The sequence below is a fragment of the Arthrobacter sp. yr096 genome (genome assembly GCF_900108925.1).
GTDB lineage: Bacteria > Actinomycetota > Actinomycetes > Actinomycetales > Micrococcaceae > Arthrobacter.
In genome coordinates, this window is the sequence record NZ_FNYI01000008.1 from 114,453 (window position 1) to 170,217 (window position 55,765).

Annotated in this window: 55 protein-coding genes and 2 pseudogenes (2 of these 57 only partly in view); 19 read left to right on the plus strand and 38 right to left on the minus strand. The window is 63.2% G+C overall.

Annotated elements, in window-relative coordinates:
* The 7 genes in view from BMY91_RS18835 to BMY91_RS18865 are tightly spaced (at most 52 nt apart) and all read left to right on the plus strand, a layout consistent with a single transcriptional unit that may run on beyond the window.
* Window positions 1-1,008, plus strand: the 3' portion of a protein-coding gene (locus tag BMY91_RS18835) for an FAD-dependent oxidoreductase (RefSeq protein WP_090824709.1). The gene continues 363 nt to the left of window position 1, outside the view; the window shows 1,008 of its 1,371 coding nt (coding positions 364-1,371); its start codon lies off the left edge, out of view; its stop codon occupies window positions 1,006-1,008.
* Entirely contained in the window at window positions 1,005-2,006 is a 1,002-nt protein-coding gene (locus BMY91_RS18840; RefSeq protein ID WP_090824711.1) for a zinc-dependent alcohol dehydrogenase, read from the plus strand. The genes BMY91_RS18835 and BMY91_RS18840 overlap by 4 nt, the downstream gene beginning before the upstream one ends.
* Window positions 2,007-2,058: 52 nt before the next feature.
* On the plus strand, window positions 2,059-3,426 hold the full coding sequence (locus BMY91_RS18845) for an MFS transporter (RefSeq protein ID WP_256212829.1): 1,368 nt from the start codon (window positions 2,059-2,061) through the stop codon (window positions 3,424-3,426).
* Window positions 3,423-4,541: a Gfo/Idh/MocA family protein gene (locus tag BMY91_RS18850; RefSeq protein WP_090824715.1), complete on the plus strand. Its 1,119-nt coding sequence runs from the start codon at window positions 3,423-3,425 to the stop codon at window positions 4,539-4,541. The genes BMY91_RS18845 and BMY91_RS18850 overlap by 4 nt, the downstream gene beginning before the upstream one ends.
* Before the next feature lie 5 nt (window positions 4,542-4,546).
* The gene (locus BMY91_RS18855) at window positions 4,547-5,410 is read left to right on the plus strand and encodes a sugar phosphate isomerase/epimerase family protein (RefSeq protein ID WP_177179957.1); all 864 of its coding nucleotides are present in this window, start codon (window positions 4,547-4,549) and stop codon (window positions 5,408-5,410) included.
* Window positions 5,407-6,564 carry a dihydrodipicolinate synthase family protein gene (locus BMY91_RS18860; protein ID WP_090824719.1) on the plus strand — a complete coding sequence of 386 codons (1,158 nt, stop codon included), beginning with the start codon at window positions 5,407-5,409 and terminating at the stop codon, window positions 6,562-6,564. The genes BMY91_RS18855 and BMY91_RS18860 overlap by 4 nt, the downstream gene beginning before the upstream one ends.
* Window positions 6,565-6,567: 3 nt before the next feature.
* The gene (locus BMY91_RS18865; RefSeq protein WP_256212830.1) at window positions 6,568-7,305 is read left to right on the plus strand and encodes an SDR family NAD(P)-dependent oxidoreductase; all 738 of its coding nucleotides are present in this window, start codon (window positions 6,568-6,570) and stop codon (window positions 7,303-7,305) included.
* A gap of 22 nt (window positions 7,306-7,327) precedes the next feature.
* Here the strand turns inward: BMY91_RS18865 and BMY91_RS18870 are convergent, their stop codons facing one another.
* Window positions 7,328-7,858 (minus strand): GNAT family N-acetyltransferase, encoded by a 531-nt coding sequence (locus BMY91_RS18870; protein WP_090824721.1) that lies wholly within the window; start codon window positions 7,856-7,858, stop codon window positions 7,328-7,330.
* Between the two features lie 181 nt (window positions 7,859-8,039).
* On the opposite strand from BMY91_RS18870, the gene BMY91_RS18875 reads away from it, so the two are divergent.
* The gene (locus BMY91_RS18875; protein WP_218143862.1) at window positions 8,040-8,714 is read left to right on the plus strand and encodes a flavodoxin; all 675 of its coding nucleotides are present in this window, start codon (window positions 8,040-8,042) and stop codon (window positions 8,712-8,714) included.
* Window positions 8,715-8,780: 66 nt separating this feature from the next.
* Here the strand turns inward: BMY91_RS18875 and BMY91_RS18880 are convergent, their stop codons facing one another.
* The 4 genes from BMY91_RS18880 to BMY91_RS18895 are packed head-to-tail and all read right to left on the minus strand — an operon-like array spanning window position 8,781 to window position 12,251.
* The gene (locus tag BMY91_RS18880) at window positions 8,781-9,173 is read right to left on the minus strand and encodes a universal stress protein (protein ID WP_090824723.1); all 393 of its coding nucleotides are present in this window, start codon (window positions 9,171-9,173) and stop codon (window positions 8,781-8,783) included.
* Window positions 9,174-9,205: 32 nt separating this feature from the next.
* Entirely contained in the window at window positions 9,206-10,744 is a 1,539-nt protein-coding gene (locus tag BMY91_RS18885; RefSeq protein WP_090824725.1) for a tripartite tricarboxylate transporter permease, read from the minus strand.
* Window positions 10,744-11,247 (minus strand): tripartite tricarboxylate transporter TctB family protein, encoded by a 504-nt coding sequence (locus tag BMY91_RS18890; protein WP_090824726.1) that lies wholly within the window; start codon window positions 11,245-11,247, stop codon window positions 10,744-10,746. Before BMY91_RS18890 ends, BMY91_RS18885 begins: the two co-directional genes overlap by 1 nt.
* On the minus strand, window positions 11,244-12,251 hold the full coding sequence (locus BMY91_RS18895; protein WP_090824728.1) for a Bug family tripartite tricarboxylate transporter substrate binding protein: 1,008 nt from the start codon (window positions 12,249-12,251) through the stop codon (window positions 11,244-11,246). The genes BMY91_RS18890 and BMY91_RS18895 overlap by 4 nt, the downstream gene beginning before the upstream one ends.
* 264 nt (window positions 12,252-12,515) lie before the next feature.
* Here BMY91_RS18895 and BMY91_RS18900 point away from each other — a divergent pair, with 264 nt between their 5' ends.
* Both BMY91_RS18900 and BMY91_RS18905 read left to right on the plus strand, forming a co-directional pair.
* Complete coding sequence (locus BMY91_RS18900) at window positions 12,516-14,114, plus strand: sensor histidine kinase (RefSeq protein ID WP_090824730.1); 1,599 nt, start codon at window positions 12,516-12,518, stop codon at window positions 14,112-14,114.
* Window positions 14,111-14,779, plus strand: a complete 669-nt coding sequence (locus tag BMY91_RS18905; protein WP_090824732.1) for a response regulator — start codon at window positions 14,111-14,113, stop codon at window positions 14,777-14,779. The genes BMY91_RS18900 and BMY91_RS18905 overlap by 4 nt, the downstream gene beginning before the upstream one ends.
* 13 nt (window positions 14,780-14,792) lie before the next feature.
* Here BMY91_RS18905 and BMY91_RS18910 read toward each other — a convergent pair whose 3' ends face one another.
* The 3 genes and pseudogenes from BMY91_RS18910 to BMY91_RS18920 form a co-directional block, all read right to left on the minus strand.
* On the minus strand, window positions 14,793-15,035 hold the full coding sequence (locus tag BMY91_RS18910; RefSeq protein WP_090824734.1) for a type II toxin-antitoxin system RelE family toxin: 243 nt from the start codon (window positions 15,033-15,035) through the stop codon (window positions 14,793-14,795).
* Window positions 15,036-15,060: 25 nt separating this feature from the next.
* A pseudogene (locus tag BMY91_RS23530) lies at window positions 15,061-15,216 on the minus strand (hypothetical protein); the annotation flags it as partial.
* Window positions 15,217-15,231: 15 nt separating this feature from the next.
* On the minus strand, window positions 15,232-16,263 hold the full coding sequence (locus BMY91_RS18920; RefSeq protein WP_090824735.1) for an LLM class flavin-dependent oxidoreductase: 1,032 nt from the start codon (window positions 16,261-16,263) through the stop codon (window positions 15,232-15,234).
* A 163-nt stretch (window positions 16,264-16,426) separates the two neighbouring features.
* Here BMY91_RS18920 and BMY91_RS18925 point away from each other — a divergent pair, with 163 nt between their 5' ends.
* Both BMY91_RS18925 and BMY91_RS18930 read left to right on the plus strand, forming a co-directional pair.
* Complete coding sequence (locus BMY91_RS18925) at window positions 16,427-16,711, plus strand: helix-turn-helix domain-containing protein (protein WP_177179958.1); 285 nt, start codon at window positions 16,427-16,429, stop codon at window positions 16,709-16,711.
* Complete coding sequence (locus tag BMY91_RS18930; RefSeq protein ID WP_090824740.1) at window positions 16,711-18,018, plus strand: type II toxin-antitoxin system HipA family toxin; 1,308 nt, start codon at window positions 16,711-16,713, stop codon at window positions 18,016-18,018. The genes BMY91_RS18925 and BMY91_RS18930 overlap by 1 nt, the downstream gene beginning before the upstream one ends.
* Before the next feature lie 7 nt (window positions 18,019-18,025).
* On the opposite strand, the gene BMY91_RS18935 is transcribed toward BMY91_RS18930, so the two are convergent.
* The 12 genes from BMY91_RS18935 to BMY91_RS18990 form a co-directional block, all read right to left on the minus strand.
* The gene (locus tag BMY91_RS18935) at window positions 18,026-18,502 is read right to left on the minus strand and encodes a heme-degrading domain-containing protein (RefSeq protein ID WP_090824741.1); all 477 of its coding nucleotides are present in this window, start codon (window positions 18,500-18,502) and stop codon (window positions 18,026-18,028) included.
* A gap of 3 nt (window positions 18,503-18,505) precedes the next feature.
* On the minus strand, window positions 18,506-19,528 hold the full coding sequence (locus tag BMY91_RS18940; RefSeq protein ID WP_090824743.1) for a Gfo/Idh/MocA family protein: 1,023 nt from the start codon (window positions 19,526-19,528) through the stop codon (window positions 18,506-18,508).
* Between the two features lie 4 nt (window positions 19,529-19,532).
* Window positions 19,533-20,426: a TolB family protein gene (locus BMY91_RS23220; protein WP_256212831.1), complete on the minus strand. Its 894-nt coding sequence runs from the start codon at window positions 20,424-20,426 to the stop codon at window positions 19,533-19,535.
* A 3-nt stretch (window positions 20,427-20,429) separates the two neighbouring features.
* Entirely contained in the window at window positions 20,430-21,431 is a 1,002-nt protein-coding gene (locus BMY91_RS18950; RefSeq protein WP_090824745.1) for a sugar phosphate isomerase/epimerase family protein, read from the minus strand.
* Window position 21,432: 1 nt separating this feature from the next.
* Window positions 21,433-22,629: a Gfo/Idh/MocA family protein gene (locus BMY91_RS18955; protein WP_090824746.1), complete on the minus strand. Its 1,197-nt coding sequence runs from the start codon at window positions 22,627-22,629 to the stop codon at window positions 21,433-21,435.
* 21 nt (window positions 22,630-22,650) lie between these two features.
* On the minus strand, window positions 22,651-23,772 hold the full coding sequence (locus BMY91_RS18960; protein WP_090824749.1) for a Gfo/Idh/MocA family protein: 1,122 nt from the start codon (window positions 23,770-23,772) through the stop codon (window positions 22,651-22,653).
* Window positions 23,769-24,515 (minus strand): sugar phosphate isomerase/epimerase family protein, encoded by a 747-nt coding sequence (locus tag BMY91_RS18965; protein WP_090824751.1) that lies wholly within the window; start codon window positions 24,513-24,515, stop codon window positions 23,769-23,771. Before BMY91_RS18965 ends, BMY91_RS18960 begins: the two co-directional genes overlap by 4 nt.
* 58 nt (window positions 24,516-24,573) lie before the next feature.
* A complete protein-coding gene (locus BMY91_RS18970; protein WP_090824753.1) occupies window positions 24,574-25,467 on the minus strand; it encodes a carbohydrate ABC transporter permease in 894 nt (297 codons plus the stop codon).
* Entirely contained in the window at window positions 25,467-26,426 is a 960-nt protein-coding gene (locus tag BMY91_RS18975; RefSeq protein WP_090824755.1) for a carbohydrate ABC transporter permease, read from the minus strand. Before BMY91_RS18975 ends, BMY91_RS18970 begins: the two co-directional genes overlap by 1 nt.
* 13 nt (window positions 26,427-26,439) lie before the next feature.
* Complete coding sequence (locus BMY91_RS18980) at window positions 26,440-27,768, minus strand: ABC transporter substrate-binding protein (protein ID WP_090824756.1); 1,329 nt, start codon at window positions 27,766-27,768, stop codon at window positions 26,440-26,442.
* A 118-nt stretch (window positions 27,769-27,886) separates the two neighbouring features.
* The gene (locus BMY91_RS18985; protein WP_090824758.1) at window positions 27,887-28,702 is read right to left on the minus strand and encodes a hypothetical protein; all 816 of its coding nucleotides are present in this window, start codon (window positions 28,700-28,702) and stop codon (window positions 27,887-27,889) included.
* Complete coding sequence (locus BMY91_RS18990; RefSeq protein WP_256212832.1) at window positions 28,699-29,793, minus strand: Gfo/Idh/MocA family protein; 1,095 nt, start codon at window positions 29,791-29,793, stop codon at window positions 28,699-28,701. The genes BMY91_RS18985 and BMY91_RS18990 overlap by 4 nt, the downstream gene beginning before the upstream one ends.
* A gap of 144 nt (window positions 29,794-29,937) precedes the next feature.
* Here BMY91_RS18990 and BMY91_RS18995 point away from each other — a divergent pair, with 144 nt between their 5' ends.
* Window positions 29,938-31,155 (plus strand): ROK family transcriptional regulator, encoded by a 1,218-nt coding sequence (locus BMY91_RS18995; protein ID WP_090824760.1) that lies wholly within the window; start codon window positions 29,938-29,940, stop codon window positions 31,153-31,155.
* 50 nt (window positions 31,156-31,205) lie between these two features.
* Window positions 31,206-32,399: an MFS transporter gene (locus BMY91_RS19000; protein ID WP_090824762.1), complete on the plus strand. Its 1,194-nt coding sequence runs from the start codon at window positions 31,206-31,208 to the stop codon at window positions 32,397-32,399.
* A gap of 205 nt (window positions 32,400-32,604) precedes the next feature.
* Here the strand turns inward: BMY91_RS19000 and aceB are convergent, their stop codons facing one another.
* Window positions 32,605-34,257: a malate synthase A gene (gene aceB, locus BMY91_RS19005; RefSeq protein WP_090824764.1), complete on the minus strand. Its 1,653-nt coding sequence runs from the start codon at window positions 34,255-34,257 to the stop codon at window positions 32,605-32,607.
* A 275-nt stretch (window positions 34,258-34,532) separates the two neighbouring features.
* Window positions 34,533-35,864 (minus strand): isocitrate lyase, encoded by a 1,332-nt coding sequence (gene aceA / locus BMY91_RS19010; protein WP_089593676.1) that lies wholly within the window; start codon window positions 35,862-35,864, stop codon window positions 34,533-34,535.
* 144 nt (window positions 35,865-36,008) lie between these two features.
* On the opposite strand from aceA, the gene BMY91_RS19015 reads away from it, so the two are divergent.
* Together BMY91_RS19015 and BMY91_RS19020 are read left to right on the plus strand one after the other, a co-directional pair.
* On the plus strand, window positions 36,009-37,523 hold the full coding sequence (locus BMY91_RS19015; RefSeq protein WP_090824765.1) for an XRE family transcriptional regulator: 1,515 nt from the start codon (window positions 36,009-36,011) through the stop codon (window positions 37,521-37,523).
* A gap of 174 nt (window positions 37,524-37,697) precedes the next feature.
* A complete protein-coding gene (locus tag BMY91_RS19020) occupies window positions 37,698-39,002 on the plus strand; it encodes a serpin family protein (RefSeq protein ID WP_090824767.1) in 1,305 nt (434 codons plus the stop codon).
* Between the two features lie 87 nt (window positions 39,003-39,089).
* Here the strand turns inward: BMY91_RS19020 and BMY91_RS19025 are convergent, their stop codons facing one another.
* Window positions 39,090-39,704, minus strand: coding sequence for a TetR/AcrR family transcriptional regulator (locus BMY91_RS19025; RefSeq protein ID WP_090824769.1), 615 nt, complete (start codon window positions 39,702-39,704; stop codon window positions 39,090-39,092).
* Window positions 39,705-40,007: 303 nt separating this feature from the next.
* Here BMY91_RS19025 and BMY91_RS19030 point away from each other — a divergent pair, with 303 nt between their 5' ends.
* A complete protein-coding gene (locus tag BMY91_RS19030; protein WP_090824771.1) occupies window positions 40,008-40,940 on the plus strand; it encodes a cytochrome b/b6 domain-containing protein in 933 nt (310 codons plus the stop codon).
* 102 nt (window positions 40,941-41,042) lie between these two features.
* On the opposite strand, the gene BMY91_RS19035 is transcribed toward BMY91_RS19030, so the two are convergent.
* The 5 genes from BMY91_RS19035 to BMY91_RS19055 all read right to left on the minus strand — a co-directional run bounded on the left by BMY91_RS19035 (window position 41,043) and on the right by BMY91_RS19055 (window position 46,508).
* Window positions 41,043-41,879, minus strand: a complete 837-nt coding sequence (locus BMY91_RS19035; RefSeq protein WP_090824773.1) for a hydroxymethylpyrimidine/phosphomethylpyrimidine kinase — start codon at window positions 41,877-41,879, stop codon at window positions 41,043-41,045.
* 43 nt (window positions 41,880-41,922) lie between these two features.
* Complete coding sequence (locus BMY91_RS19040) at window positions 41,923-42,909, minus strand: TAXI family TRAP transporter solute-binding subunit (protein WP_090824774.1); 987 nt, start codon at window positions 42,907-42,909, stop codon at window positions 41,923-41,925.
* Entirely contained in the window at window positions 42,902-44,314 is a 1,413-nt protein-coding gene (locus BMY91_RS19045; protein ID WP_090824776.1) for a sensor histidine kinase, read from the minus strand. Before BMY91_RS19045 ends, BMY91_RS19040 begins: the two co-directional genes overlap by 8 nt.
* Window positions 44,311-44,973, minus strand: coding sequence for a response regulator transcription factor (locus BMY91_RS19050; RefSeq protein WP_090824778.1), 663 nt, complete (start codon window positions 44,971-44,973; stop codon window positions 44,311-44,313). Before BMY91_RS19050 ends, BMY91_RS19045 begins: the two co-directional genes overlap by 4 nt.
* Before the next feature lie 131 nt (window positions 44,974-45,104).
* Entirely contained in the window at window positions 45,105-46,508 is a 1,404-nt protein-coding gene (locus BMY91_RS19055) for an MFS transporter (RefSeq protein ID WP_090824888.1), read from the minus strand.
* Between the two features lie 332 nt (window positions 46,509-46,840).
* Between BMY91_RS19055 and BMY91_RS19060 the strand changes: the two are divergent.
* Window positions 46,841-47,272, plus strand: a pseudogene (locus BMY91_RS19060) (isoprenylcysteine carboxylmethyltransferase family protein); the annotation flags it as partial.
* A 23-nt stretch (window positions 47,273-47,295) separates the two neighbouring features.
* Here BMY91_RS19060 and BMY91_RS23535 read toward each other — a convergent pair.
* Genes BMY91_RS23535 through BMY91_RS19070 form a run of 3 tightly spaced genes read right to left on the minus strand, consistent with a single transcriptional unit; the run spans window position 47,296 to window position 49,514 of the window.
* Window positions 47,296-47,802 carry a hypothetical protein gene (locus BMY91_RS23535; RefSeq protein WP_256212838.1) on the minus strand — a complete coding sequence of 169 codons (507 nt, stop codon included), beginning with the start codon at window positions 47,800-47,802 and terminating at the stop codon, window positions 47,296-47,298.
* A 45-nt stretch (window positions 47,803-47,847) separates the two neighbouring features.
* A complete protein-coding gene (locus BMY91_RS19065) occupies window positions 47,848-48,852 on the minus strand; it encodes a TIGR01777 family oxidoreductase (protein WP_371261063.1) in 1,005 nt (334 codons plus the stop codon).
* Complete coding sequence (locus BMY91_RS19070) at window positions 48,852-49,514, minus strand: TetR/AcrR family transcriptional regulator (protein WP_090824783.1); 663 nt, start codon at window positions 49,512-49,514, stop codon at window positions 48,852-48,854. Before BMY91_RS19070 ends, BMY91_RS19065 begins: the two co-directional genes overlap by 1 nt.
* 255 nt (window positions 49,515-49,769) lie before the next feature.
* Here BMY91_RS19070 and BMY91_RS19075 point away from each other — a divergent pair, with 255 nt between their 5' ends.
* Window positions 49,770-50,480, plus strand: a complete 711-nt coding sequence (locus BMY91_RS19075) for a queuosine precursor transporter (protein WP_090824784.1) — start codon at window positions 49,770-49,772, stop codon at window positions 50,478-50,480.
* A 97-nt stretch (window positions 50,481-50,577) separates the two neighbouring features.
* On the opposite strand, the gene tgt is transcribed toward BMY91_RS19075, so the two are convergent.
* The 7 genes from tgt to BMY91_RS19110 form a co-directional block, all read right to left on the minus strand.
* Entirely contained in the window at window positions 50,578-51,888 is a 1,311-nt protein-coding gene (tgt, locus tag BMY91_RS19080) for a tRNA guanosine(34) transglycosylase Tgt (RefSeq protein WP_090824786.1), read from the minus strand.
* A gap of 47 nt (window positions 51,889-51,935) precedes the next feature.
* Window positions 51,936-52,646, minus strand: a complete 711-nt coding sequence (locus tag BMY91_RS19085; RefSeq protein WP_090824788.1) for an SRPBCC family protein — start codon at window positions 52,644-52,646, stop codon at window positions 51,936-51,938.
* A 50-nt stretch (window positions 52,647-52,696) separates the two neighbouring features.
* Window positions 52,697-53,704: a DUF6707 family protein gene (locus BMY91_RS19090; RefSeq protein WP_090824790.1), complete on the minus strand. Its 1,008-nt coding sequence runs from the start codon at window positions 53,702-53,704 to the stop codon at window positions 52,697-52,699.
* 74 nt (window positions 53,705-53,778) lie between these two features.
* A complete protein-coding gene (locus tag BMY91_RS19095; RefSeq protein ID WP_024819523.1) occupies window positions 53,779-54,318 on the minus strand; it encodes an NUDIX hydrolase family protein in 540 nt (179 codons plus the stop codon).
* A 77-nt stretch (window positions 54,319-54,395) separates the two neighbouring features.
* Complete coding sequence (locus BMY91_RS19100; RefSeq protein ID WP_090824792.1) at window positions 54,396-55,004, minus strand: RraA family protein; 609 nt, start codon at window positions 55,002-55,004, stop codon at window positions 54,396-54,398.
* Window positions 55,001-55,438 carry a RidA family protein gene (locus BMY91_RS19105; protein ID WP_090824794.1) on the minus strand — a complete coding sequence of 146 codons (438 nt, stop codon included), beginning with the start codon at window positions 55,436-55,438 and terminating at the stop codon, window positions 55,001-55,003. The genes BMY91_RS19100 and BMY91_RS19105 overlap by 4 nt, the downstream gene beginning before the upstream one ends.
* Window positions 55,435-55,765 carry the 3' end of an MFS transporter gene (locus BMY91_RS19110; RefSeq protein WP_218143863.1) on the minus strand. It continues 1,052 nt past the right edge of the window, so only the last 331 of its 1,383 coding nucleotides appear in the window; the start codon falls outside the window, past its right edge; the stop codon is at window positions 55,435-55,437. Before BMY91_RS19110 ends, BMY91_RS19105 begins: the two co-directional genes overlap by 4 nt.

Sequence of the window (55,765 nt, forward strand, 5' to 3'; positions counted from 1 at the left end):
GCAAAAGTTGAAGCCACCGGTGGTGGGCTTCTGACGGGTGTGAAGGATGTTGAACTCACCGTTGAGGATGGTGCTGTGGCCGGTGCCTCGTTTGAGGTTGATGGGGAACGTATCGCCGTCCTCAGTAGCGCCGTTCTCTTGGCCACAGGCGGATTCCAGGGTGATCCGGAGCTAAAGCAGAAGTTCATTGGCAATGGTGCCGATGATATTGCTGTCCGCAGCAATCCCAACTCCGTGGGCGATGGGTTCCGTTTGGGGGCCGCAGCCGGGGGCGCCGCCAGCCGTCACCTGTCAGGTTTCTATGGGCACACGCTGCCCAGCCCGTTGCCTGTATCTCCGGAAGTGTTCCTGCGGCTGACCTTGTATTTCTCCGCGTACGGAATCATGGTCAACCGGCTTGGCAGGAGATTCACGGATGAATCGTTGGGTGATGAAGTCTCCAACCAGGCAGTGGTCCGTGAACCAGGACGCCGAGGGGTTCTCATCTGGGACGACGAAGTCCAGCAGACCCGGGCTTTGGCCGTTCCGTACCCCAGCGGCATGGCCCTGGATCGTCACGCTGAGGCCCGCAAGCTCGGCGCCAGGACGGCAGAAACGGCCACGTTGGAGGAACTCATCGACGTCGTGGCTACGTGGGGTGTTGACCGTGCGGGCCTCGTGGAAACCCTGGAGAATTACCAGCGTGCATCCGACGGAGACTCCGTCAGCCTGGACGCACCGCTTCCCCAGCGTCCAAGCCCGCTCTTAAAGGGCCCGTTCCGCGCCGTGGAATTCCAGCCCTGCATCACCATCCCCTTCGGCGGGCTGAGGGTGAACGGTGACAGCCAGGTTCTGGACCGCGACAATCGTCCGGTCACCGGACTGTTCGCAGCTGGAGCAGACGCGGGTGGGGCCCAGGACCTCCGTTATGTGGGGGGCATCGTGTTTGGTTTCGTCTTTGGCCGGCGCGCAGCAGACGCGGCCATGCGCACCAGCCGTCCCTCGGACAAACTGGTGGCAGTCTCATGATTACCTCGACAGTGGGCCGCAGGGTCGCGTGGGCAGGCCCCGGGCAACTCGACGTCGAAGACAGCGGGTGGCCTGCACCGGGTCCGGATCAGGTGGTGATTCGTGTAGAAAGCGTTGGAGTCTGCGGAACTGACCTCAGCATCTGGCGGGGCGACCATGACGGCCTCCGGAAAGGTGCTGTTCTTGGGCACGAATTTGGCGGCACGATCGTGGACGTCGGGGCCGACGTGGAGTTCAGGTCCGTTGGACAGAAGGCAGCTGTAGACCCCAACCTGACGTGCGGAAGCTGCCAGGACTGCCTTACGGGCTCCCGTGGCCTTTGCGGCCAGCGCAAGCTGATGGGACGGGACGTCGACGGCGGGCTGCAGAGTTTTGTTGCGGTGGAGGCCGCTCAAACAATCCTTGTTCCCGGCGAACCGGATCCCCGTGCGCTGGCGCTTGTGGAGCCGATCGCTGTAGGAGTCCATGCCTGCGAACGGGCCGCAGTGAGGTTTGGCAGTCACCTGGGCATCATCGGCGGAGGCGCGATCGGCATGGCCTGCACCCTTCAGGCCCGTAGCTTGGGTGCCGCGAGCGTCACAGTCGTGGAACCAGACCCCCAGCGCAGGGCTGCCATCGAAGCCTTCGGCGTGAGCGCCTTGGCTCCCGGAGACATTCCCGAGCAGCGCTGGAACGTTGCGATCGACACCGTCGGCAGTGCCGGCACCATCAGTGCCGTCATGGACCTGATGGTGCCGGGCTCCACGATTTGCGTGGCAGGCCTTGCTACTGGCGGAACGCTGCCTGCCGCCAGTGATCTGGTGCGCCGTGAGCTCACCATCACCGGAACGTTCTGCTACACCACGGCCAATCTCCACACGGCTGCAGCACTCGTGGCACTTCACGGGCTCAACGCCCTTCCGCATGACCTCATTCAAGGTTTCCACAGTGCCCCCGAGGCAATCGAAGACTTTGCCCAAGGCCGTCTTGGCCGCGGCAAAACCCTCATCATCCCCTAGCCCAACAGGGCAACCACCCCAGACGACTGAATCTGCAATGAAGGAGAAATCAGTGAAAACCTCCCTGCAAGACACTGCGGTGCTCCCACCGCATGCCAAGAACAGCCCAAAGCGGGCAGCTGTCGCCAGTATGGCGGGCGGAACGCTGGAGTACTACGACAATTACATTTACGCTCTGGCTGCAGCCCTGGTTTTCGGGAAGATTTTCTTCCCGGAGGCAGGGGGCGTGGCGACATTGGCTGCGCTGGCCACCTTCGCGGTCTCTTACGTTGCCCGCCCGTTGGGCGCAGTCCTCCTGGGACACTTTGGCGACCGGATCGGCCGGAAGAAAGTGTTGGTCTTTATCCTGATCCTCATGGGAACGTCCACGTTCCTGGTCGGCTGCCTGCCCGGCTACGCGCAGATTGGCGTGTGGGCGCCCACCCTGCTGATCACGCTGCGGATACTCCAGGGAATTTCCGTGGGCGGTGAGACCGCCGCCGCCACAGTATTGACCATTGAAGTTTCGCCTGAAGGCCGCCGCGGCTTCTTCACGAGTTGGGCCCCCAACGGCATCGTGGCCGGTTTCGTTCTGGCAACACTTGTCTTCGTACCCATTTCGGCGCTGCCTGAGGCCCAACTCCTCAGCTGGGGTTGGAGAGTCCCGTTCTTCCTGAGTGCTTTCGTCACCATTGCCGGATTCGTGATCCGGGCAAAACTCACCGAACCAGAGGCGTTCGTAGAAGCCCAGGCTGAGCATGCGCTGGTCAAAGTGCCGGTTGTGGAGGTGTTCCGGTCCCACTGGGGTGCCATTATCCGCGTGACGTTCTGCTCACTCGCCTTCGCCATCGACACCGTGATCAAGGTCTTCGCCCTCTCCTTCGCCACCAGCGTTTATGACATCCCGCGGAGCACCATGTTGTGGGTCCTGATCGTCAGCCACATTTGTGCCCTGGTGACGCAGCCCTTGCTCGCTTCCCTTTCTGATCGCGTAGGCCGCAAGCCGGTATTCATCGCCGGAAATCTGGGTTGCGCTGTAATGATCTTTGCCTACTTTGCCGCCATTCAGTCGGGCAACGTCCCCCTGCTCTTCCTGACGGGGTTCCTCTCGGTCTCCTTCGCTTATGCGGCCATCAACGCCACGTATCCGTCGTTCTTTGCGGAGATGTTCAACCTCAAGGTCCGCCAGACGGGAATGGCGCTGGGCCTGCAGATCGGCTTGATCGCTGCCGGCTTCGCCCCCACGATCTATACCGCACTGACGGCAGGAAACCCCACGGATTGGTTGCCGGTGGCGATCATCTCAGCCGTCATCTCACTTCTCGCCGTAGCCGGTGCCCTCACGGCAAAAGAAACGTCCAGGATCCCGTTGGACCAACTGGGATCTCCCATCTCCAACCCAGCGCAGTCCACCCCCGTCCGTTCAGGAGAACAGTCATGAACCAACCTTTCCGTGTGGGAATAGCAGGTTGCGGCAATATCGCCGACAACCACTTCCAGTCCTACTCCGAGCTTTCCGACGTCCAGGTGGTGGGTGTGTGCGACGTCGACCTTGGCCGTGCCCGGGACTTCGCTGCCAGCCGTGGCATTGTCCACGCCGTCCAGTCCGTTCGGGAACTCATCGAATTGGGAATCGATGCGCTCAGCGTCTGCACTCCACATCCCACTCATGAGGCCGTGGTAACCGAGGCCGCTGCCGCTGGAGCGCATATTCTGTGTGAGAAGCCGGTGGCCACAGATGTCGCCTCGGCAGAACGTATGGTGCTGGCAGCCGAGCGCCACAGCGTTACCTTCGGTGTGGTCTTCCAGCGCCGGTTCTGGCCCGGGGCCCAGGCCCTCCGTGCCGCCATCGACGACGGTCGGCTGGGCCAGCCCATGCTGGGTCATTGCCAAGTGCTTCTGCATCGAGGCACCGACTACTACGGCACTGCTGCTTGGCGTGGAACATGGAACGCCGATGGTGGGGGAGTGCTGATGACCCAGGCCATTCACTACATCGACCTTTTGCAATGGTTCATGGGCGACCCTGTGGAGGTCAGCGCCAAGGCCGGCACGTTTGTCCTTGGAGATTCCATCGAAGTGGAAGACACTGCGGCAGCCCTCATCACCTTTGCCTCGGGTGCTGTCGCCACCCTCAGCGCCACGGTGGCGGCCTCGCCAAACCTGGGTAGCCGGATCGTTGTCACCGGCACCACCGGCGCCACGGTCAACGTCACAGAGTTTCCGGAAGGCTCCGATGCTATTAACGACCTGTGGGCCGTCCCGGGCGAGGAACATGCAGCTGATGTCTTCTGTGACGGGCTGACAGGAGATATTCCTGTGGCTGAGGTAAACGCCAAGCTCTTGCCTCTGCATAAACGCCAAGTGGCTGACTTCGTAGACGCCGTGCGGAACGGCGGCGAACCCAGTGTCAGCGGTCGCGAGGCTATGAAGTCCCTTCAGATCGTCACGGCTGTCTATGAATCTGCCCGCACAGGACTCCCGGTGCGGATAGGTGACGCGTCCATGGAACCGTTCAGTTTGCCGCACCTGGCCGCGGCGGTGGCCTCACGATGACACCTGTGGAGGAAAACACTGTGGAACTGAGCCTCAACCAGGCAACCACCCGCCCCTATCCGCTGATCGCCACGGCGGAAGCGGCCATGCAGGCTGGCATCCGGCATATCGGACTGTGGATCGAGCCAGTGCAGGAAATCGGTATTGCCCGCACCCGCAGGCTGCTTGCCGACACAGGGCTGTCCGTCAGTTCCGTGTGCCGGGCAGGGTTCCTCGCCGGCAAGGAAGGGGCTGAACTGAAGGAAGCGATGGATAGTGTGAGACGGGCCCTTGACCTGTCACATGAGGTGGGGAGCCCCATGTTGACGTTGATCGCCGGAGGGTTCCCGGAGCATGACCGAAGCATCCGCAATGCCGAAGACAGGCTGCGGGCCAGGATTGAGGAACTCGAGCCACATGCCCGGGAGACTGGCGTGCGCTTGGCACTGGAGCCATTGCATCCCTTGTTCGTGCAGAGCCGCAGCGTTGTTACGCGAATCGCGCAGGCGCATCGGGTGATTAAGGATTTTCCGGCCGAAACCGTCGGAATTCTTGTTGATGCCTATGCCACAGCCTGGGATCCGACCTTCGACGACGACGTCCTCGCCGCCGGTCCCCGGATCGCCGGCTACCAAGTCAGCGATTTCGCCCTGCCTTTGCCCATTCCGGACAACATGAACGGCCGGCTGTTCCCGGGCGATGGAAGCCTCGACCTTGGTTCCTTGACAGCCTCCGTCCGGCGGGCCGGCTTCATCGGACCTGTTGAGGTGGAAATCTTCAACGAGGACATCTGGGAGTTGCCGCTGCAAACCATCGTGGACCGAACCGTGGACAGCTTCGCTCGCCATCTCACCCAGCCCCTTAATGCTCTGGAGCGCCAACCCGTATGAAAACACTGAATGCTATCGCTCTGCCTGCCCTTGGCGGGAAGTACCGCACCATCGAACCCGCCGCTCCGGCAGCCCTTGAAATCAGCACCACTCCTTCAATATCGCGGGCGGTGTATGCCGCCGGACACGTGGTGGCGGATCCATTCCAGGCCAGCGCCGGATCTTCCTCGATCGACTGGGACGCAACGCTCAGCGTCAGGCACGAACTCTGGGGTCTCGGCCTCGGCGTTGCCGAAAGCATGGACACCGCGCAACGGGGGATGGGCCTTGACGCGAAGCAGGCTCTGATCCTGGCGCGACGAACGCTGGCCGAAGCCCGCAGCGTCGGCGGGGCTGTCGTCGTCGGAATCGGCACAGACCAACTGGGACCGGGACCGTACCCGTTGGCCGAAATCGCCGATGCCTATGCTGAGCAGTTGGCGGGGGTGGAAGAGGCCGGCGGCCGCGCCGTCATGATGGCCAGCAGGCAGTTGGCCCTTTCCGCAAAGGGGCCCGACGACTACCTGGCGGTATACAGCCAAGTGCTCGGCGCCTCGCAAGAACCGGTCATCCTGCACTGGCTGGGTTCCATGTTCGATCCATCCCTTAGCGGGTACTGGGGCCATCAGTCCACGTCGGCGGCGTCTCAAACAGTGCTGGACCTCATCGGATCCAACCGGGAAAAGGTTGCCGGCATCAAGATCTCACTACTCGATAAGGAACACGAGATTGATTTCCGACGACGGCTGCCGGCGGGGGTGCGACTCTTCACCGGCGATGATTTCAACTATGCCGAGCTCATCGCCGGGGATGAACATGGCCATAGCGACGCCCTGCTGGGCGCCTTTGCCGCCGTACCGCGGTTTGCATCAGCGGCGTTGTCGCGCCTCGATCGGGGAGACGCGGACGGCTTCCGCCGGATCCTGGAACCGACGGTGCCGCTGAGCCGTCTGATCTTCGAAGCGCCCACACAGTATTACAAGGTGGGGGTTGTGTGGCTCAGCTACCTCAACGGATGGCAGAGCCACTTCCGGATGCTCGGAGGACTGGAAACAGGCCGTTCGCTGGTTCACTTGGCTGACGTGTTTGAGTCCGCCAACAGCCTGGGGCTGTTTCCTGATCCCGAATTGTCCGCGGCACGGGCACATGCCTACTTCCGTGGCCAGGGGGTGTGAAGGGTGACCATCACTCAATCCTTGATGGGTACCGGACTTCGATGCCTCGTAGTGGGAGCGGCTTCCGGCATAGGGGAGGCAAGTCTGCAGAGGCTTGGCAGCAACGGCCACCGCGTCATCGGAGCAGACCTTCCATCGTTGCGGTGGCCTGATTCGCGTAGTTCCACCACTCAACTGGGCATCGATATCACGGACGAGCAGTCAGTGCAGGCCGCGGTTGCGGAAGCGGTGTCCCTCTTGGGTGGCCTGGATGTGGTTGTTAACACGGCAGGCATCCTTGGAAAGATTCAGCCATCCTCCGAAGAGTCCGTTGAAGAGTTCGATCTGCTTTTGCGCGTCAACCTCACTGGGGCTTTCGCGCTCTCTAAAGCCGTGCTTCCAGTCATGGCGGAGAGTGGCTTCGGGCGGCTCATCCACTTCTCCTCCACAGCAGGCAAGGAAGGCGTTCCGGGAATGACGGGTTATTCAGCGAGCAAGGCCGGCATCACTGGCTTGGTGAAAGCCCTGGCCAAGGAGTACGCCGCCGCGGGCATAACGATCAACGCCATCGCACCTGGCAAGATCGATACGCCGTTGCTCAACGGAAAGGCGCCGACATCCGGGGATCTGCAGAAAATACCCATGGGTCGCCTGGGGACAGCAGAAGAGGCTGCAGCCTTGGTGGAGTTCATCGCTTCACGCGAGGCCTCCTACACCACGGGCTTTGTGTTCGATCTCTCCGGCGGCCGGGCCGTTTACTAAGGCCCGATTTCCAGGATTCGGCCTAGAGCTCGCACTCCATCACGAAGTCGTGTTCAACCGTGTTTCCGAGCTTGAAGGACTTGGTGCCTACGCGCTGGAACCCGCTCTTCTCATAGAACCGGATGGCCTTCGCATTCTCGCTGTTCACGCCGAGCCATACCCCGGCCGCGCCCTTGTCCGCTGCATGGGCCAGTGAAGCCTGCATGAGCCGCGATGCTGCCCCTTGTCCGTGGTGCTCGGGGTGGACGTAGCATTTGCTGAGCTCCGTTGAGGGGAGTGCCGAGAGGACGGAGGCGACGTCGGGATCGCTTGCCGGCTTGGCAACCAGGAGCGTGTACCCGTTCAGCTGCCCGTCGTCGTCGAGCACCAGGATGGTGATGTTCGCGTCGGCGAGGTAGTCCACAAAGTTGGCCTCGCTCAGCGTTTTCCCGATGTGGGCCTGGATATCAGCAGGAGAGGCGCCCGGCGGGCAGGCCAGCGGGAAGGTGACGGCGGCAAGCTCAGCCAGCTTCCCGGCGTCGTGCGTTGTTGCGGTGCGGATGGTCTCAGTCACGTGGTCCCCTTGCGAGTTTTTGTACAGGTAATGCCCCTAAGAACGAATCTTAAGGGCATTAGCTGGACGAAAACTGGTTCACGGCGAAGCAGGAACTGGCAGTACACCTCACAGCAGGCACTCCCGCGGCGATGACGTGGCTGGTTCCCTTGAACCAGGACCCATCTGCGAAAGGACAAGAGTGCACCGAGTCATTAGCCCAATTCCAGCCCTGGACCGTCGCACTCTCCTGCGCACCGCCTTTGCGGGAGCGGCAAGCGGCGTGCTTGCCACCGGAGCCGCCGGATGTCAGCCGTCGCAGCAGGGAACGTCGCCGCAGGGAACCACAGGCAAACGGGTCCTGCTCGCCTTCTTCTCGCGGGCCGGCGAGAACTATTACTACGGCGACCGAATCAACCTCGACGTCGGCAACACCGAAGTCCTGGCCGGGATGATCAGGTCCCGCATCTCCTGTGACGTCTACCGGATCGAAGCCACTGACCCTTATCCGTTTGACTACGGGGAAACCGTCGCGCGGAATTCGCAGGAACAGGACTCCGACGCACGCCCCGCCATCGCCAATGCCCTTCCCTCCATTGATCAATACGACACCGTACTTCTGGCAAGCGGCATCTGGGGCAGCCGTGCCCCGATGATCATGGCCACGTTCACGGAGGGGCTGGATTTCACAGGCAAGACGGTCCACCCTATGGTGACGTACGCCGTGAGTGGCCTGGGCTCCACGGAGCGGGACTATGCCGAATCGTGCCGGGGAGCCACGGTGGGGCAGGGGCTCGCCGTACGTGGTGAGGAAGTCAACCAAGGAGGGGCCGCCGTCGAAAGTTGGCTCCGTGACAACCAGCTGCCCGCCACCTGACCCGGACAAAACGTACGACGGCGGCTGGTCACCCGGGTGACCAGCCGCCGTCGCGCTTTCTGGAAGTTAGTCCGCTTTGACCGCGAGCACCGGGCAGTCAGCTTCGAGCAGGATCCGCTGGGAGACACTGCCCATGATGAGCTTGCCTACCGGGCTGCGGCGGCGAAGGCCGATGACAATCAAGTTGGCTTCATTCTCGTCGGCGGCGTCCAGGACCTCAGCTGCTGCATCGTGCCCGCGGACCGGTTGCTTGATGATGTGCTGGATGCCGTGCTCGGCGAGGCGCTCCTCGATGCTTTGGATATCCGGTTCCTGGGCGTACCGGTTATCCACCAGGGCGTCGCCCTTGGACGAGTTGATGACCAGCAGTGTGTCGTTGCTTTTCTTGGCCTCGGCGATGGCCTGCGTCAGTGCCGCTTCGCCTTCAGGTGTGGGGACGTATCCCACCACGATGGTCATGGTTTCTCCTGTTTGTGCTGGAAGTGGATGGTTCAGTCGCTGTAGTCTGCAGCGCCCGAGTTGGCGGGGAGCAGGGGTTTCTTCGCAGGACCGTTGCGGCGGATGAGCTTGAAGATGAACGGCCACGCCAGGATGATCGCCACGATGATGTAGACCACTATCGCGATGGGCTCGCTGAAGAGACCGGCGGGATCGCCCGCGCTCAACTGCAGCGTCTTGCGGAGCTGGCCTTCAATGCGCGGCCCCAGGATCACGCCGAGGATCAGAGGCAGGACCGGAAGTCCGAACCGCCGCATCATGAACCCGAGGGCGCCGAGAACCAGCAGGATCACCAGGTCGAACGCCTGCAGGTTGACCGAGTAGGCACCCAAAGTGGCGAAGAACAGGATGCCGGCGTAGAGGTAAGGGCGGGGGAGCTGCAACAGTTTGGCCCAGACAGGCGCCAGGGGCAGGTTGATGAGCAGGAGCAGGAAGTTCCCGATGAACAGGCTCGCGATGAGCGCCCAGACCAACGGCCCTTGGCTGGAAAACAGCTGCGGACCCGGCTGGATGCCGTAGGACGTAAAGGCAGCGAGCATCACGGCGGCCGTTGCGTTGGTGGGCAGGCCCAGGGCAAGCATGGGGGTCAGTGTTCCGGCAGCGGCGGCGTTGTTGGCCGCTTCCGGTCCGGCGACACCTTCAATAGCGCCCTTGCCGAATTCCTCCGGGTGTTTGCTGAGCCGCTTCTCGGTGACGTAAGAGAGGAACGTAGGAATTTCCGCGCCACCAGCTGGAAGTGCGCCAAACGGGAAGCCGAAGGCAGTGCCGCGAAGCCACGGCTTCCAGGAACGCTGCCAGTCCTTCTTGCCCATCCACGGACGGCCAACGGGAATGACGTGCAGCGGTGTGCGGCGCAGGTGGGCGGCAACCCAGAGGGCTTCACCCACGGCGAAGATCGCGACCGCCACCACCACGATGTCCAGGCCGTCCACCAGCAGCGGTTGGCCGAAGGTCAGGCGGCGTTGGCCGGTCACCGAGTCGATGCCCACCAAGCCGATAGCCAAACCAAGCGCAAGTGAAGCGAAGCCGCGGAGCCTGGACGAACCAAGGACCGCAGTGACGGCCAGCAGGGCAAGGACCATGATGGCGAAGTAGCTCGGAGCACCAAGACTCACGGCGAACTGGACCACGATGGGTGCGAACACAGCCAGAAGCGCGGTGCCGATGGTGCCGGCGATGAAGGAGCCGATGGCCGCGGTGGCAAGTGCCTGCGCGGCCCTGCCCGCCTTGGCCATCTTGTTGCCTTCGATCGCCGTCACCACCGACGACGATTCACCCGGAGTATTTAGCAGGATGGACGTGGTGGAACCGCCGAACATGCCGCCGTAGTAGATACCGGCGAACATGATGAACGCGCTGGTGGGCTCCAAAGCGGCGGTCATCGGAAGCAGGAGCGCTACGGTCATGGCCGGGCCCAGGCCCGGAAGGACGCCGACGGCGGTACCCAGGAGTACGCCGATCACGGCGAACAGGAGGTTCATGGGGGTCAGGGCGGTGGCGAAACCGTCCATGAGGGAGGACCAGACGTCCATTAGAGGATTCCTTCCAGGAGCCCGGCAGGCAAGGCGATGCCCAAACCGAGGTAGAAGCCGTAGAAGGTCAGCAGGGCCAGAGCCACTGAAATGAGGCCGTCCCGGATGTAGCGGCGGCTGCCGAGTGCCAGGACGCTGCCCCAGAACAGGACGGTCCCGGAGATCACCCAGCCGGCCCAGTCAATGAGCAGGATGTTCAGGATGAAGGCACCGGCCAAGGGGAGGACGGTCTTCCAATCGGCGGGGTGTGCCAGGTCAACGTCTTCTCCGCCCTCGGCTTCGCCTTTGCCTCCGCGGAGGACGTTGATGGCAAGGAGGATGGCGCAAATGATCAGCAGCCCGGAAACAATGAACGGAACAGTCTTCGGACCCACCGGATCCGACTGGGAGTACGGGGTCACCAGGCCGTTCGCATCCAGGAAGACCAGGACGCCCACCGCGCCGAGCAGGAGGGCTACCCCCAGCTCGGCGCGGCCTTTGAGGCCTGTGGCTATGGAGCTCACGCCAACCCGAGCTTGGTGAGGACATCCGCCACGCGCTTGTCCTGGTCCGTCAGGAAGGTCTGGAACTCGTCACCGGTAACAAAAGCATCGGACCAGCTGTGGGTCTTGAGTGCTTCCTTCCAACCGGCCGAGGCGTGCATCTTCTCAAGCGCGGCGATCAGGGATTTCTTGTCGTCCTCGCTGATGCCCGGAGGGGCCACCACGCCGCGCCAGTTGGTGAAGACCAGGTCAATGTTGGATTCCTTCAGCGTGGGAGCATCCACGCCGTCCAAGCGGTTCTCGCCACTGGTGGCCAGGACCCTGATCTCACCGGACTTGATCTGCTGCAGGTACTCGCCGGCGCCGGAAGCGGCGAAGCCCAGCTTGTTACCGAGGATGGCGGGCAGAAGGTCTCCGCCGCCGTCGTAAGAAACAAAGTTGACCTTGGTGGCGTCGATGCCAACAGCGCCGGCCAACTGCATCGGCAGGAGGTGGTCCGGGCCGCCGGGCGAAGAACCGCCGCCTACTGCAATGGAGCCAGGGTTGGCTTTCCATGCCTTCACCAGATCATCAATGGTTTTGTATGGGGAATCCTTGCTGACCATGACGGCGCCCGGTTCCTCGATCAGCTTCGCCAGCGGAGTGGTCTCCGTCAGCTTCGACTCGGACTTGTTGGTGTAGCTTGCCCCAACAACGCCCAGGCCCATGAGCATTGTGAGGTCACCATTGCCCTTTTCGTTGACGATGCGGGCCAGGCCCACGGTGCCTCCGGCGCCGGCAAGGTTGAACACCTCGGTGTTGGTGGAAATCTTCTCGTCGTCCAGAACCTTGGCGGCTGCCCGGGCGGTGGTGTCGTAGCCGCCGCCGGGGGTGTTGGGAACCATGATCTGGAGACCGGTGATGGGCCCTGCGGCTGCGCCGGAGCTTTCAGAACCGGTGGACTTTCCTGTGGCACCGCAGCCGGTGGCCATCAGGGCGATGCCGGCTGCGACGGCGGCGACTCGCAATGCGCGGAACTGGCGCATGGTGTTCCTCTTCTCATCATTGAAAATTCGGGTGCAGGGCTATGCCCGTTGATGTGATGCTAGGTGTGTACGTGACGGCGATCACTCTTGTGTTCGCAGTGATCTTTAAGTTCATTGCGTTCACGGTCCCGAAAGGTCCTTCGCACGTCTGGGGTATAGTTCCGATACGCCACGCAGCGGGCCCCTGTTGCCCGATTGTTTCCGGCACCACCCAAAGGAACCCACGCAGTGACTCGACTGACTCGGCTGTCTCAAAGAAGAGGCATGTCCCTTGCCGGACAGTACCTCGTGCTGCAGTTGCTCATTGTCCTGGCAGTCCTGGTGGCTGTGGTGGCCATTTCACTGGCCCAGTCGGCGGACGCATTTGAACGGACCGAGGGACGCCGCGCGTTATCTGCCGCCGAAGCCTTGGGCAACAACCCCACAGTCCGTGCCCTGTTGCCCACCGCTGAACCTCGCGCTGGTTCTTCCCTTCCTGCCGTGGCTGAATCCGTGCGGACCGTCTCGGGTTCGTCACAGGTGGCCCTTGCCAAGCTGGACGGCACCGTAGTGACCGCCTCCGACCCCGGCCTGGTGGGCCGGCCCCTGCCGTTGGGCGAGAGCAGGGTCATGGAGGGGCGGGCGTGGACCGGAGTCCTGAAGGGAAACAACGGTGCCGTGCTCTCCGCGCACGTCCCCGTGATTAACGACGCCGGAAAAATGATCGGCATTGCCGCCATCAGCCGCAACTATCCCTCAACCCTGGAACGGCTGGGCGACGCCGTCCCCAACCTCCTCATCTATCTCGGTGTAGCCAGCATCCTTGGAGTGGCCGGTTCCCTGCTGCTGTCCCGCCGCGTCAAAAGGCAGACCCTGGGCATGGAACCCCGGGAAATCACCGGCCTGGTGGAAAACCGGGAAGCCATGCTGCAGGGCTTGAAGGAAGGCGTCGTGGCGTTGGACCCCCACGAACGGATCACTGTTGCCAACCAGAGTGCCCGGCAACTACTCGGTTTGCCCGTGGACTGTGTGGGAAAGAAGCTGCGGTCTTTGTCCGTGGATCCCGCTTTGAAAGTGGTGCTGACCCGTGAACAGTCCGACGCCGACCAGCTGGTCCTGGTGGGGGAGCGGTTGGTGGTCATGAACCGGGTGGCCCTCCGCTCGAACGGCCGCGACATCGGTTCAGTGACCACTTTGAGGGACCGGACCGAGTTGTCGTCCTTGGAGAGCGAACTCGGCGCCACCCGGACCGCCACAGACACCCTGCGGGCCCAGGCCCACGAGTTCGCCAACCAGCTCCACGTCATCTCCGGCCTCATCCAAATCGGCGAATACGACTCCGTGGTGCAGTTCGTTAACGGCGCCACGGTGGACCGGACCAGGCTCAACGATGACGTGACCAGCCGCATCGAAGACCCGGCGCTCGCAGCCCTTCTCATCGCCAAAGCCAGCCTTGCCGCCGAGCGGGGCGTAGAGCTGAAACTTGACCCGCAGTCCGCGCTTCCGCGCGTCAGGGACGAACTCTCGCGGGACATCACCACGGTGGTGGGCAACCTGGTGGACAACGCGTTCGACGCCGTCACTGGACTCGCCGGGGCCTCGGTCCGAGTGCTGGTGGTTGACTCGACGGACGGCGTCACTGTCACCGTCCAGGACAATGGTCCAGGCGTGCCTTCCGGCTCCGCGGAAGACATCTTCCGCCAAGGCTTCTCCACCAAAGACCCGGGACCGGGCGATGCCCGGGGATTTGGGTTGGCGTTGTCGCGGGTGATCTGCCGCCGGTCCGGAGGTGACCTGGTGGTGTCCAATGACAAGGGGGCTGTGTTCACCGCACGGTTCAGCAAACACGTCTCACATTCCAGCGAAGGGGCTGCGCAGCCGTGATCAAGGTACTGATCGTCGACGACGACTTCATGGTGGCCAAGGTCCACGCCGGATTCATCCAAAGGACGCCCGGCTTTGAGGTGGTGGGCGCGGCACACACAGGGGCTCAGGCCCTGATGGAAACCGAGAGGCTACAGCCTGACCTGGTGCTGTTGGACATCCACCTTCCGGACGCCAACGGCTTGGATCTCATGCACCAACTCCGGGATGTGGCCCCTGACCTGGACGTACTGGTGATCAGCGCTGCCCGGGAAGTGGAGACAGTCCGAAAAGCGTTGCGCGGGGGGATCGTGCACTACCTGATCAAGCCGTTCTCCCAAGCAGATCTGCAGGAGAGATTGGAGCACTACCTCAGCGCGTACCACGGGCTGGATGCATCCAAGGTGGAGGCCGAGCAGTCCGATGTGAACAAGGTCTTTGGGTTGTCTGCTTCCGAGCGGACCCTGCCAAAGGGCTGCAGTGTGGAGACTCTTGAGTTGGTGGAGTCGGCGCTGAAATCAGCGCCCGGTGACCTTTCCGCCGCCGAGGTGGCTGAGCAGCTGGGGACCTCCCGCGTGAGTGCCCGTCGTTACCTTGAGTACCTCCACGACGAGGGGGCGCTGGAGGTCAGACTCAAGTACGGCGTCGGGCGTCCTGAAAGGCGATATGTGCTGAAGGGGCGGTGAGCCGGACGCTCACCTAGTGCTGGTAAATGTCCTGCCTGTGGCCCATGGCTACCACCAAAACAATGAGCTGTGCGTCGCGGATCTCATAGATGATCCGATAGTCACCAGTCCGGACGCGCCAGTCTCCGCTGCTTCCGGAGAGCTTCTTTGCCCCGGGAGGATGAGGTGTTTCGGCGAGGATTTCGATGGCGGCCTGAATGCGCCGGCGTGCTTCCGGTGGCTGCGCGGAGGTCGTTGAGCTCCTCAGCTGCCTCAATCAGCTTGGCGAGATCTTCCGCGTCGATTAGTGCTGCCACTCGGCGGCCACGGCGCAACAAATACACCGGTTCATGGCTTACTCGTGCCGTGTCAACCGCTTCGGAAAGTCGGCTCCTGGCCACGGTGACTGTCATCTCGGTCATAGTGCGATTTTTAGCGTCGAGCGCTGAAATGTACATAAAGGCGCTTTTGGCTCAAATGCTCGCTTTCCACCCCAAGGCTGGCCCCAATTTTCCTGCGATGTCAGTGAGGATCTGCACGTAGTCCTCGTGGTCAAAGCTGAAGGGCAGCGCGAACGCCACCTCGTCCACTTCCTGGAATCCTGCGTGTGAATATAGTTGCCCGGCGATTTCGTCGCTGGTGCCTATGAGATCCCGGGCAAACATCATGCCCTTCGGTCCCTGCGGGGACTGTGTGCGGGGAGTGCGTTCATCGACGTACCGCTGGTACTTCTCCCGTTGGTGGCTGGAAGCAGAATCTGTGGGGATGACTACCAAGCCTTGCGATGCCCGGGCGGTGTTGCCGGCTGCGGCGGCTGCGTCGCGGTACGCGCGGATCTGCGATTGCTGGACCTTGGCGAAGTCCGGTTCCTGGTCCTTGTCCGGGAAGATCACGCTGCTGGAGAGCAGGTTGAAGCCGTTTTCTCCGGCCCAGACGGCCGATTTCATGCTGCCCGCCCCGTACCAGAGGCGGCTGCGCAGTCCGGGGGAGTGCGGCTCCACCCGATTGGAGAATTCCTCCACCACACCCTGTTTGCCGGAGAAGTCCCGGACCTTTTCGCCAGCTACCAGGCGGGCGAAGCGTTCCACGCGGGCGTATGAGAAGTCCTCGGTTGCCAAGGAATCCGGGTACAGCTCATGCTTCACAGTGTCGTAGTGCATCGGTTCGCCCACGCTCAGCCCCGGGTTGATCCGTCCGCCTGTGAGCAGGTCCACGGTGGCCAGGTCTTCTGCCAGCCGCAATGGGTTTTCCCAACCCAGCGGGGTTACCGCGGTTCCGAGCTCAATCCTTGACGTGCGCTGGCTGGCGGCGGCCATGACGGCTACCGGGGAGGAGATTCCGAACTGCAAATGACGGTGCCGGAGCCAGGCACTGTCGAACCCCAGCTGCTCACCTAGCTCGATGATCTCCAGCGTGGACCGGTGGCCGGCAGCCGGATCAGCAGCGTCGAACAGGCCGATGGTGAGAAAGCCAAGCTTGCGGAGGGGCTGTTCGGGGCGTGGCATGGACGTCCTTCGGGTTGGGTCGGCAGTTAGTGCCCAGAATAGGTGCCCATACCGGAGATGACGGCGGGAGGTTACCTTTTGTGATGGGAGCGGGCAAGCTATCACCCCTTCATAAGGTAGCTATTTCATTGCTTTAAACCACTTAATGCCACAAAATAGATACATGAACAGCAGAGATGCCATGCGTCGTCTAGGGGAGAATCTGCGAAGCCGACGAATAATCCTCGGCTTGTCGCAGGAACTTGTCGCCGAACGTGCTGACCTTTCACGGCCGACGCTCATGCGCATGGAAACCGGCGAGGGCGGAAAAATCGAACACTTGATGACCGTTGCGTCTGTGCTGGGTGTTGCTGAAGATCTTATTGGTGCTTTGGACCCCCTGAATACAGATCTTGGTAGGGCGCGGGCGCACCTGCTGAGCAGGCAGCGCGCCCCCAGGAGGAACTAATGGCTGCCCGAATCATCAGGCGCGTGGAGGTGCTGGTCAACGAGTCCGTGGCTGGTGTGCTGGACATTGAAACGGACGGGCTTTCTCCTCGCGAGCGCGTCGCGTTCACCTATGCCGACAGCTGGATGTCCGCTGCAGAGGCCTTCGAGGTTTCCCCGGAGCTACCCCTTCGGCGCGGCCCTCAGCGTCCCACCCAAGGCCGCGAGCTGTTCGGGTCCTTTCAGGACGCCTCCCCGGATGACTGGGGCAGAAAGCTGTTGTACGAAGAACTGCGCCAACAGGCTCTCATTGAGGGAGCGGGCCGCATTCCGCCCACGGGCGAAGCGGGCTACCTGTTGCTGGTCAACGATGAGACCAGGCAGGGCGCGCTTCGCTTCCGGGAGGACGGGAAATTCCTGTCGTCGTGGGGCCGGGGTGCAGGAATCCGCGACTTGAAGGTGCTCAGCGAAGAGGCCAGACTTTTCGCTGACACAGGCGAGGTCAGGGAGGAGAATTCCTTGCTGATGGGTGCCGGTTCCTCGCCCGGTGGTGCTCAGCCAAAAGCCTGGGTTCGGGACGACGACGGATCCATGCTGCTGGCAAAGTTCCCGAAGACATCGGACGTCGGCAACGTGCAACTGTGGGAAATGGTAGCCATCAGGCTGCAGCAGCGGTCAGGCATTAGGGTCGCCGAGTCACGGCTTATGCCACTTTCGGAATTTTCCCATATCTTCCTCACCCGGCGGTTTGATCGCGACGGTGACCGACGCATCCCGTACATGAGTGTGCGCACGGCTCTCCAACTCGACACGTACTCACACCCTGATTACGTGAAAATCGCCGCTGAAGTGGCACATATCTCTGCAGAACCTGTTCAGGATGCCAACGAGATGTTCAACCGAGCCGCTCTCATCGCTATGGTCAACAACACCGATGACCACATGAGAAACCACGGGCTCCTGCGAACCAAGAGAGGCTGGCGCCTGTCACCGTCGTTCGACGTGAACCCGGTGCCGGCAGGTACATCAGATACACCCCTCACCCCACAGGGCGGGCTCTTCGATAGGGACGTGCGGGATCTTGTGGACTTCTCCGATGCTTTTCGGCTGACCCGGGACGCGGCCATTGCTCGGCTGCGGCAGGTCGCCAGCGCCGTATCTCACTGGCGGGACGAGGCCCTCAGCCTGGGAGCTGAACCTGATTCCCTTGCCTACATGACCAAAGCCTTCGAAGGTGAGAATGCCAAGCGGGTGGCGTCCTTGGCTCCTGCCCCGGCCGTGATGGACATGGGAGGATCATCCACGATCCACAGATTCCGCTCGCCTTGAGCTCTCCCTAAAGCCCTACCGTCTTCAGGTAGTTCCGGATCCCGTCCACCACCATCTGGTGGTCTTCATCGGACGTCAGCCCGGATACGGTGATCGCGCCGATGACGCCTGCTCCGCGGACGCGGATGGGGAACGATCCTCCGGCCAAGGTGTAGTCCTCATGCGCAAGCCAGCCACCACCCACAGGGCTGTGCCCGCGGGCGGCGAAATCTTCGGAGAGCAACGCTGTGCTGTGCTCAAACCTCAGCACGGATGCCGACTTGCGGCGGATCCACTCTTCCTGGTCTGCGGTGGCCCCCGGCAGGACGCAGCGGAAGAGCACGATGTTGTGGCGGCGGATATCGATCGCCACTCCGAACTCCGAAGCGATGGCGTGGTTGGCGATCAGCGAACCAAGCCGCCAGGCGTCGTGGTTGTCGAACGATGAAAAGACCAACTCTTCTTCCTGCTGGCGGAGTTCAGCGTGCCGCGGAGACTCAGTCATTGTTCATTTCCCTTCCACTGCAGCGTCAGCCTCGTAGCTCAGCCCGATCTGGCGGCGGATCTCATCCATTGCGGCCATGATGGCAACGGTCTCATCCGGCGGCAAGATGGTTCCGGCGGTCTCTCCTGCGCGGATCAGGCGTTCCAGCTCAGCAGCTTGGAATTGCATTCCACGGCTGCCGACGGGCTGGTCATACCGTTCAACAACACTGCCATCAACGGCATGAACCGTGAACGGCACAGGGTTGTACCACGTGTGTTCAATGTCGATCCAGCCATCAGTGCCGATCACCATGGCCCGGTTGGCGCTGGCGGCGTCGAGCTCACAGTCCACCAACGCCTGGGCACCGTCCGCATACTCAAAGATCGCAGCGGTCTGCCGGTCCACTCCGGTGGCGGACATGGAGGCGCTGGCCCGGATTGCGGCCGGGGTGCCCAGGATGTCGAACGCGAAGGAGATCGGGTAGATGCCCAGGTCCAGCAACGCTCCGCCGCCCAGTGCGGGATCGTTCAGCCGGTGTGCAGGGTCCTGGGGGAGGCTCTGGTTGTGACTGGCCACCACTTTGCGGACTTCGCCGATGGTGCCGGCAGAGATGATGTCGCGAATCCGGATCATGTGCGGGAGGAACCGGGTCCACATGGCTTCCAGCGCGACCAGGCCCTTGGACTCGGCCAGATCCACGATGTCCTGAGCTTCGCGGGCGTTCATGGTGAACGACTTCTCCACCAGCACGTGCTTGCCCGCGTTCAACGCCAGCAGCGCGTTGGCGTGATGGAAGGGGTGCGGCGTGGCGATGTAGACCACGTCCACCAGCGGGTCTGCCACTAGGTCCTCATAACTGCCGTGCGCGGTGGCAATGCCGTACTGCTCGGCGAACCCCTTGCTGGAGTCCAGTGAACGGGACCCCACGGCCTGCACCGTAAAGCCGTTCTCCGTCAGGTCCTTCGTTTGGAGCCCGGCAATGAAGCCGGTGCCGAGGATTCCCCAGCGGATTGTTCCGTCGGAGGTGCCATTGCTGAGCGTCACGTGCTTAGTCCTTTGTTGAGTCAGAAATTGGGTACGCCACAAACGCAAAGCGCACGGAATCCGGCGACCAGCTGTTGACGTTGAGGGTACCTTGGCCGCCGAAAAGTGGCCATGTATGGAGGGGAGTGGTCCAGTCCTCGGTCGAAACGAGTACGACGTCGACAGGCAAGTCCGCGGGGTGGCCTTCCGTTCCGCTGGGGAACCGGATGTAGCTGGCAAAGCGGCCATCGGGGGAGAGATGCGGGAACCAGTCGACGGTATCGGACTCGAGCAGTTGCTCGAAGCCGCTGCCGTCGGTCCGAATTCGGGCAAGTTGGGCGTGGCCGGGTGCCGAGGTGAACGACTCACTGTTCAGGTAGAGCCACTTCCCGTCCGGGGAGTACTCCGGGCCGTCGCAGTGACCGGACCCGACATCAACGCGGGCGGTAGCGCCGCCGTCGGACGCTATGGTCATCAGGCCGCCCGGCTGCGTAAAGTCGCCCGCCTCGATGCCCACGTAGGCGAGTTCCTTGCCGTCCGGGCTGACGCCGTGAAGGAAATGGAAGGAGCCGTCGTCGTCCGTGATCCTGGTGGCGGGGCCACCGGACAGCGCGGCGCGGTAGATGTGGCCGTCGTTCGCGGAGAGGAAGAGGCTCTTTCCATCAGGTGCCAGGACGTGATCGTTATTGAGCTCAGGGATACAGGTGAGCGGAACTTCCACTGGATGACCACCAGTCACATCGAGCGTCCACAGCTTTCCGTCCCCGTTGAGGATCAGTGAGCTGCCGTCGAGGCTCCAGTTGGGTGCTTCGAAGAGGACGCCATCAGTGCTGTAGAGCAGCTCGGCCTGGCCAGTTACCGACGCGATCCACACCTCGCAGAACTGGCTCGGTTGAAGGGTTCGGATCGCGTCGGCCACAGGCTAGTCCTTGCTGCTGAAGGCTGCGTCGAAGGAGGTCTGGGAGGCAGGGAAGTCGAACTTCTTCAGCGCCGCGAGGGCTTCGGGGGCGCCGTGGAGGCGGTCCATACCGGCGTCTTCCCATTCCACGGAGATGGGTCCGTTGTAGCCGATGGCGGTGAGGGCCCGGAATGAGGATTCCCAAGGCACATCGCCGCGTCCGGCGGAGACGAAGTCCCAGCCGCGGCGGGGATCGCCCCAGGGCAGGTGGGAGCCCATCACGGTGTTCCGGCCGGTGGGGCGGAGCTTGGTGTCCTTGCAGTCCACGTGGTAGATCCGGTCCTTGAAGTCCCAGATGAAGGACACGGGATCGATGCCTTGCCACATGAAGTGGGACGGGTCCCAGTTCAGGCCGAACGCTTCGCGGTGTCCGATCGCTTCGAGGGTGCGGACGGTGGTCCAGTAGTCGTAGGCGATTTCGGAGGGGTGGACTTCGTGAGCGAAGCGGACCCCGCATTCGTCGAAGACATCCAGGATGGGGTTCCAGCGGTCGGCGAAGTCCTGGTAGCCGGCGTCGATGACTTTTTCGGGGACGGGCGGGAACATGGCGACGTATTGCCAGATGGAGGATCCGGTGAACCCGACCACGGTGTCCACGCCGAGCGCTTTGGCGAGGCGGGCGGTGTGTTTCATTTCTTCGGCGGCGCGTTGGCGGACGCCTTCGGGTTCGCCGTCGCCCCAGACGCGGGAGCCGACGATTGCTTCGTGGCGGAAGTCGATGGGGTCATCGCACACGGCCTGGCCTTTGAGGTGGTTGGAGATGGCCCAGACCTTGAGGTTGTACTTTTCCAGGATGGCGAGTTTGGACTCGACGTAGCCAGGCTCGTCCCAGCGCCAGGCGTCCAGGTGGTCTCCGGAGACGGCGATTTCCAGTCCGTCGTAGCCCCAGCCCGAGGCAAGGCGCGCGACTTCCTCGAAGGGGAGGTCGGCCCACTGGCCGGTGAAAAGGGTGTACGGGCGGGGCATGTCAGGCTCCTTCAGTAGTGGTTGCGTTGAGCTGGATCAGTGAGCTTTTGGCGGCGGCGGACTCTTCAATCGCTGCGAGGATGTGCTGGACGTTCAGGCCTTCCTCGAACGACGGCGACGGCTGGCTCCCGTCCCGAACTGCCAACAGGAAGTCCCGGATCTGGTGCGTGAACGTGTGTTCCCAGCCGATGATGTGACCCTGCGGCCACCACGCCTCGAGGTAGGGGTGTTCAGGCTCGTTGACCAGGATCCGCCGGAAGCCCTGTTCGCGGACGGGCACCGTGGCGTCCAGGAAGCCGAGTTCGTTCAGGGCTTCAAGGTCGAAAAGGATGGTGCCCTTGTCGCCGTAGATTTCGAGCTTGAGGGAGTTCTTCTGGCCCGTCGCCACGCGGGAAACCTCTACTGAGGCGATGGCTCCGGAGGCGAGAGTCAGCGTGGCCCAAGCGGCGTCGTCGACGGTGACATCTTCCAGCCCGCCGTCAGGGCCGGGGCGGCGGTCCACGAAGGTGTGCAGGCGGCCGGAGACCTCCGTGACGGCATCGCCCAGGAGGAAAAGGACCTGGTCAATGGCGTGGGAGGCGATGTCGCCCAGGGCGCCGGAGCCGGCGGTTTCCTTGCGGAGGCGCCAGGTCATGGGTGCCTCGGCGTCGGAGAGCCAGTCCTGGAGGTAGGCGGCGCGGACGTGCCGGATGGTGCCGAGGCGTCCTTCGGCGATGAGTTCCCGGGCCAATGCCAGGGCGGGGACGCGGCGATAGTTGAAGCCGATCATGGACTGCACGCCGTTGGCTCGGGCGGAGGCGGCCGCGGCCACCATCAACTCGGCCTCGCCCAAGGTGTTGGCCAGTGGCTTCTCCACCAGGACGTGTTTCCCTGCCGCGAGTGCCGCGATGGCGATTTCGGCGTGCATCCAGCCGGGGGCGCAAATATCGATGATGTGGATGTCGTCCCGTTCAATGACCGAGCGCCAGTCGGTGGCGGACTCGGCCCAACCGTACTTGGCGGCGGCCTCTGCCACCTGGGTGGCGTCCCGGCCGACGAGCACTTTCTGTTCGAAGGCCGGGACGTCGAAGAAACTGGCCACGTTCCGCCACGCATTCGAGTGGGCCTTACCCATGAAGGCGTAGCCGATGGCGGCCACGCCCAGTGGTTGACGCGTCTGGGCAGGCGTGTGGTCGGATGGGTGGGCGGGGGTGGTCATGTTCTAGTTCCTCGCTGATTCTTAGAGAGTGGCTGTTTCCGGTGCCCAGTCCTCAGGGACGGCAGCCGAAGCAGGTGCGTTGCTGATGACATCCACGAACGAGCCCGATTCCACGGATTCTGCGATCGAGACCATGCTGTCCAGCACGTGGTACGCGAGGTCGCCCGTGGCGCGGTGCGGGGTGCCGGCACGCAGGGCGCGGGCCATGTCCAGCACGCCCAGGCCGCGGCCGTTGGCCGGCCCGGTGGCAGGGATGATCTCCGGTTCTTCCGCGCCTGGACGCCACAACTTCAGCTCGCCGTCGAAGTAGTTCGGGTCCGGCAATGACAGCGTAGCCTCCGAGCCCGTGATCTCTACGAAGCCCATCCGCAGGCGCGGCGACTCGAAGCTGAACACGCTGTGCGAGGACTGGCCGCCCTCGAACTGCGCCATCGCGGACACGTGCGTCGGGACCTCGACGGCGAATTCCTCGCCGGCCTTGGGACCGGAACCGATCACACGGGTCGCCTTGGCGGAGGAGCCGACGGCGGCCACCTTGCGGATGGAGCCGAAGGTCTGGATCAGGGCCGTGAGGTAGTACGGGCCCATGTCGAACAGGGGACCGGCGCCGTGCTGGAACAAGAACGCCGGGTTCGGGTGCCAGGACTCCGGGCCGGGGGTCTGGAACGTGGTCATGCCGGTCAGCGGGGTGCCGATGTCGCCGCGCTCGATGATGCGGCGGGCCGTCTGAAGTCCGGCGCCCAGGAACGTGTCCGGGGCGGTGCCAAGGCGGATGCCGGCCGCGTCTGCAGCCTTGAGCAGGCCAAGACCGGACTCGCGGTCCAGCGAGAAGGGTTTCTCGGTCCACACATGCTTGCCGGCGTTCACCGCAGCGGTGGCTACTTCGACGTGCGCTGCCGGGATGGTCAGGTTCACGATGATTTCGACGTCGGGATGGTTCAGTGCCAGCTCGGGCTCACCGAACTCGGGGATTCCGTATTCCTTGGCCCGTGCTTCGGCGGCCTCGACGAAGAGATCTGCGATCACCAGCACCTTCAGGTCAGGGAAGACCGTGAGGTTGTCCAGGTACTGCTTGCTGATGTTGCCCGCGCCGATGACGGCAACGCCTACGGGGCCTTTACGGGTGGAGGGAGCGAAGCTCATGCCTTGGCTCCTTCTGCTGCGGCGTTGAGGTAGTTCAGGCTTTCAGTGATGCCCTGGAAGATGTCTCCGGAGTAGTCATCGAATTCCACCACGCCAACCTCCAGCGACTTGGCGGCGGCGATGACATCCAGCACCGGGATGGTGCCCTGGCCCGCGGGCTGCTGGGCCTTGGTATCGGTGTTCCCCGGGCCGTCCTTGATGTGGATGAGTTTCACGCGGTCGCCGAGCCGGGCCAGGAGTTCCACGGGATCCTGGCCGCCAACAGCTGCCCAGTAGGTGTCTACCTCAAGGACGAGTTCCGGATCCAGCAGATCCTCGAAGTACTCCAGGGCGGTCTTGCCCTCAATGGTGGACTCCAGTTCCCAGGCGTGGTTGTGGTAACCCACGCGGATACCGTATTCGGCGCCCTTCTTGGCAGCGGCATTGAGCTTTGCCGCCGTGCCCTGGATGGTTTCAGCATCCTGCCAGTGCTCAGCCGGGAAGAACGGGTCGATCACCGTGGTGATGCCCAGTTCCTTGGCGGCGGCGAAGATTTCATCCTGATCCTGGGTCAGCAGGGGTGCGTGCCCGGACGGAGCGGTCAGTCCGTTCTCCTTCAGCGCTGCACCGAGCTCCTTGGCCGTGGCCACGAAGTTGTACGGCTCAACCTGGGTAAATCCGATCTCGGCCACCTTCTTGATGGTTCCAGGCAGGTCCTCCTGGATGGCATTGCGGAGGGTGTACAGCTGGAGTGAATACGACATTGGGTTCCTTTTCGGGAGTGGGTGTTTCCGGGAATTCAGGGACTTGGCGCCAGTCTAGTTAGCGCCCGGCGAGGGATCCGCCGATGCCGCCGACGCTGAAGTACTTGTTCAGCGTGGCGAAGACGATGATCGGCGGGAGCATCATCACGACGGCCAGGGCCATCACGGATGTCCAGTCGGTGGCGTTCTGTTGGAAGAAGGATTGGACGCCCATGGGCAGCGTGAAGATCTCGTTGGAGCGGAGGAACACGATCGCCACGAGGTAGTCGTTCCAGGCCAGCAGGAAGGCGAAGATGGCGGTGGAGAGGATGCCGGGCAGAGAGTTGCGCAGCACAACCTTGGTGAAGGACCCGAACACCGAGCAGCCATCAATCCAGGATGCTTCTTCGAGGCTGATGGGGATGGAGTCGAAGTAGGCGGCCATCATCCAGGTGGCCACGGTCATGGTGGAGCCGACATAGATGATGGTGATGCCCAACAGGTTGTCCACCAAGCCCATGCCCGCGAAGAGGATGAACAGCGGGACCACCGAGGTGATGATCGGCAGGGACTGCATGACGAACAGCAGCAGCGAGTATCCGGAGACTGCCTTGGACCGTCCGCGGGAGAGGACGTAGCCGGCGGGTGCGGCCACTGCCACGGAGACCACCACTGTGGACAGCGTGGTGACCAGGCTGTTCTGCAGCCACGTTGCGGCCAGCGTGCCGTTGAAGACGTTGGCGAGGTTCTCGAAAGTGAAGCCGGTGGCCGTGCTGGTGGGTCCGGGGGTGAAGGCCAGGACGACGGTGACCATGATGGGGACCAGGACGATCACCGTGATGGCCAGGATCAGGACAAAGCGCCACCAGCGTCCGCGCATGCCGGCTTCGGAAAGGACCCGGCGGGTCTTGCCGGTGTCGGTGATGCCGAGGGCCGGGCCGGATTCGGGGTGGGCGTGGAGTACAGCGCTCATTATTCGACGCTCGACTTTCGGATCTGGCGGTACAGGATGACGGAGATGACCACCAGGGTCATGGTCATGAGGAAGGCGATGGCCACACCGGGGCCGGTAGCGAAGTCCTGGAAGACCGTGCGGTAGGCCAGGACAACCAGGGAGGTGGTGGCGCTGACGGGGCCGCCACCAGTGAGCAGGTAGATGGTGGGGAAGTCATTGACGCAGAAGATCGTCATGAGGATCCACGAGATGTACGTGGAGCGGGCAATCAGCGGCAGGGTGATCTGGGTGAACTGTTGCCACTTGGAGGCGCCGTCCATGCTGGCAGCCTCGTAGACCGTGGTGTCCACCGAGGCCAGGGCCGCGGAGATCATCATCATCATGAAGGGGAAGCTGACCCACACCTTGAACACCATCACGGTGATGGAGGCGAGCGTGGGGTCCGCCAGGAACAACGGAGTGCCCAGGCCCAAGCCCCGGAAGATCGAGGGAATGAGGCTGTCAGGAGTGGCAACCAACCAGTTCCACGCCGTGGAGGAGACCACGATCGGCACAACCCACGGCAGGAGCAGCAGGACCTTGAAGGTGTTGCCCGCGGGGATCTTGGTGCGCAGCAGGAGCGCCAGCCCCAGGCCCACAAGCCAGGACCCAAACACGCCAACAATGGTGAACCAGAGCGTGAACTGTGCTGCCTTCCAGAACGCCGGGGAGGACAGGACATTGGCGAAGTTTTCGCCGCCCACGAAGTTGCCGGTCTGGAGCAGGTCGCCGTCGTGGGTCGCCTGGACTGCGGCGTGGATCAGCGGGTAGCCGTGGATCAGGACCAGCAGGACCACTGAAGGTATGAGGAGCCAGAAGAACGTTCTGGTGGTCTGGGCGCTGAGCTTGCTCTTGCGCCCGGGGGAGGCCCCCGAGCCGCCGGGGGCAAGCCCCCGGCGGGCCCGGGACAGGCCTGATGGTGCGGTGGTTGATGACATGGCAGGTACCGTTCTACTTCTTCAGGACCGACTCGAGGCCGGACTGGAAGGTCTGCAGGGCGGTCTTGGCATCGGTTGCCTGGCCGGTCAGGATCGACTGGCTGAACTGGTTCAGTGCCTGGCCGCCGTCCAGGGCTGCGAGGTTGGCGTTGAGCGTGGAGCCCTGGGCAGCGAACGTCTTGGCGATGGGCTGCCAGTCCTTGACGATCTTGACGTTGTTCGGGTCATCTGCGAATTCGGGGATTTCAGTGATGGACTTGAAGACCGGGAGCGCGGACATGAGCTTCTGCTTCCACAGTTCCTTGAGCTGGCCCAGGTAGTACACCAGGAACTCTTCGGAAGCTTCCTGGGAGGGTGTGTTCTTGTACATCATGATGTTGTTCGGGAACACGATGGTGGCTTTGTCGCCGTGCGGGCCGGTGATGGGGTCTGCCACCAGCAGGTCGCCTGAGGTGTCACCCACGCGCTGCGGAACGTTGACCTGGAACAGGCCAAACCCTGCCTTGCCGTCCTTCCACTGTGCTGACATGTTGTCTGTGGTGTAGCTGACCGCGGCGGGATCCACGATGCCGTTGGAAACGAGTTCTAGGACGAATTCCATGGCTTCGACGTTGCGGTCATTGAGGAGGTCCAGCTCGCCGTCCTTGTTCCAGACGCCGCCGCCGTTGTTGACCATCATCATGATCATCGAGTGGTTGCCGTAGTTGTTTCCCGAGCCTGCACCGGTGGCGAAGCCGAACGCGCCGAGCTTCTTCAGGGCCTTACCGGCCTCCAACAGGGAAGGCCAGTCGGTGGGCAGTGCCACGTTTGCCTTCTCGAACAGGGACTTGCGGTACCAGAAGACGCGCATATCCAGCTGCCAGGGAACAGCTACGTAACCCTTGTCAGACTTGAACGGGTCCAGCACGCCGGGCAGGAAGTCGTCGAACTGGCCGTTGGACTTCATCTTCTCAATGACCTTGTCCGCGTAGGCGATCTGGCCCTGCTGCTCGAACTGGAATGCCTGGAAGCCGCCACCGGTGGATACTGCTGGGCCGGTCTTGGACGCGATGGCCGAGGAGAACGTCTGGTAGAAGTTGTTCCACTGGATGATCTGGTAATTGGCCTTGGCGTTGTTCGCTCCGGAGAAGCCTTCAGCGATCTTCTTCGCGGCGTCGTTGTACGCGGGAGTGGCCCACGGCATGTCCCAGAACTTGACCGTTCCACCAGCGCCACCTCCTCCGCCCTGTGTGGCTGAGCCGCCACCGCATGCGGCCAGCAGCGGCACTGAAGCTGCTGCCGCGGTCAAGCCGAGGAAGCCGCGGCGGGAGAAGGAACGGGAGGCTGCGGATTGAACATTCATAGTGATTCCTTTCGGGACAGGCAACGCAGGATGTGCGTATGTTTGCCGGTCCAGCTCAACTTTGAGGAGGGCAATGCGTACTGAATGACTGGTAGTGCTGTTTGTTGTAAAGCTCGGGTCAGGTAAGGGCGGTGATGGATTCCGTGAGCGCCGCGAAGCGGTGCAGATCGGAGGGAATGGTGCCGGCGTCGAGGTGTTCCTTGAGCCGGCGCCACGTGGCGCGGTGTGCAGATTCGTAGATCGTGGGAAGAAGCAGTTCGCCTTGTGGACCGGTGACCGTGACCGTTGCCGGCCAGGCAGCCACTGGTTCCGGCAGTGTGACGCTGACGCCGCCGTCGTCGGTCAACAGGCGGAAGTCCAGCGCAGCAGGGCGTGCGTTCGACACCACGCCCTGCAAGGCGACCGGGGCGCCGTTGGCGAGTACCGCCGTCGTGGTGTAGCCGTGAGGTCCGCGGCTGAGGCGCCGGAGGTTCGCCAGCGGTCCCGCAATGCGTACGACGGCGGCAAGATGGTCCGCGAGCAGCCCACCGGAGTCGGTTCCCACCGGAGCGGTGGCCACGGTGTCGAGGACCGCGGCGCGGCCCGCCTGGGAACGGACTGCGTCCTCGGCCCCATTGATGGCCGGGTTGGAGGCCCAGCGCTGGTCCAGGACCACCACAGTGTTGTGTCGTGCGGCGGCTTCAGCCAGAGAGTCAACGTTTTCAGGCGAAGGGTTCACCACCACCAGGCCGCGGGCTCCCGCGGCGATGGCTTCCACAGCCTGCGCGGTCCACCCGGGCCGACCGGCGATGACCTGGACATCGGCGTGGTTTCCGTCGGCGGCCGGGCCGAAGGACTCGGGAAGTGATGCCACTGCCAGTGCCACGGCGCCGGCTTCCTGCGCCTCGGGCGTTGCCCGGACTGTGTACTGCGTGAATTCCGCGCCGGCGTTCATGCGTGGGCTCCTTCGGCAACTGCGTGCCGGCTCTCGACGTTGGCCACCGTTGCGTCGGCGATGTCCAGCGCAAAGGTCAGATCATCAATCAGGGTTTGCGCGGACGGTGGCTGCTTGGTGCCGGCGGCCAGGGCAGCGAGTTCACGCCATTCACCCTCGTAGCCGTTGTGATCGAAGGGCCCGTGCACTGTTGTCTGCGACCCACGGGTGAAGGCTGCCACGGCGGAGCCCGCCTGGACGTAGGACGGGGTGAAGTCGATACGGAGGGCAGCGTCGTCGGAGAAAGCCTCAAAGCTCCATTCCGGCTTCCAGGTGTTGTTCATGGCGGCGCGGAGCTCGATGGTCCGCGTGGGGGTGCGGAGTGAGATCACATAGCCGAAGGGGCGGACATGGCGTGCCTCGAGCACTTCGATGTCCTTGAAGTCAGGAGTGAACCTGCGGATCAAAGGGAGGTCGTGGATGGCCAAGCCCATGACGCCGCCGCGGAGTGCGCCCTTGATGACCTCCGGGTCCGTGTAGTCAGGCGTGCCGCCTGCCGGACGGGTGATGACCTCTGTGGCGAAGTCTTCAAAACGTGCGTTGGGCGGCAGGACAATCGAGGAGCGCATGGTGTGGGCTGTCTCAGGAAGGTCATCCCAGTTCTCTTGGGCGGCAAGCCAGCCCGGATCAAAGGTGTGCATGGCGCCCACGATGATCGGGACACCCGTTTCCTGACTGACCGCAGAGATCTGTGCGGCCTCTTCCGCGTTCATGGCGAAGGGCTTCTCGCAGAGGACCGCTTTCTTTCCGGCGCGGCAGGCGGCGATGACCTGTTCGGCGTGGAACTGGTGCGGGCTGCAGATGGCAACGATTTCCACAGCGGGGTCGCCAAGGAGTGCGTCGATGCTGGTGCTGTGTGCTGCGCCCACGCGGGCTGCCACCGATTCAGCGACGGCCGGGTCCACGTCCATGATGTGGCGGACTGTGAGGATCTCGCCGAGTCGGGCGAGGGATGGCAAGTGGATGGCCTGGGTGACCGGGCCGGCGCCGAGGATGCCAACACCAATGGGTGTGGGAAGTGCCTGCTGCGGTGCCTTTGGCTGGCTGGACAAGTTCAGTTACCTCTTCGTAAGCGGACTGATGTGCTGCTCATCACAACCTAGGGGGACTTTTGACGAGCGTCAAGCAAAAGTTGAAATATTGCCGACAAACTTCTGTTGCATGACACGCATAAGCAATCGTGCTTCACTAAAGGCATGACAACAGCCACCGCAAACGACGCCGGAAATGCCTCCGTCCTGGAGGCCGGCAATCTCTCGCGCGCTGGCGATCTCTTCCAACTCCTCCGCGACGGCCAAGCACGTACCCGCGCAGAACTGGCAGTCACCACGGGGCTGGCCCGGTCCACAGTCGCCTCCCGCATTGACGCGTTGATCAGTTCCGGACTGGTGGGACCCGCCGGCGAGGCGAGCTCCAGCGGCGGCAGGCCGCCGTCGCGCTTCGCCTTCAACCCCGCCGCGCGCGTCGTCCTGGCCGTCGACGTCGGCGCCACCCACGTGATTGTTGCCGTCACCGACCTCGGCGGCAGCATCCTCGCCGAACGCCGACTCGCGCAAGAAGTCGCCGACGGACCTGAGATTGTCCTGGGCCGCGTGGTCGCCGCCGGCCGTGAACTTCTCGCCGAAGCGGGCCGCGAACTTGGCGACCTCGCCGGCATGGGCATCGGACTGCCCGGGCCTGTTGAGCACGACACCGGGCGGCCGGTGAAGCCGCCCATCATGCCCGGCTGGGACGGATTCGACGTCGTCACGTACGTCCAGCGCTCGCTGCCCGTTCCTGTTTTGGTGGACAACGACGTCAACATCATGGCCCTCGGCGAACGAACCGCGTACTGGCCGGACCATGACAACTTCCTGTTCATCAAGGTGGCCACCGGCATCGGCGCGGGCATCATCAGCAGCGGTGAACTGCAGCGGGGCGCCAACGGCACTGCCGGCGACCTCGGCCACGTCCGGGTTCCCCGCGGCGACGACGTCCTTTGCCGTTGTGGCAACCATGGCTGCCTCGAAGCGCTGGCCTCAGGTCCCGCCGTCGCGCGTCAACTGCAATCCCAAGGGCTGGACGCTTCCACCGGCGCTGACGTCCTGCGGCTGGTGGGCGAGGGCAATCTGCAGGCCATTCAGGCGTTGCGGCAGGCCGGGCGTGATGTTGGCGATGTGCTGGCAACCGTGGTCAACCTGCTCAATCCGTCCATGATCATCATCGGCGGCAGCGTGGGAGAAGCCGGCGAACACCTGGTGGCCGGCATTCGCGAAGTGGTGTACCGGCGCTCCCTGCCGCTGGCCACTACGCACCTTCGCATCGGCATTTCCATGGCCGGCGACCGCGCCGCCATCCTCGGTGCCAGCCAGATGGTCACCCAGCATGTCCTGTCTCCGGCAGTGATTGAGGCCATGCTCCAAGCAACGGGCTAAGCCTTGTTTGGTGCCGGATCACGGGCAGCGGCGTGATAGCAATGAAAGTGATGTCTACTTTCCTTGCCAAAATTCCCCGCGGCTGGCTGATCCTCGCATGCATCGGCCTCATCGCCCTCAACATGCGCGGACCCTTTGTGGCCGTGGCCCCCGTGGTGGATTCCCTGCGGCAGGATCTGGGGTTCTCGCCGGTGGAACTGGGGCTGCTGACCGGCATTCCCGTACTCTGCTTCTCCCTCGCGTCCCCCTTGGCTTCGCTGGCCGGACGACGCCTCGGAGCTGAATTCGCCGTGATGCTCACGCTGATCGGTGTGCTGGCCGGCGTGGTGATCCGCTCCAGTGGCGGCAGTGCCTTGGTCATGGCCGGCACGGTCATCATCGGTGTGGCCATCACCATTGGCAACATCGCGGTGCCGCTCATCATCCGGCGCGACTTTGCGCCCAGGCGTCAGGCAACGGCCATGGGTGTGTACACGGCCGCCCTCAACATCGGCTCGTTCCTCACTTCCGTGGCCACTGCACCCCTGGCTGAGCTGGTGGGGTGGAGGCTGGCCCTGGCCGCGAGCGCCCTGTTGTCGTTGGCGGCCATCCTGTTCTGGGTGCCCACCGTGGGGGCGCGCCGGGCCTTTGTTCCGGCAGCTGTTCCTGTTCCTCCGGCGTCCTCGTCCGGCCCCGTTGCGGGTGTGGGCTGGTTGACGGTGGGCCTGACACTCGGCTTCGCGGGGCAGGCCTTCTCCTACTACGGCGTCACGGCGTGGTTGCCCAGCTTCCTGTCGGACGAACTCGCCATGGGCACCGCCCAAGCCGGCGCAGGTTCATCGCTGTTCCAGATTTTCGCGATTGTGGGCGGCTTGGGTGTCCCGCTCCTGGCCCGCTTCGCCAGTACGACGACGGTGGCGGTCACCTTGAGCGCGTTGTGGCTGACGGTTCCCGTGGGCTTGTTGCTGGCGCCTTCGTGGTGGTGGATGTGGTCCTCGCTGGGCGGCGTTGCCCAGGGCGGTGGCATCACCGTGATCTTCATTGCCATCATCAAGTTCGCTCATTCACAGGCCGCCGCCGGCAAGATGTCAGCTGTGGTTCAGGGCGTGGGTTACTGCTTTGCTGCCTTGGCGCCCACGATTATTGGCTACGTGCACAGTGTTTCCAATGGGTGGACGGTGCCGTTGTTCGTGATCCTCGGCTCGGTGCTCGCGTTCTGCGTGTGCACCACCTTGTCCGTGCGTTGGGTGGCTCGGCAGCGCTAGCTCGGGCGTGCCCGATTCGATGGTTCCCTGCGCATTCGACGGTAGGAAGCGTCTTGTGTGCAGCGAGTCGTCGAAGTGGGGTGAGCTCCGGACATGGAGAAGCCCCGTTGCTGGGCTGCCTCCCCGACGGTCGGGGTCACTTGTTGCGAAGAGTGCAGGCAGCCCAGCGTCGGGGCTTGATGTGTCGTTTACCCAGGTCTTGGACCTAGGCGGCGACGAGCTCCTCTTCCGTGGCCTCTTCACGGGCCTCGGTGAGGAATCGGGCGTACGCCGGAATGGTCAGGAAGGTGGGGAATTCTTCTGCCAGGGTGACTTCCTCGAAGATGGCGCGGGCGTCAGCGAACCGGTCTCCGTCGAAGCGTTCCAGGCGGGCGAATTCCTCGTCCAGCAGGTCCTCCACCCATTCACGGGTGATGATGTCGCCGTTCTCGATGATGGCGTGGGAGTGGATCCACTGCCACAGCTGGGAGCGGGAGATCTCGGCTGTGGCGGCGTCTTCCATGAGGTTGTGGATTGCTACCGCACCGTTGCCCCGCAGCCAGGACTCGATGTAGCGGATGCCTACCTCGATGTTCAGGCGAACGCCACCCTCTGTGATGGTGCCCTCTGTGCTGGCAATGTCGATCAAGGCGCGGTCGTCGGGAGTGACGTCCTCACGGGAGCGGTCCAGCTGGTTGGGCCGGTCTCCGAGAACTGAGTCAAAAACTTCCCGGCATACCGGCACCAGGTCCGGGTGGGCCACCCACGAGCCGTCAAAGCCGTCGTTGGCTTCGCGGGTCTTGTCCGCCCGGACCTTCTCAAACGACGCCTGGTTGGCGGCCTCGTCCTTGCGGTTGGGAACAGCGGCAGCCATGCCCCCAATTGCCATGGCACCGCGGCGGTGGCAGGCCCGGACCAGTTGCTCGGTGTAGGCGCGCATGAACGGCTGGGTCATGGTCACTTGGCCGCGGTCCGGGAGCACGAAACGCGGACCACGGGTGCGGAAGTTCTTGATCAGGGAGAAGATGTAATCCCAGCGGCCGGCGTTCAAACCGCTCGCATGGTCGCGGAGTTCGTACAGGATCTCTTCCATCTCGAAAGCGGCGGTGATGGTTTCGATCAGTACCGTTGCGCGGATGGTTCCCTGCGGGATGCCCAGCAGGTCCTGGGCCAGGACGAAGATGTCGTTCCACAGCCGTGCTTCGAGGTGGTTCTCGATCTTCGGCAGGTAGAAGTACGGCCCCTTGCCCTGGGCCAGCAGGCGGCGGGCGTTGTGGAAGAAGAACAGGCCGAAGTCCACAATGCCGCCGGCGATCGGCTTGCCGTCAATGAGCATGTGCTTCTCCGGCAGGTGCCAGCCACGGGGACGGACCACAATGGTGGGCAGGTTCTCGGCGGACTTGAGCTTGTATTCCTTGCCCTCGGGGGTGGTGAAATCGATCCGACGTTCCAAGGCATCCGTCAGGTTCAACTGCCCCTGGATGACGTTGCGCCACGTCGGGGTGGACGAGTCCTCCATGTCAGCCAGCCACACCTTCGCACCCGAATTCAGGGCGTTGATGGTCATTTTCTTGTCCACCGGACCCGTGATCTCCACACGGCGGTCCTCCAAGCCCGGTGCCGGGGGAGCGACGCGCCAGGACGGATCATTGCGGATACCCTCAGTTTCCGGGCGGAACCGCGGATCCTGGCCCGCGGCGATCTGCCCACGACGTGTGTGCCGTGCCTGCATCAGCTCCTGACGACGATCCGCCGTAGCCCTGTGCAACTTGCCAATGAACTCAAGGGCGTCCGGCGTGAGGACCTCGTTCTGCCGGCAAATGGGCTGCGCGGTGATAGTGATGCCATTGATAGTGAAGTTGTCAGTGAAGCTGTTCATTTCAATCTCTCCTATGGGAAGCAAATGTTCGACGGCGTTCGCCACTTGGGGCGGTTGGGTCGCCTTGAGGTGCCGGGTCGGGCAATCCTCCGCGTGCTATTCCCCATCCCGGCCGCATGGCCTCGCGGGGCTCGGCCGGCGGCCGGGACAGGGCCCCTTTTACGCACGCTTCCGGATCACCCGACCAGACGGTTACGGACGCTCGGCCGCTGGGGCGAGTGCCGCCGTCGTGCCTTCCGGTGAGCGAAGCGAACAGCTCACCGTGGGCGTGTTGGTTAGTGGAATTGGCCCTCTTCGGTCGATCCGACCAGTGCGAGGGTGGATGCGTTCGGGTTGAGCGCGGTTGCGATGTCGTCGAAGTAGCCGGTGCCGACTTCGCGCTGGTGCTTGGTGGCGGTGTAGCCGCGGGACTCGGAGGCGAATTCCTTTTCCTGGAGCTCGACGTACGCGCTCATGCCTTCACGGGCGTAACCGTGGGCGAGGTCGAACATGGAGTAGTTCAGGGCGTGGAAGCCGGCCAGGGTGATGAACTGGAACGTGAAGCCCATGGCACCGAGTTCGCGCTGGAACTTCGCGATGGTGGTGTCGTCCAGGTGCTTGCGCCAGTTGAAGGACGGGGAGCAGTTGTAGGAGAGCATCTGGTCCGGGAACTCGGCCTTGACCGACTCGGCGAACTTGCGGGCCAGTTCCAGGTCCGGGGTGCCGGTCTCCATCCAGATGAGGTCGGAGTATGGTGCGTAGGCCTTGGCGCGGGCGATGCAGGGCTCGATTCCGTTGCGGACCTTGTAGAAGCCCTCGGCGGTACGGACCGGCTGTCCGCCTTCGCGGAGGATGAATTCCTGGTCGCGCTCGTCAACGTCGGAGGTAATCAGGGTTGCTGCTTCGGCGTCGGTGCGGGCGATGACCACCGTCGGGGTGTCGGCGACGTCGGCTGCCAAGCGGGCTGCGTTCAGGGTCCGGATGTGCTGCTGGGTGGGGATGAGGACCTTGCCGCCCAAGTGGCCACACTTCTTTTCGGAAGCGAGCTGGTCTTCCCAGTGAACGCCCGAGGCACCTGCGGTGATCATGGATTTCATGAGCTCGTAAGCGTTCAACGGGCCACCGAAACCGGCTTCGGCGTCGGCCACGATCGGGACCAGCCAGTCTTCAACGGTCTTGACGCCCTCGGCATACTCGATCTGGTCTGCACGGAGCAGGGCGTTGTTGATGCGGCGGACAACCTGGGGTACCGAGTTGGCCGGGTACAGGGACTGGTCCGGGTAGGTCTGGCCCGAAAGGTTGGCATCAGCTGCCACCTGCCAGCCGGAAAGGTAGATGGCGCGGAGCCCGGCCTTGACCTGCTGCACGGCCTGGTTGCCGGTCAGGGCACCGAGTGCGTTGGTGTAGCCGCCGGTGGGAGCTTCCTCGGTGAGTTGCTTCCAGAGCTTCTCCGAACCGCGGCGGGCCAGGGTGTGCTCTTCGGAGACGCGACCGCGGAGGCGGACGACGTCGGTGGCCGAGTAATCACGGGTGACGCCTTCCCAGCGCGGGTTGGCGGACCATTCAAGTTCCAGCGCTGCGGCCTGCTGCTCTGCACTCTGCTCTGCTGGTTCAAATGATGCGGTCATCTTGATCTCCTATGTGGTGCCCGGGCCGGCCTCCGCTGCGCCTTTGCTGCATCGGCCGGCTTGTCCGGGATCTTTATTTCTTTTTCGTAAGACCTACTTTTCTGCACTTCCAAGAGGGTTACTAGAGGAAAAGTATGGAAAGAAATGCACTTCTTCGCGTATTCTCAAGAAATGTCGCCTGTGAGCTGGAATCGCGAAGTAGCATCGCCGTCGTTGTCCCCTGCGTCCCCTGAACTGGACGTCATCAGCCTTGGTCGGCGCGTGCGCCATCTGCGCAAGCAGGCGGGGCTGACCCTGGACGACTTGAGTGCCGCCGTCGGGACCGCTCCAAGCCAGTTGAGCCTGATCGAAAACGGCAAGCGCGAACCCAAGCTGGGGCTGCTGCAGCAGCTGGCTGCGTCCCTCAACGTGAGCATCGATCAGCTCCTGGGCGCGGAGCCGCCGAGTCGTCGCGCGGCCTTGGAAATCGAGTTGGAACGGTACCAGCGCGGGCCGCTGTATGAGTCGTTGAACCTGCCGAAAATCCGCATCAGCTCGCGGCTTCCGCTGGATGTGCTGGAGTCGCAGGTTGGGCTGCTTCAGGAGCTCGAACGCAAACTTAACGAGCAAGTGGCGACGCCGGAAGAAGCCCGCCGCGCGAACGGTGAGTTGCGTGCCATGATGCGCGAGCGCGGTAACTACTTCCCTGAGTATGAGGCGGAGGCGCAGAAGGTCCTCAAGGGGGTTGGCTACACCGCCGGTCCGCTCAGTCAGCACGTCATTGCGGACATCGCGGAGAACCTCGGCTTCTCGCTGCATCACGTGGGGGATTTACCGCACTCGACGCGCTCCGTGACGGACTTGAAGAACCGCAGAATTTATCTGACGCAGAACCAGCGGCAAGATCACGATCCCCGGTCTGTTTTGCTCCAGGCGCTGGGTCATTACGTCCTGGGCCACGAAACTCCGCGGAACTACGGAGATTTCCTGGCGCAGCGCGTTGCCACCAACTACTTTGCCGCGGCGCTGTTGCTGCCGGAGCAGGCCACGGTGGACTTCCTGCAGAAGGCCAAAGCGGCCAAGGAGATCGCTGTGGAGGACATTCGCGATGCCTTCGCTGTGTCCTACGAGACCGCTGCGCACCGTTTCACCAACCTGGCCACCAAGCACCTGGGCATCACCACGCACTTCCAGAAGACCCACCAGTCCGGCATCATCTACAAGGCCTACGAGAACGATGGCGTCACCTTCCCGCAGGATCACACCGGGGCTATTGAGGGGCAGCCGTCGTGCAAGGCGTGGACCTCGCGCGCCGTATTCGATGTGCCGGACAAGTTCAGCGCCTACAGCCAGTACACGGATACGCCGTCGGGCACGTACTGGTGCACGGCCCGTACTGAGCGATCGGCAAACGGGGAGTTCTCGCTGAGCATCGGCGTGCCGTACCAGCATGTGAAATGGTTCCGTGGCCGGGAGACCACGGCCCGTGCCACGTCCAACTGCCCGGACCCCAACTGCTGCAAGCGGCCCCCGGCCTCGCTGGCGAACGAGTGGGCCGGTAACGCCTGGCCCTCCGCCCGCGCGCACTCGCACCTGCTGGCCGCCATGCCTCCAGGCGCCTTCCCCGGCGTGGACGAGACCGAGGTGTACTCCTTCCTGGCGGCCCACTCCGAGCGCTGACGCTCTCTCACCTTTCGCGTGTTTGGGCGTGACGCTCTCTCACCTTTGGGGTGTTTGGGCGGGACGCTCTCTCACCTTTGGGCAACAATTGGCGAACCCTCGCTCACCCAGCGTGAGTTCCGCCCCCGAAAGGGGGCACCATGTGAGGAGCACACAAACGCGAGGGGACCCGTCATGAATCCAGTCCGGAAAGCTGCCGTGGCCATCGCGGCAGCCGCCATGGTGAGTGGCTCGGCAACGGTCAGTGCCTGCTCCGGCCAGCCGTCCGCCGTCGTACTCCAAACGGCCGACGGTGTAACGCGGCTTTCCGTCGAAACGGTGGATTACACCGCGCAGCTTGAGGCGTTCAACGCTTCGGCGCGAAAGCTAGGCTCCGCGCTTCTTGTTGATAGCGGCGATTCAGGCAACGGCAACGTGGTGTCGTCGCCCGCCAGCTTATTGATTGCGTTGAGCATGCTTCGGTCCGGGGCTTCGGGGGCCACTGCTGCGGAGATGGATTCCGTGTTGGGGTTGCCCGGCGAGGGGCGCGAGGAAGCGATGAACGCTCTGCTCGCCTCCCTGGAAAAATTCGACGGCGACCCCGGTTCAGTGGACGAGGACAATCCGCCGCGCAAACCGGTGATGCACGCTGCCAGCGGGCTGTTCGTGGATAAAGGCGTGCCCACGGGCGAGGAGTACCTGGCCACGCTCGCCAAGCATTTCGGCACGGGGGTGTACCCAGTGAACTTCGCTGACGAGGCTGCCACCAAACCGGCCATCGACCAATGGGTGAGCAAGAACACCGGTGGGCGGATCAAGAAAGCGCCCGCACACTACGATCCCGACAACACCTTCAGCCTGCTCAACGCCCTCTACTTCGCCGCCGCCTGGGAGACCCCGTTCGACGCCAGCGACACAGCCGACCGCCCCTTCACCAAGGCCGGCGACGAGGTAATCTCCGTGCCAACCATGCACTCTTCGCTCGCCATGGCCTACGCGGAGGCCCCCGGATGGAAGGCTGTGGACCTGCCGTACGCCGAGGGTTTCGTGATGCGATTGGTACTGCCCGACGGCGGTGCGTCGGGTTCGTCAGGTTCGGCTCCGGTTTCGGCGGAGGTGCTTGGTGAGGTGGCGGCCAAGTTGAGCAGCGCCCCGCTGGACATGGTCCACCTTCAGTTACCCAAGTGGGACCATAAGACAAGCTTCGAGCTGAGGGCGGTCTTCGAGACACTCGGACTCAACCAGATGCTGTCCACGGATAAGGACTTCAACGCCATCCAGCCGGACATGAAACTGACACAGGCTGCGCAGGCCGCCAACATTACGGTGGCGGAGAAGGGCACCATCGCGTCGGCCGTCACCCAACTAAACGCCGTGGGCTCAGCGGCAGGGCCTGAACCCCAACGTGAGCTGATCCTCGACCACCCGTTCCAGTACGAGATCGTGCACGTGGAGACGGGAATGCCCTTGTTCACGGGTTGGGTAGCAGACCCGCGGTAAGTGAGAGAGGGTTTGGCGGGAGCATGCGGTAGGTGAGAGAGGGTTTGGCGGGAGCGTGCGGTAGGTGAGAGAGGGTTTGGACCCGCGCTAGCGGACCAGGCGGCCCACCAGCACGGCCGCAGCATCAACAACCTCGTCGGCCTCGTGCTTGGAGGCGCTGAGGGCCACTTCCTGTCCGGCCACCGTGATGATGTCCGTGATCACGGCTACGGTGAGCCGGCCCAGGGTGTCGTCACTGGCGCCGAGGAGCACGGAGTTCTGCCGGACCCACTCGCGTCCGCGTTCGCGCCGCAGAACTTCGAAGCCCGGGGGAGTGTCGCCCTCAATGAAAACGCGCTCCAGGCCCCGGTGTTTCCAGGTGTAGTCGAAGTAGCTGCGGCTGCCTATGTTGAACAGGGCGAGGGGATCGTCCTCGCCGGCTTTCCTCGCTTTGGCCACAGCGGCTGCCACAAGGCGCTCGTGCTCATTTTGGTAGTCGTCCCACAGGGCGAGGAAGAGCTCGGTCTTGCCCCCGAAGTGGTGGTAGAGACTGCCCACGCTGGACCCGGAGCGGGCCACGATGTCGGAGATGCTTGCGTCGGTGAATCCATGATCCACGAACACTTCGGTGGCCGCATCCAGCAGATTGCGTTGGGTGGCGGCGGTGCGGGTCCACTGCCAGGAGCCCGCGTTGCTGGCTACTTCGGATGTCTTACGGACCATGCTGTGGGCTCCTCTCGAAGGCAGGGCGTAGACCGGAGTGTCGAACAGCCATTTTTTGGAATCCTACCCTCCAAATAATCCACATAGCCAGCATGAAGCCTTGACTGCCCCATGAACCAAAGGAAATAATTCTGGAAGTCTGTTCTAGAAATACATATTGCGGCATGTATCCGAATGCTGCGATTTTTGACGCAGGACGCCCCGAAACCCGGGTGCCGTTTTCACCGTCGGGCTGCAACTGGTTGAATCGCTATATAGCGCCAACTGGTCGCAGCCAAACAAGCCAGAGAGGAACGCGGCCTGATGTCCGTTTCAAGCAAGTCGTCCGGGATCACGTCGAACAGGTGGTTCAAACCCGTCGTCGTCACCGCAGGAGCTTTGGTGGTGGCACTGATCCTGGTGCTCGTTGCGCAATGGCTCCGGACCCTTCAGCCCGTGCAGCAGTTCCTCACCGACTACCCAGGGCACTCCGCAATTCCTGAAGGCTCGCCCACCGGCTTCCCCGCCTGGCTGGGCTGGCAGCACTTCCTCAACATGTTCTTCATAGTCCTGATCATCCGGTCAGGCTGGCAGGTGCGGACAACTACACGCCCCGCCGCCAACTGGACCCGGAACAATAAGGGCCTCATCAAGACCAAGAACCCGCCCACCAAGATCAGCCTGGATCTCTGGTTCCACCTGACGCTGGATGCGCTCTGGGTCCTCAACGGCATCATCTTCATTGTGCTCCTCTTCGCCACCGGCCAATGGCTGCGGATCGTCCCCACCAACTGGGACGTTTTCCCCAACGCCATCTCGGCAGGACTGCAATACGCCTCGCTGAACTGGCCCGTTGAAAACGGCTGGAACAACTACAACAGCCTTCAGCTTCTGACGTACTTCATCACGGTCTTCATCGCAGCCCCGCTGGCCATCATCACGGGCATCCGGATGTCCGGGGCGTGGCCCAAGAAGGCCGCGATCAACAAGTTCTACCCCATCGAGCTGGCCCGCAAGATCCACTTCCCGGTAATGATCTACTTCGTCGCCTTCGTGATCGTCCACGTGACCCTGGTGTTGGCGACTGGTGCGCTGAGAAACCTCAATCACATGTACGCCTCCAATGACGACAACACCAGCTGGTGGGGCTTCGGGATCTTCGCGGCATCCATCGTCTTCACGGCGGCAGCTTGGTTCCTGGCCCGGCCGCTGTTCCTGCGACCCATCGCCTCCCTCATGGGCAAGGTCTCGCGCTAGCCTTCACGCAAAGAAACCTTCACCCAAAGAAACCTTCACGCAAAGAAAACAGCCGCCTCGGAAGTGTTCCGGGGCGGCTGCTTGTGTCTGTAACGAGAGAGGCTAGGACAGAGCCCCGCCTTGCCACAGGGCGTCAAAGGGAGCGCCGGAGGACACCCGGTTCTTGATCCCGGCCGTGACGAAAGCCTTCGCGGTGCGCGCGGCTTCCAGCGGAGTGGCACCCTTGGCCAGCTCAGCAGTCACAGCGGCAGCAAGCGAGCAGCCAGCGCCGGACACAGCGACTTCGCCGACCTTCGGCGCGCGCAGGACTTCCAGCGTTTCGCCGTCGTAGTAAACGTCGACGGCGTCTGGGCCTTCCAGCCTTACTCCGCCTTTGGCGAGGACTGCTGCGCCGCTGATCTCGTGGATGCGGATGGCGGCAGCCTTGAGCGACTCTTCGTCGGTAATGGTGAGTCCGGACAGCGATTCGGCTTCGAAATGGTTCGGAGTGACAAACGTTGCCAGCGGAAGGATCTGCGCCTTCAAAGCTTGGTCGGTGTCCAGAGCATGGCCCGGCTCCTGGCCCTTGCAGATCAGGACAGGGTCCAGCACCACATTGGCGAACGAAGCATCAGTCAGCGCTTTCTCCACGGTGCTGATGGTTGCCGGGCTTCCGAGCATGCCGATCTTCACCGTGTCCAACACCGACGGTGCGCCGGAAGCGGCACCGTATGCCGCCGTCGTCGCTTCCAATTGGTCCGCGATGACCTGCTGGTCTACCGGCACAAAACGGTGGTTCCAGTTGTCCTTCGGGTTGAAGGAAACAATGCACGTGAGGTTCGCGATGCCGAACACGCCGAGTTCCTGGAAGGTTTTGAGGTCGGCCTGCGCGCCGGCGCCACCGGTCGCTTCGGAGCCGGCAATGGTCAGGGCAATGGCAGGGGCAACGGCAGAAGTCATGACTCCATTTTGGCAGTTGCTCCGGTTTGACTCCTAAACGAGGCTAGCCGTGCAACGTCCGGTAGGCGGCCTCGGCGGCCGGATGCAGCGGGATACCCGCGGTGTTGATGAGAGTTTCCGGGCTGAGGAACTGGACGCCGGTGCTCGACGATGGAACCAGATCCTGAGCCTGCTCCACCAACAACTCCACTGTCCGCCGAACAACATGATCGGCCACGTCCCTGCGGCACAGGAGCAGGTTTGCAACGCCCACTGTCCACACGGCGGGAGCGTTACCGTAGCTGTTGGCGGGGATCAGCACGCGGTCGTAGAAGAATCCCGACTGCTCACGCGTTGCCGGGATGAGCTCGGAAATATCCAGGAGCCGAAGGCCAATGTCCTTGGCTGCGGCCGCGATGGGAGCGGTGGGCACCCCTCCCGATTGGATCATCACATCAATCGAACCGTCCTGCAGTGAGGCCAGCGCCTGGTTCAAGCCGAGGTTCACTTGCTTCACAGTGCGGGGCGGTTCAGAAAGTCCCGCAGCTGCGATGATCCGTCCAGCGGTCAGAGTGGTCCCCGAGCCCACCTCACCCACTCCCGCGGTCTTCCCGGCGAGGTCTGCGAGGGTCCGTATCCCGCTGTCCTCCCGCACGATGCAGTGGACATAGTTCTGGTACACCTTGCCGATCGCCACAAGGTCTCCGGGCTCCGCTGGCTTCCCGGCGGGCGCTGCGGCCTTCGCTGCGGCATCGGCCAGCGCGACGGCGAAGGTCGCCTCGCCGGACACAACCCGCTGGATGTTCTCAAGGCTCCCGCCAGTGGTCAGCGCGGCGGCCTTTGCGGCCACACCTTCCCGCTGCAGCAAGTCCGCGAGAAGCGTGGCGAACTCCAGGTAAAAGCCACCGGATTCGCCACCGGCAACAGTGAGTTCTTTTGGCTGATCTTCCGGCGTGCAGGCTGTGGTCGACGCGAGCAGGGCGCCGCCGATGCCCAGTGCGAAGCCTGTCCTGATGGCGTTTCGCCGGGAGATCGTGGGTGCCTTAGACATGAGAACCATCCCCAGGCCCGGCAAACTCGAGGCGCGCTACCAACCCGTGTGGCTCACTCGTTTGTAGGATCAGTCGCCCACCGTTCGCCTGTGCCAGCCGCTCCACGATTGTCATGCCCAAGCCGTTCCCGGGGATCTTGTTGTGCTGCGGCGCCCGCCAGAACCTGGTGGTGGACTCAGCGAGCTGTTCGGCTGGGAGGCCTGGACCGTCGTCGGAAATTACGACGGCGGTGCCTCCACTCGTCTGTTGGGTCGCCACGGTGATGCGGGAGCCGGGTGCGTACTTGATGGCGTTGGTGAGGAGTTCGCCCACCATGTGCGCGAGTTCGTCGGGGTCGCACACGATGTGGCCTTCGGATGCGGGGCCCTCCAAGGTCAGCTCTGATCCGGCACGGTGAGCGGCCGGCGTCGCCCTTTCCACTTCGCCCTGCAGGACTGGATAGGGATCGATGACGGCCAGACGCTTGTGCTCGGTGTGCTCCACACGGGATGACCCTTCGAAGGCGCGGTGTTCCGCCGCAGCCAGCTTCAGCACGCCGTCGAGCATTTCCTCCACCCGCTCCAGTTCCGCAACGACGCCCGCGGCCGCCTCCTTCTCCGGGTCTGAGCGCAACGCCAGCTGGAGCAAATCGATGCGCAAGCGCAGCGCGCCAACAGGGTTTCGGAGCTGGTGTGAGGTGTCGGCGATGAGCCGGCGCTGGGACTCCATGCTCTCCGTCACGGTGCCGGCCATGGCCGTGAAGGAGCGGCTGAGCTCGCGCAGTTCCGGCGGGCCCGCTTCGGGGAGCTGGGTGGTTTTGCCCGTGGTTTCCAACTCGTGGACAGCTTTGCTCAGTCTGTGGACCGGGCGCAGGACCCAGCCGGTGATGCGGGATGCCGCCAGCAGGAGCAGTGCACCCAGCGCCAAAGCGGCAAGCACGACGACGAACCACCGCTCCCGTAGCTTCTGCCGGGCAGCGTCGAGGTCCACTTCAAGGACCACCTCGCCAAGTACCTGGCTGGCGGTGCCGAAGGACCGGGAGATGATGTCCGTGCCAGATCCGAAAGCGCGGATGGGGTTGAGGGTGGTGTCGCTGAGGTTGAGGCTTGCCCGGTTCAGCGCGTCGCGTGCCTCGGGCCGGTCTACAGTGAGGCCGCCGGAGCCCAGTGTCTTTTCCTGGAGTCGGATCAGGATCCCCTCCCCGTACAGCTCGGAATAGCGGTCCATTTCCCGCTGAAGTTGGGTGGTGTCGTTATCCTCCGCGGCATCGCTGGCCAGTTGGGCAAAGCGGTTCAGGGCTGCGACGCGGTTGATTTGCAGTTCCTGGGTGAGTTCCCTGCTGGCCGATGTCAGGATCACGCTGGACACCGTCACCACGATGATCACCACCAGCAGGCTCAGGATGCCGAGGACGCGGACCTTCACGGTTGCTCGACGCGATAGCCCACGCCGCGGACGTTGATGATGAAGCCAGGAAGTTGGAGCTTGGATCTGAGGCCCGTCAGGTGCACATCCAAGGACCGTGAATGCGCCACGAACGCGTCGCCCCACAGCGCGTCCAGGATCTGTTCCCGGGTGACCACCGAGCCGGCGTTCCTGACCAGAAGGCTGAGGAGGTCGAACTCCGTGGCGGTCAGGGCGAGCTGCCGTTCCCCGACGGCGGCCACACGGCGATCGAGGTCTACTTCCAGCTCTCCGAGGACGATGTTGTGCGGGGCTTGTTGGCCTGAGCGGTTGGTTCGCCGGGTCACGGCTTCGATCCTGGCCAGTAATTCCACGAGCTTCACGGGTTTGACCAGATAGTCATCGGCCCCCGAACGAAGGCCCAGGACCACGCTTCTCTCGTCGTCGCGGGCCGTCAGGATCAGGATGGGAACGGTTGTGACTTGGCGCAGCTTCCGCAGTACCTCCAAGCCGTCCATGTCCGGAAGTCCAAGATCCAGCAGGATCACCTCGTGCTGCCGGTGGGCCAGGAGTGCGTCCTCGCCGCGGGCCACCCTGGTGTGTTTGTGCCCGGCGGAGGCGACGGCTGCACTCAAGGCCGACGCCATGGCGTCGTCATCCTCGACGATGAGCACGTGCACGGGCTGGGTCCTTCGGTTCGCTGGGCTGGTTCGCTGGGCTGGCTTGCTACTAGAGCTTAACGTTGTGAGGCCCGCTCTGCGCCCTTCGGAGTATCCAAAGTGCGCAGAACGGGCCTCACAAGGCAGGCAGGTCAGGCGTTGACGCGATCCTTCGTGCCGTCGTCGTCCGTTTCCTTCACAGCGGCCTTGGCCACGAAGGCGTGGCCCTGCTCCGCATCCAAGTGGGTCGACTTCTTGTTCTTCAACGCGAAGATGTACACCAGCAGCGAGATGAAAATGGCTGCCGTGACGTAGGTGAAGAACAGGTCCACCTGGTCCGACTTCTGCAGCGCAGCGCCGATCAGGGGGACGGTGCCGCCGAAGAGTGAGTTGGCAATCGCGTAGCCGAGCCCAACACCCAAAGCGCGAATGGAGGCCGGGAACAGTTCAGCCTTCACCAGAGCGTTGATCGATGTGTAACCACCCACCATGAGCAGTCCGCCGAGCATCAGCAGGAACGCGACGAACGGGTCCTTGGTGCCGGACAGGGTGGAGAGCAGCGGCCACGTGAAGAGGACGCCGGTCACGCCGAACCAAATCAGCAGCGGCTTGCGGCCTACCTTGTCTGAGATCAGCCCGTACACAGGCTGCAGCAGCATGAAGATGAAGAGCGCCCAGAAGTTGATCACGGAGGTGTCTGTCTTGGCGATGCCGGACGTATCGTTCATGAACTTCAGGATGAAGTTGGTGTACGTGTAGAACGCCACGGTGCCGCCAAGGGTGATGCCGATGCAGATCAGCAGCGGCTTCCAGTGCTTGGTGAGCAGGAGCTTCATAGTGCCAGGCTGTGCCTCGCCCTCAACCTTGACGTGGGCTGCGCGGAGCTGATCGGAGGACAACGTTTCTTCCATGGAGCGGCGGAGCCAGAGCACAACCAGCGCGGCAACGCCACCAATAGCGAACGGAATGCGCCAGCCCCACGCGGTCAGGTCTTCCTTGCTCATGGTGTTCTGCAGGATCACCAGGACCAGAAGTGCAAGCATCTGGCCGCCCACAAGCGTCACGTACTGGAAGCTGGAGAAGAAGCCGCGGCGCTTGGCCGTCGCTGCTTCGGACATGTAGGTGGCACTGGTGCCGTACTCGCCACCGACGGAGAAGCCCTGCACAACGCGGATGAACACCAGCAGGATCAGGGCCCAGAGGCCGATCACGTCTTGCGTCGGCAGGATCGCGATGGCGAACGAACCGGCCGACATCAGCGTCACGCTGAGCGTCAGCGCCGCCTTGCGACCCTTCCGGTCGGCGTAGCGGCCGAAGAACCAGCTGCCGATAGGACGCATAAGGAACGACGTCGAGAAGACGGCCATCGCTTCAAGGCCTGCCTGCAGATCGTCCGAGGAGTTGAAGAAGTGCGACTGGAAATACGCCGCGAAAACCGTATAGACGTAGAGGTCGAACCACTCCACGAGGTTGCCCGCGGAGCCCTTGAGGATGTTGCTCACGGCCTTGCGTGTCTGGGCGGCTTCGCTCAGAGGTGCAGCTTGTTGGGTGCTCATCAATGAACCTTCCTGGACGGCGCCTGATATGGCTGCCGTGTCTTGCATGAGTTCGTTCTGTCCATGAAGCTCGTGCTCATGGCGTCCTTGCGCATGGCTCTTCGTCGACTAAGAAAGGTCCTCCAAGGTGAAGAGGACATGTTCCAAACTATGGGTGATGCACGGCACAGCCCTAGCTCGCGGGGGATTTCCTAACACTTCCTTAGGTTTCGGCTTGAGCCTGGCGCGGACCCGAACCAGTGAACGCCAGGGCTCGACGGCGGCGGCTCAGCACCGTTTTGGCTGAAGTTTTTGCTGTGGCTTTCGGGAACGGCCGGGGTTATCTTCGTGGCATGGGCGCAGTTCATCGAACAGTTCACATAGTGCTGCAGGAAGCAGCGAGGATCCCGCTGCCTCCAGGGCAGGTTGTTGGCCTGGTACTTGACGTAGTTCTCGATCACCTGCGCCCCATTCGGGGTGCCGAGCCCAGTGCTCGACTCAAAGCAGCCGGTGTTGGCTTGGCATTGATTGGCACGGGGCTCACCGGGTGGGCAGTCGCGGAGCGCCGGCGTAAAACGACCGGAAGCTTTTCGCTGGGCCACCCCGAGGGCCTGGTCACCAGCGGCCCCTATGCTCTGAGCCGCCACCCGATGTACCTGGGGTGGTGGCTCATCCATGCGGGAGTTGCAGTCAACCAAGGTTCTGCTTGGGCTGTGGTGACTTTGCCTGCTGGAATTCTGGTGGAACACTTGGGCGCGCTGTGGGAAGAGGCTGCGCTCCGCGAGAGGTTTGGCCAGCCCTACGCCGACTACGAGAAAGTGGTTCCCCGGTACGTCGGATCGCCGGCGTGGTTGATTCGCACCAGCTTCCAGACAGCGAGGCGGCCAATGCCGGCGGCGAGGGCTATGGATAAAGGGAAGATCCATGCGGAGGAGGTCCAAAATCCTCCGAAGGGGACGCAGATGATCGCCCCGGCCGCGAAGAATGCTGCTACATGAACCCACTGGTTGCGGATGCTGCGCAGCGCCACCCCCAAAGGCCATCCGACAGCTGTCCCCACGACGCCGATCGGGATGAGCCCTATGACCATCGCCGTCGCCGTCATCGTCATGGTGTAGCTGGCTTGGCTTGGGTTGAGGTTCCAGGACGGAATGGCCCAGGAGAGGAAGAACACCGCGTCAGCCACGACGATTCCTACAACTAAGCCTTTCCAACCCAGCACCACCCTGTCCTTCGACCCGTAGGGCCAGGCTCCGGTTGGGCGTTTTGTTGCCAGCGTGTACTCCTCTTCGTCGGTCCATGGTTCCTGGCTCACGATTACCTCCGAGGGATGTGAGAGAGCGTTTGGGTGAAGGGCCTTTTAGGTGAGAGAGCGTTTGGGTGAAGGGCCTTTTAGGTGAGAGAGCGTTTGGGTGAAGGGCCTTTTAGGTGAGAGAGCGTTTGGGTGAAGGGGTGGTTTGGTGAGAGAGCGTGTGGGGTTCGCGATCTGGTTGAGGGCGCCGGTAAGGCAGGGGTAATCAAACACGAACCCGGCGTCGAGCAGCTTCCGGGGCTCTACCCATCGGCTCTTGAGGACCAGCTCAGTCTGCGTACGGATGAGGACGGCGCCGGCTTCCAGGAGCCAAGCCGGCGTAGGAATACCAAACGGGACACCCATGCTTTGCCGGACCAGCGACATCAACTCACGGTTGTCTACGGGGTAGGGCGATGCTGCGTTCACCGGACCGGCCAGCTCACCGTGGCGGTGGATAAACGCCACCGTCCGGAACAAGTCCTCCACATGAATCCAGCTGAACTTTTGCGTCCCGGGTCCCATATGCCCGCCCAAGCCAAGCCGGGCGAGGTTCCGGAATGGACCCATCACGCCACCGCCAGGCCCCAGCACAATCGCGATGCGGAGCGGCACCTTGCGGGTGGCAGGGACATCAGCCGCAGCCAGTTCCTCTTCCCAAGCACGGGCAACGTCAACGGAAAAGCCGCTGCCCAGATCACCAGAGTCCTCCGACTGCGGGCGATCTTCCGCGTGCCGATAGATGGTGCCGGTACTTGAGTTGATCCACGTCATGGGAGGTTCGGAGCACGCAGCAACAGCCCGGCCCAACGTCCGCGTGGTCAGAACCCGGGAGTCCAGAATTTCCCGCCGATGGCGGTCGTCATAGCGGCAATTTACTGACCGTCCCGCGAGGTTCACCAGCAGTTCGGCACCGTCCAGCACTTTGGTGATGGCGCCGTCGTCGTTCCATTGCGCGTCAGCCGAAGCACCACGCCCAACTGTCCGGACCTGCCATCCGTCGGCAAGAAACCGCTGCTTGAAGTAGCTGCCAATGAAGCCGCTGGCACCTGCGAGAACCACGGTCCGGTGCATCACGAGTCCTCCTTGACGTTGCGGACGAGGCCCAGGACGTCGTCGAACACCTTGCTCACGCCGGGGATTTTCGCCAGCGACAAGCCGCGCGCCACCAACGGAGCCGCACCGTCGATCAGCATGCGCGTGCGGCGTTGGCCCTCGGATTGGTCGTAAACCCAGAACAGTGCGACGCCCATGTACGCCAGCCACAGCAACTCCGGCAGGTCGCCGCGCAGCTTCTTCGCTACGGCGGGGGAGGAACCTTCGACGGCGGACCGGAAGATCGCGAGCGAAGCCTCTCGGGCGGCGGTGGACGCCGCGCCAAACGGGTTGACGGGCGACGACGGCCGGATCGCCGTCGCAATGAAATCGGAACCGAACTGGTGGTACGGCGCCATGACGTCGACTCCGGTATGCAGCACTGCTTTCAGGCGGCCCGCGAGATCCTGGACCCCATCGAGGGCCTGCGCCGCGACCACTGCGTGTTCATCCTGCACCTGGATATACAGCTCCTGCACAAGATCACCCTTGGACGCGAAGTAGTAGTAGGCGTTGCCCACTGAGACTCCCGCCTCCTGTGCAATGGCGCGCATGGTGGTTTTTTCGAAGCCGATTTCACGGAACATCTTCAGTGCGACGTCGGCCACCAGTTGGCGGGTCATTTCGCTCTTTGCGGCCATGTCGTGTTCCTCCCGAAATTTTTTGAACGTGTTCAAGAATGAGTATGCCTCATTTCTGAACGTGTTCAAAATGTGAGTGAAGGGGAGGTGAGAGAGCGTTGGTGGGAAGGGGGCGGTAGGTGAGAGAGCGTTGGTGGGAAGGGGGTGGGACAATGGAACCGGTGCCGGGCCGGATGCCCCACCAACCACAGTGCTAATACAGCGGGGCAGCCTCACCCAGGACGCCTGCGCAAACCACTAAGAAATGGATGACCCATGCCCTCGCCCTCAGGCTCCAGTACCTTGAGCAAGCCCGCTCCGCGTTTCGCTTCGATCGGCTCCCCGTATTTCGGCATCATGCTGGCCGTCATGGCGGTGGTGCTGATTCTGTCCAATATCGGCGCTTCCAAGGGCGTGGTGCTCGGACCGATCATCACCGACGGCGGGTTCTTCCTCTTCCCGCTCGCCTACATCCTGGGCGACGTGATGAGTGAGGTGTACGGCTTCAAGGTGGCGCGCAAGGCCATCATCACCTCGTTCGCGCTCTCGGTGTTCGCCTCGCTCTGTTACTGGATCATCATCGTGCTTCCCGGCTTCAGCGATGAGTACGGAACCGCCAAGCAGGCAGCCATCGAAGGTGCACTGGGACCCGTCCCGCAGATTGTCCTGGCCTCGCTGCTGGCCTTCCTTGCCGGGCAGACCATCAACTCCTGGATCCTGGTGAAGATGAAGGCCCGCACCGGCGAGAAGTCCCTGTGGGCACGCCTGATGGGCTCGTCGGTGGTGGGCGAATTCGTGGACACCCTGATCTTCTGCAGCATTGCGGCATCCGTCATTGGGATCACGGACGCGGGATCGTTCGTCAACTACGTCCTGGTGGGCTTCGTCTACAAGACCGCCGTGGAGTTCCTGTTCGTGCCGGTTACCGTGCTGGTGGTGGGCTGGATCAAGAAGCGCGAGCCAAGCTACGGGGTAGACGCGGCCTAGGCCCTGGGGCCCACTGGCCGAGTTCGCCGGAAACGTGTGAGATCGCCGGAAGTTTCCGCACGAACACGCACGCTTCCGGCGAACTCGACGCGGAGGGTCAGGAGTAGTACCGGCCCAAGGTCGCCGCCTTGAACTCGAAGAAGTCCCCGGACTCGATGGCCAGGCGGGCATCGTCCACCATCTTCACCACAAAGCGTTCGTTGTGGATGGAGATGAGCGTTGCCGAGATCATTTCCTTGGCCTTGAACAGGTGATGGATGTAGGCCCGGGAGTAGTTCACGCAGGTGTAGCAGTCGCAGCCATCCTGCAACGGCCCGAAGTCAGTCTTGTACTTAGCACCGGACAAGTTGAACCGGCCGAACGGCGTGTAGAACGCCGAGTTTCGGGCCACGCGGGTGGGGGAGACGCAGTCGAACGTGTCGGCGCCGTTCTCGATCGCTGTGAAGATATCGTCCGGCTCGGAGATGCCCAGCAGGTGTCGCGGCTTGTCCTCGGGCAGTTCCTCGTTGCACCAGCGCACAATCGTGCCCAGGTTTTCCTTCTCCAGCGCCCCGCCGATCCCATAACCATCAAATGGCATGGCGCCGAGGTCCTGGCAGGCCTTGCGGCGCAGGTCCTCATACTGGGCGCCCTGAATGACCCCGAACAATGCCTGGTACGGCTTGCCAACACGCGAGGAGGTCAAGGAAGCGTGCTCTTCCAAGCAACGCAGGGCCCACAAACGCGTCCGCTCCAGCGACTCCTCCTGGTACGCGCGGGAGTTTTGCAGCGTTGTGAGCTCGTCGAAGGCGAACATGATGTCCGCGCCGATCTGGTGCTGGACCTGCATGGAGATCTCGGGGGAGAAGCGGTGCCTGTCCCCGTTGAGGTGGGATTTGAACCAGACGCCGTCGTCGTCAATGTGGGCCAGGCGTTCCTTGCCCGGAGCCACAGCGTCATCAGGCCCGGAGCTGTCCACGTTCTTCATGTCGATGACCTTCTTGAACCCCGAGCCCAGGCTCATCACCTGGAATCCGCCGGAATCGGTGAAGGTCGGCCCGGACCAGTTCATGAACGCGCCCAGCCCACCCGCGGCATCGAGGATCTCAGGCCCCGGCTGCAGGTAGAGGTGGTACGCGTTGGCCAGCACAGCTTGGGCGCCGAGGTCAGCGATGGACTCGGGAAGCACTGCTTTTACAGTGGCCTTGGTCCCGACGGCGATGAACGCGGGCGTCTGGATGGTTCCGTGCGGTGTGGTGATGGTTCCGGTGCGGCCCAGGAAAGTCCCGCCGTTGGCGTCTACCTGGGCGTCCGACGGCGAGCACGTTTCAGTCAGGCGAGTGCCCACTGCGAAGGAGAATTCGGATTGCCGCTGGGACAACCCGGGCAGGGCAGGGGAGGATGCAGGAGCAGATGAGGAAGCTGGCACGCTACCTAGTGTGCCAGCTTTACCGAAGGTGACCTGCCGAGGAAACCCTAGGCCCCGTATTTCTCGGCTTTCCAGTTGTCCCACGAGGACCGGATGTCCGCCAAGGTGTGCGCCCCCAAATCGTAGGTGGAGGCAATCACCATGGAGCCGCCGTCGGGCCTTTTCTCCGGAATGGGCAGCTGCTCAGCCACAATCAGCAGTCCCTCCCCATGCTCGGCGTAACTGTGGACGGTGAGGCCAACTTGGTGTCGGCTCTTGAACCAGACTTTGCCGGAGATTTTCTCGCCCGTGGCAAGCGTGAGCGAGTACTCCTCCCCAACGGGCGGCAGATCCCCGAGCCCCAGCTTCTCAATGGCCGGGCCGCCCTTGCCGGGGAGGGAGATGAAGTGGGTCCGGCGGTGCCCATGCGGGTGCCGTTCCAGGGCGAAACGCAGCTGGTGAAGGAACGTGAGCCATCCTTGGGTGATGTCCTCGTCCCAGTCGGCCCACTCCGAATTATGGTCCAGGGCCACCCTGGTGACCCTGACTTCCGTGCCTCCGGATACTGGGTGCAGCTCAAAGACGTCGCCCCCGTTGACGGTCAGGCTCGTGTGATCGGGCCCTTCCACAACATCGGTATTGAAGTAGATCTGTTTGATTTCGGCAGTGAGATCGTCGGCCTCCCAGCCGTGCCATTGGGCCACCAACGACGGTTCACGCAGCATGGTCCAAACCTGCTGTGCATCGGCATTAACCACAACGCTCAGATTGTTCGTCATGGCCCCGAATCTACCGCCGTTCGCTCCCTCATAACAGTCTTCAAGCAGCGTTAGGCGCGCACCGCTTCGAGCTCATTGCCGATCCTCCGGGCCAGCTCTTCCTCGCCGATGGTCTTTGAGCCGCCGTGGGCGCGCAGGAACATCAGCGCTTCCAGGCGCAGGAACCGCCATTCGCGCTCGGCTTCGTGGTTGCCGTTATCGATTGCGCGGAAGATTTCCTTGTCATACAGATTGGGTTCGTTGAGCGAGCGTTGACGGACCCTTGCATTGATCCGGGCCTTGAAGGGGTCTTCTTCCTGGGACTCGGGTGCGCGCAGCAATTTCTCGTAGACGGCAGCGCGCTCCGCTTGGCCGGCTTCGCGGCAGATGAAACTGGACAGGGCCAGCCCCCGTTCGATCGAGGCCCAGCGGTCCAGATTGCCGTCGAACGGCAGCACGTTCAAGAGGTCCGCAACAGCCAGCGCGTGGTCGGGATCGCGCAGCACAATGCAGAGGTCGAAGGCGAGGTCGCTGAGGTCCCGGAGGCAGCTTCCGGATTTGGTGTTGATGCCCTTTGCCAGCCGCTCCGACAGCACGTGGACGCCGCTCTGGCCCTTGTGGTTGGCCGCGGCAGCGCGCACCACGGCTTCGGGGGTGCCGTCCGGCTCGGGGATGAGGGCCAGCTCTTCAGCGCTCGGTCCGGTGTACGCGGGCGGCGTTTGCGGACGGGGAGGAACGACGACGGCGGGCCCGGCTTGCGCGTCGGCGTCGCCATCGGCTGCGGTGCTGGCGCCGGTGTCGGATTCGGAGGCTGCGGATTCAGGAGAAGTGGGTTCAGGCGTCTCGTGGCTCGCAACGCCGTCGCCCACAGGAACACTGGACCCGACGGCGATCCGCACCGTGCCGCCGTCGACCATGGTCACCAGCAGCAGCGCTGCCACGCCGTAGTCGTCGTTGAGCACCTCGATGGTGCGGATTTCCTCGGCCGGGCCGTCACCGGGCGGGAAGACAAAATCTCCGGGCTGCAGGTCCCCAGCCTGCTTTTCTTTGTACTGCTGTGTGGCTGGGCTGTGAGTCATCGGAAGTCCTTTGGTTCTCTTGGGGTCCGCCGTCCAGTCTACAAAGACCGGCTGGCGCGGGGGCAGGAGACCCGCTAGAGAACGATGCCCGAGAAAGCCAGTGCCTGCCGCACGAGGTTCCCCCGGCCGCCGTCGAATTCCTGCTGGACGTTCTCGCTCAGCACCTCTTGAGGAGTCATCCACGTGAGTTCCAGTGCATCCTGGCGCGGTTCACATTCGCCGGTCACGGGGATGACGTAGGCCAGAGACACAGCGTGCTGCCGGTCGTCGGTGAAGCCGGTCTGTGACGGGGCAGGGAAGTATTCGGCCACCGTGAAGGGGACGGGGCTGATGGGCAGCTGTGGGAAAGCCAGGGGACCGAGGTCCTTTTCCATGTGCCGCAGGAGCGCTGCGCGGATGGTCTCGCGGTAGAGAACACGGCCGGAGACGAGGTAGCGCACCATATTGCCGTCGGCGTCGCCCTGCAGGAGCGTGCCAACTTCATTCACATACCCGAGCGGATCCAGCCTGACCGGGACAGCCTCCACGTAGACCATGGGGAGTCGGCCGCGGGCTTCGAAGAGGTCCTCATCTGAAAGCCAGCCTGGATACGGGTCGGGTGTACGTACGCTCATGGTTAAGTTCTACCCCATCCCCAGCCGAACTTCCTTGGAGGCGTCCCGGTGGCTGGGTGGTTACGCTCTCGGCGGTATTAGACGGCCAGAATGGACTCGAGCGGCTCCCCGGATGCTATGCGGGCAAGGATTGCCGGCTCCGCCGCGTCGGATGCGAGCGCTTTCCCCAGCACCTCGCGCGCAGCTTCCGGGGAGAGAATGATCAGCCCGTTGTCGTCGCCCAGGACCAAGTCTCCGGGGTTGACCTCGACGCCCCCGCAAGGCACGGGCACATTGACGGCGGAGCCGCTCCCGTACAGCCGTTTGGTGGTGAGGCACGATGTTCCGCGGGCGAACACCGGCAAGCCGGTCTGCCGTAGTTCCAGAACGTCCGTAGCCACGCCATCAACCACGACGCCGGCAGCACCTTGGGCGAGCGCCGCGGCTGCCGTGACGGCCCCCACGGGCGCATGCCGGTGGTCGCCGCCCATGTCCACCACCAGCACATCGCCGGGACGGAGCGCCAGGAGCGCGTGGTTCATGGCAATGGCGTCGTGGTCAGCGATCCGGACAGTCACGGCGGGTCCCGCGATCTTCACGTTGTCCAGCAACGACTGGATGGCGGGGGAGACGAAGCCGTCCTCGAGGAAGTGCCCGATGGTGGGGTAGCTGACATCAGTGAGGTCCTGCACGAGTGTTGGGCTCACGGGGTTACCTCCGGCTTCTGGGCGGGGACCTTCTGTGCAGGGACATTCTGTGCAACGACAGCCACGCATTCAATTTCCAGGGACACGCCCCACAGGCTCACGCATACGGTGGTCCGGGCGGGTTTGGCGGTGCCGAAGTACTCCACATACACGCGGTTGTACTCCTCAAGCTGGTCCTGGCTGGTCAGGTAGGTGTTGACCTTGACCACGTGTTCAAGGCTGGACCCTGCGGCTTCCAACACGCCCGCGAGGTTCTGGATGGTTTGCCGGACTTGCCCTTCAAAGGTGTCCGGCTGGTCATCCAGGCCCGTGATTGCGGGGATCTGGCCGGAGGTAAACACAAAACCGTTGGCAATGACCGCCGGGGAAAAGGGCCCGACGGCGGGCGCCTGGCCGGGGATGCCGGCCAGGCGCTCGATGGTGCTTGGGCTCACTTGGCTGCCGCGGTTTCTGTTGAGGCGGAACCGCCGGTGGCCGCTTCTGCGGGTGCCTCATCCACGGCGTCGATGTTGCCGTACCGGGTTTCGGTCAGCAGGAAGAGTGCAACCAGGGACAGTCCTGCTGCAGCCATGATGTACCAGGCAATCGAGGAGCTCTGGCCCGTCATGCCCAGGAGCCACGTGGTGACGAACGGGGTGGCGGCGCTGCCCAGGAGGCCGGACAGCATGTAAGCCACGGACAGGCCGGAGTAGCGGACCTTGGATCCGAAGAGCTCGGCCAGGAAGGTTGCGATGGGGCCGTAGTTGGCGCAGAACGCGGTC

Excerpts from the sequence above, each read along its gene's own strand:
- BMY91_RS19070 (WP_090824783.1), bottom strand. The coding sequence starts at position 49,514 with ATGGCCGCAAAGAGCGAAATGACCCGCCAACTGGTGGCCGACGTCGCA.
- BMY91_RS19085 (WP_090824788.1), bottom strand. The coding sequence starts at position 52,646 with ATGACGAACAATCTGAGCGTTGTGGTTAATGCCGATGCACAGCAGGTT.
- BMY91_RS18860 (WP_090824719.1), top strand. The coding sequence starts at position 5,407 with ATGAAAACACTGAATGCTATCGCTCTGCCTGCCCTTGGCGGGAAGTAC.
- aceA (WP_089593676.1), bottom strand. The coding sequence starts at position 35,864 with ATGACCGCATCATTTGAACCAGCAGAGCAGAGTGCAGAGCAGCAGGCC.
- BMY91_RS18985 (WP_090824758.1), bottom strand. The coding sequence starts at position 28,702 with ATGAACGCCGGCGCGGAATTCACGCAGTACACAGTCCGGGCAACGCCC.
- BMY91_RS18920 (WP_090824735.1), bottom strand. The coding sequence starts at position 16,263 with ATGCCACGCCCCGAACAGCCCCTCCGCAAGCTTGGCTTTCTCACCATC.
- BMY91_RS19090 (WP_090824790.1), bottom strand. The coding sequence starts at position 53,704 with ATGACTCACAGCCCAGCCACACAGCAGTACAAAGAAAAGCAGGCTGGG.
- BMY91_RS19025 (WP_090824769.1), bottom strand. The coding sequence starts at position 39,704 with ATGGTCCGTAAGACATCCGAAGTAGCCAGCAACGCGGGCTCCTGGCAG.
- BMY91_RS19015 (WP_090824765.1), top strand. The coding sequence starts at position 36,009 with ATGCACTTCTTCGCGTATTCTCAAGAAATGTCGCCTGTGAGCTGGAAT.
- BMY91_RS19075 (WP_090824784.1), top strand. The coding sequence starts at position 49,770 with ATGCCCTCGCCCTCAGGCTCCAGTACCTTGAGCAAGCCCGCTCCGCGT.
- BMY91_RS19055 (WP_090824888.1), bottom strand. The coding sequence starts at position 46,508 with ATGAGCACCCAACAAGCTGCACCTCTGAGCGAAGCCGCCCAGACACGC.
- BMY91_RS18930 (WP_090824740.1), top strand. The coding sequence starts at position 16,711 with ATGGCTGCCCGAATCATCAGGCGCGTGGAGGTGCTGGTCAACGAGTCC.
- BMY91_RS19065 (WP_371261063.1), bottom strand. The coding sequence starts at position 48,852 with ATGCACCGGACCGTGGTTCTCGCAGGTGCCAGCGGCTTCATTGGCAGC.
- BMY91_RS18975 (WP_090824755.1), bottom strand. The coding sequence starts at position 26,426 with ATGTCATCAACCACCGCACCATCAGGCCTGTCCCGGGCCCGCCGGGGG.
- aceB (WP_090824764.1), bottom strand. The coding sequence starts at position 34,257 with ATGAACAGCTTCACTGACAACTTCACTATCAATGGCATCACTATCACC.
- BMY91_RS18900 (WP_090824730.1), top strand. The coding sequence starts at position 12,516 with ATGTCCCTTGCCGGACAGTACCTCGTGCTGCAGTTGCTCATTGTCCTG.
- BMY91_RS18895 (WP_090824728.1), bottom strand. The coding sequence starts at position 12,251 with ATGCGCCAGTTCCGCGCATTGCGAGTCGCCGCCGTCGCAGCCGGCATC.
- BMY91_RS18965 (WP_090824751.1), bottom strand. The coding sequence starts at position 24,515 with ATGTCGTATTCACTCCAGCTGTACACCCTCCGCAATGCCATCCAGGAG.
- BMY91_RS19040 (WP_090824774.1), bottom strand. The coding sequence starts at position 42,909 with ATGTCTAAGGCACCCACGATCTCCCGGCGAAACGCCATCAGGACAGGC.
- BMY91_RS18885 (WP_090824725.1), bottom strand. The coding sequence starts at position 10,744 with ATGGACGTCTGGTCCTCCCTCATGGACGGTTTCGCCACCGCCCTGACC.
- BMY91_RS18935 (WP_090824741.1), bottom strand. The coding sequence starts at position 18,502 with ATGACTGAGTCTCCGCGGCACGCTGAACTCCGCCAGCAGGAAGAAGAG.
- BMY91_RS18850 (WP_090824715.1), top strand. The coding sequence starts at position 3,423 with ATGAACCAACCTTTCCGTGTGGGAATAGCAGGTTGCGGCAATATCGCC.
- BMY91_RS18880 (WP_090824723.1), bottom strand. The coding sequence starts at position 9,173 with ATGACCATCGTGGTGGGATACGTCCCCACACCTGAAGGCGAAGCGGCA.
- BMY91_RS18980 (WP_090824756.1), bottom strand. The coding sequence starts at position 27,768 with ATGAATGTTCAATCCGCAGCCTCCCGTTCCTTCTCCCGCCGCGGCTTC.
- BMY91_RS18955 (WP_090824746.1), bottom strand. The coding sequence starts at position 22,629 with ATGACCACCCCCGCCCACCCATCCGACCACACGCCTGCCCAGACGCGT.
- BMY91_RS18840 (WP_090824711.1), top strand. The coding sequence starts at position 1,005 with ATGATTACCTCGACAGTGGGCCGCAGGGTCGCGTGGGCAGGCCCCGGG.
- BMY91_RS18995 (WP_090824760.1), top strand. The coding sequence starts at position 29,938 with ATGACAACAGCCACCGCAAACGACGCCGGAAATGCCTCCGTCCTGGAG.
- BMY91_RS19030 (WP_090824771.1), top strand. The coding sequence starts at position 40,008 with ATGTCCGTTTCAAGCAAGTCGTCCGGGATCACGTCGAACAGGTGGTTC.
- BMY91_RS19035 (WP_090824773.1), bottom strand. The coding sequence starts at position 41,879 with ATGACTTCTGCCGTTGCCCCTGCCATTGCCCTGACCATTGCCGGCTCC.
- BMY91_RS19000 (WP_090824762.1), top strand. The coding sequence starts at position 31,206 with ATGTCTACTTTCCTTGCCAAAATTCCCCGCGGCTGGCTGATCCTCGCA.
- BMY91_RS19020 (WP_090824767.1), top strand. The coding sequence starts at position 37,698 with ATGAATCCAGTCCGGAAAGCTGCCGTGGCCATCGCGGCAGCCGCCATG.
- BMY91_RS18925 (WP_177179958.1), top strand. The coding sequence starts at position 16,427 with ATGAACAGCAGAGATGCCATGCGTCGTCTAGGGGAGAATCTGCGAAGC.
- BMY91_RS18960 (WP_090824749.1), bottom strand. The coding sequence starts at position 23,772 with ATGAGCTTCGCTCCCTCCACCCGTAAAGGCCCCGTAGGCGTTGCCGTC.
- BMY91_RS19095 (WP_024819523.1), bottom strand. The coding sequence starts at position 54,318 with ATGAGCGTACGTACACCCGACCCGTATCCAGGCTGGCTTTCAGATGAG.
- BMY91_RS18950 (WP_090824745.1), bottom strand. The coding sequence starts at position 21,431 with ATGCCCCGCCCGTACACCCTTTTCACCGGCCAGTGGGCCGACCTCCCC.
- BMY91_RS18970 (WP_090824753.1), bottom strand. The coding sequence starts at position 25,467 with ATGAGCGCTGTACTCCACGCCCACCCCGAATCCGGCCCGGCCCTCGGC.